Raw genomic sequence first — 56,208 nt, 5'->3', positions numbered from 1 at the left:
TGCGCGCGGAGGAGCCGGGCGCGGTCAAGCTGCCGGCGGTGTCGGTGCTGGGTGAGCGGGTGGCGGAGGCGCAGGAGCGCCCGGGCTACAGCGAGATCACCTATGACCGGGGCGACGGGGTCGGGGTGGTGAGCTTCGACTTCTACAACGGGGCGATGTCGACCGACCAGTGCCGGCGGCTGGCGGCGGCGTTGCGGTACGCGGCGGCGCAGGACACGCGGGTGCTGGTGCTGCGTGGTGGTGAGGTGTTCTCCAACGGCATCCATCTGAACGTGATCGAGGCGGCGCCGCATCCGGAGCTGGAGGCGTGGACGAACATCAACGCGATCAACCAGGTGTGCCGTGAGCTGGTGTGGTGCACGGGCCAGCTGGTGGTGACGTCGGTGGGCGGCAACGCGGGCGCGGGCGGGGTGATGATGGGGCTGGGCGCCGACCGGGTGATCGTGCGTGAGGGTGTGGTGCTCAATCCGCATTACCGGACGATGGGGCTGTTCGGCAGCGAGTTGTGGACGTACACGCTGGTGCGGCGGGTGGGTGCGCGGGAGGCGGCGCGGCTGACGGGTGAGGCGCTGCCGATCGGGGCGCGGGAGGCGGTGGAGCTGGGGCTGGCCGACCGGGCGGTGGCGGGGTCGCGGCAGGCGTTCGAGCGGGCGGTGCTGGAGTACGCGGAGAGACTCGCGGCCGATCCCGGGTATGGACGGTTGCTGGCGGCCAAACAGGCGGCCAGGGATGCCGACGAGCGGCGCAGGCCGCTGGAGGCCTACCGGGTGGAGGAGCTGGCGGAGATGAGCCGGGACATGTTCGACGACAGGTCGGGGTTCCGGCAGGCGCGGGAGGCTTTCGTGCACAAGCGGAAGGCTGACCGCACACCACCGCATCTGGCGGTTCATCGTGAACTGTCCGGCACGTCGCTCCCGGGGGCATCTCATATGTGAGATAGGTTGTGGGGTTGTGGCAGACGATTACCTTGTGCGGATCGGCCGGCTGATCCGGGATGCTCGCCAGCATCGTGGTTGGACACAGCTGCAGCTGGCCGATGCGCTGGCGACGAGCCAGAGCGCGGTCAACCGGATCGAGCGCGGCAACCAGAACATCAGTCTTGAGATGATCGCGCGGATCGGCGAGGCGCTCGACAGCGAGATCGTGTCGCTCGGCTACGCGGGGCCGATGCATCTGCGGGTCGTGGGCGGGCGCCGCCTGTCGGGCAGCATCGAGGTGAAGACGTCCAAGAACGCGTGCGTGGCGCTGCTGTGCGCGTCGCTGCTCAACTCGGGCCGCACCATCCTGCGCAAGGTGGCGCGGATCGAGGAGGTCTACCGGATCCTGGAGGTGCTCGCCTCGATCGGGGTGCGGGCGCGGTGGATCAACGAGGGCAGCGACCTGGAGATCGTCCCTCCGGCCCGGCTGGAGCTGGAGTCGATGGACACCGAGGCGGCGCGGCGCACGCGCAGCGTCATCATGTTCCTCGGGCCGCTCATGCACCGCACCGACCAGTTCCGCATCCCGTACGCGGGCGGCTGCGACCTGGGCACGCGCACGGTGCAGCCGCACATGTCGGCGCTGCGGCACTTCGGCCTCGACATCACCGCGACCGGCGGCTTCTACCACGCGCGGGTGGACCGGGGGGTGTCGCCGTCGCGGGCGATCGTGCTGACCGAGCGCGGCGACACGGTCACGGAGAACGCGCTGCTGGCGGCGGCGCGGCACGACGGGGTGACGGTGATCCGCAACGCCTCGTCCAACTACATGGTGCAGGATCTGTGCTTCTTCCTGGAGCAGCTCGGCGTGCGGGTCGAGGGCATCGGCACGACGACGCTGACGGTGCACGGGGTCGCCTCGATCGAGCGTGACGTCGACTACTCGCCGTCGGAGGACCCGGTCGAGGCGATGAGCCTGCTGGCGGCGGCGGTGGTGACGTCGTCGGAGCTGACGATCTGCCGGGTGCCGGTGGAGTTCCTGGAGATCGAGCTGGCGGTCCTGGAGGAGATGGGGCTCGACCACGACCGGGGGGCGGAGTACCCGGCGGCCAACGGCCGCACCCGGCTGGTGGATCTGACGGTGCGGCCGTCCAAGCTCGTCTCCCCCATCGACAAGATCCACCCGATGCCTTTCCCGGGGCTGAACATCGACAACGTGCCGTTCTTCGCGGCGATCGCCGCCTCGGCGCAGGGTTCGACGCTCATCCACGACTGGGTCTACGACAACCGGGCGATCTACCTGACGGAGCTGACGCGGCTGGGCGCGTCGGTCAAGCTGCTGGACCCGCACCGGGTGCTGGTGGAGGGGCCGACGCGGTGGCGGTCGGCGGAGATGATGTGCCCGCCGGCGCTGCGGCCGGCGGTGGTGGTGCTGCTGGCGATGATGGCGGCCGAGGGCACGTCGGTGCTGCGCAACGTGTACGTGATCAACCGTGGTTACGAGGATCTGGCCGAGCGGCTGAACGCGCTGGGGGCGCGGATCGAGACGTTCCGCGACATCTGATTTCGTCGGTGGCGGCCGCTACCGTCTCTCCTTGGATGGATCTTTCCCGAAGGGGTGAGGGGGGACGGTGCGGCCTGCGGAGCTCGACCGGGTCACGGTGGCGGAGGCGGCTGATCGCTATGTGGAGCTGGTGCGGGCGCGGACGCTGACGGGGGCGCTTTCGGCCTCGACGGCGGAGGTGTACGCGCGCGATGTGGCGACGCTGGTGGAGCTGGCCGGCGCGCGGACGGTGCTCGACGATCTGACGGGTGAGGACGTCGACGCGATCCTGCTGGCGTTCGCGCGCAAGCCTGACGGGCGGCGCAGCGCGCCGGAGCCGGGAGCCCGCCAGTCGGCCTCGTCGCAGGCGCGCTTTCGCCGGTCGGTGTCGGCGTTGTTCAAGCACGCGGCGCGGGCCGGGTGGGTGCAGCTGGATCCGATGGCGTCGGCGACGGTGACGGCGCGCGAGCGGGGCGGGCTGCGGCCCGAGCGGCGGGCATTGACGCGTGAGCAGGCGCAGGGGCTGATCGGGGCGGCGCGGGAGCTGGGCGAGGCGGCGCCCCGGCCGGGCCGGCGGCGTGATCAGCGCACGGAGGTGCGTGACGCGCTGATCGTGCTGCTGCTGACGACGCTGGGGCCACGCGTGTCGGAGCTGGTGGGCGCCAACGTGGAGGATTTCTTCACCAACGACGGGGTGCGTTACTGGCGGATCTTCGGCAAGGGCGGCCGCACCCGGGACGTGCCGCTCCCCCGTGACGTGGCGCACGTGCTGGAGGTCTATCTGGAGCGGGGGCGGCCGGAGTCGGCCGACAAGGCGCTGCTGCTGTCGTGGCGGGGGCGGCGGCTGGCGCGTGGCGACGTGCAGGCGGTGATCGACCGGGTGCGGCGGCAGGTCGACCCGGACCGGGCGCGGTCGGTGACGCCGCACGGGCTGCGGCACACCACGGCGACGCATCTGCTGGCCGACGCGGTCGACATGGACGCGGTGCGGCGGGTGCTGGGGCACAGTGACCTGTCCACGCTGGGCCGCTACCGTGACGAGCTGCCGGGCGAGCTGGAGGTGGCGATGCGCGCCCACCCGCTGCTGCGCGAGCCCCGCGAGCGGTGAGGCCCGCGGGGCGCTTCCGTCACAGGGGGCTGTCCTTGCGGACCGGCTGGCGCAGCAGGGTGCGGGGCCGGGGGTCGTCCAGCGGCGTCAGGTAGATCTCGTGGTGGGGGCCGTTGGGCACCAGGTGGTGGGCGGTCATGTAGGCGTCCATGACGGCCAGCGTGCGGTGCTCCTCGCTGAAGGGGCCCTCGTGCGTCAGCTGCACGCACTCCCCCTCGGTGTGCACGCTCACGCGCACCCGGTCGACGGCGGCGCCGGAGGGGCGGGCCTGTTCGCGGGCGCTCTCCAGCAGTCCCGGCTCCGGCATGCCGGGCAGGGGCAGCAGCAGGTGCCAGCGCCACAGTTCGCGCGGCACCTGCAGCGGTGGCCGTTCGTCCTCGGCCCACCACAGTCCTTCCAGCGGGCCGGCGGGGCCGCCCAGGCCGGCGGCGACCGCGTACAGGGCGCCGATCGCGGTGGTGTGCTCGCTGCCGCCGGGCTCGCCGAGCCCGGTGACGCTCAGGCAGACGAGCGGGCCGAGGGTGACGCGTTCGGGGGTGTCGTTCATCGTTCCTCCTGCAGGGCGATCATCAGATGGGTGACGAGCCGCTCCGGCGGCGTCACCGCCGGGTCGGAGACGTACACTTCGCGGATCGGGCCGCGGGCCCGCAGCCGTCGTTCGGCGCACCAGGCGAGCACGGCGTGCGCGGTGAGGGCGATCTGCCCGTACGGGCCGACGTGGGTGGCCATGGCGAACGTGCCGCCGGGCAGCACCTCGGTGCGCACCCCGGCGGGGGGTTCCTCCCAGGGGTCGCCGGGGTCCAGGACGAGCGCGACGGCCACGTCGACGACGTCGCCGAGGTCGGCGGGGAACAGGCCGATCAGCCGCACCTGCCCACCACCTGGCCCACCACCTGGCCCACCGGACGGGCCGCTCGCGTGGCGGGCGGCCATGAGGCGGGCGACGGCGGCCGAGGTGGCGGCGCCGATGCCCTCAGGGCCGTCGGCGGGCTCGCGCACCACGGCGGCCCGGTGCGCGGGCTCCTCGACGACCCGCACCGGCGGCTCGGGCAGCCCTTCGGCCATGACGCGTTCCAGCGCCGCCAGGGCCTGGCGTCTGCGGGCCAGCTCGCTCTCCAGGGCGTCCCGTACCGACTCCAGGGCGCCGGGCCGGCCGGCCAGCACCTCGCCCACGGCGGGCAGCGGCACGTCGAGCGAGCGCAGCAGCCCGATCGACAGCGCGGTGCGCGCCTGCGACGGCCGGTAGTAGCGGTAGCCGGTGTCGCCGTCCACGTATGCCGGCTCCAGCAGGCCCAGCTCGTCGTAGTGCCGCAGTTGCTTGACGCTCAGGCGGCTGAGCCGGGCGAACTGCCCGATCGGCAGCAGGTCCTCGTCCACGTCCCCCAGCATGGACTCTCCGGCGGGGGGAGAGTCCACTTGCCTCTCACGCCACGTGAGGGTTCATGCTGGAGGGCATGAGTCTGTCTGTCGGCCAGGTGTCCCGGCTCGCGGGGGTGACCGTGCGCACCCTGCACCACTACGACGAGATCGGGTTGTTGTGCCCGGGTGAGCGCACGGCGGCGGGCTACCGGCGCTACACCGACGACGACCTGGTGCGGCTGCAGCAGGTGCTGCTCTACCGGGAGCTGGGCTTTCCGCTGGAGGAGATCGCCGTCATCCTCGACGATCCGCAGGTGGACGAGGTGACGCAGTTGCGCCGCCAGCACGAGCTGCTGTCGCGCAAGTCGGAGCGGCTGCGGGAGGTGATCGCGGCGGTGGAGCGGGCGATCGAGGCGCGTTCCCTCGGGATCGCGCTGACGCCGCGGGAGCGGCTGGAGGTGTTCGGCCGGTTCCGGCCGGAGGACCATGAGGCGGAGGTGGAGCGGCGCTGGGGCGGCACCGACGCCTACGCCGAGAGCCGCCGCCGCGTGGCCTCCTACACCAAGGGCGACTGGGTGGAGCTGAAGGCGGAGGCGGAGGCGATCGGCGTGGAGCTGGCGGCGGCGTTCACCGGCGGGCTGCCGGCGGGCGGGGTGCGGGCGATGGATCTGGCCGAGCGGCATCGGCTGCACATCTGCCGGTGGTTCTACACGTGCACGTACGACATCCACCGGTGCCTGGGTGAGCTGTACGTGTCGGATCCGCGGTTCACGGCGGCCTACGACGAGGTGACGCCGGGGCTGGCGGGGTACGTGCGGGAGGCGATCGCGGCGAACGCGGACCGGCACTCCCCCTGATACATTCCCATCCCGGTATATAACCGGTAGAGTATGAAGCATGCGTTTCGACGTTCTGGCGGAACCGGCCCGGCGGCAGATCCTCGACCTGCTGCTGGAGCGCCCGCGCCTGGTCGGCGAGCTCACCCAGCGCCTCGGCCTCACCCAGCCCGGCACCTCCAAGCACCTGCGCGCCCTGCGCCAGGCCGGCCTCGTCACCGTCCGCAAGGACGCCCAGCGCCGCTGGTACGAGCTGCGCCCCCAGCCGCTGGCCGAGATCGACGCCTGGCTCACCCCCTACCGGCGACTGTGGGCCGGCAGCCTCGACCGGCTCGAACACCACCTGGACACCATGCCCGACGACCCTCCGGAGGAGCCGTGAACGAGCACCTGACCACCCGCCCCGACGGCCGCACCGAACTGCGCATGCAACGCCGCCTGCCCCACCCGCCCGCCAAGGTGTGGCGCGCCATCACCGAGCCCGCCCACCTGCGGCACTGGTTCCCGGCCGAGATGAGCATCGACGGCGACCGCGTCAGCTACGGCTTCGGCCCCGACGGGCGCGTCGTCGAGCTGCGCCCGCCCCACGTGTTCGCCCACACCTGGGGGGAGGACGAGCTGCGCTGGGAGATCCACCCTGACGGCGACGGCTGCGTCCTGGAGCTCACCCACACTTTCGGCGACCGCTTCGGCGCCGCGAGCTTCGCCTCCGGCTGGCACACCTGCGCCGCCGCGCTCGCCGCCCACCTCGACGGCCGCCCCTTCACCCCGCCCGCCCCCGGCCGCCTGCACGAGGACTACGTCGCCATCCTCGGCCTCGTCCCCGGCACCGTGGAAGAGACCGGCGACGGCGGCGCCGTCCTGCGGATCGAACGCCAGCTCACCCGCCCGGCCGCCGACGTGTGGGCCGCCCTCGACGGCGGCCGGGCCACCCCCGGCGCGCCGCCGCCCGCCCCGTTCACCGCCGGCGGCGTCCCCGCCGGCCCCGTCACCCGCGTCGAGCCCGGCAAACTCCTCGAATACGAGCTCGAGCACGACAGCGAGAGCGAGTACGAGAGCGCCGGCGGCGTCATCCGCTGGGAACTGGCCGAAGGCACCGGCCACGGCGCCCGCCTCGTCCTCACCGGCACCGGCCAGGCCGCCGCCCTGCGCGCCACGCTGCCCGCCTGGCGCGCCCGCACCGAGGAGCTCGCCGCCACCCTCGCCCCCTGACCGGCGCACCGGACAGGGCTACGGGAGCCTCAGGCGCCCAGGCCGAGCGCGGCCGCCGTCACCGCCCGCGCCCGCCCCGGCGCCATCAGCAGATCCGTCGAATCCGACAACTGGTCGACGCACCCCGTCAAGGGCAGCGCCCTGACCACCGGATCGGCCACCTGACCCAGCAGCGCCTCGGCGAACCGGTCACCCCCGATCACCTCGAACGGCCGATCATGGAAGGCCCGCACCCGCTCGTCCAGCCGCACCGCCAGCCCCGCCCGGTTCTGCAGCGCCGCCAGCCGCGAATACGCCGACGACAGGCCCTCCTGCCGCTCCCGCCACGACCGCGCCGCCAGCGCCGCCCCCAGCGACTCGCCCAGCTCCACCGACCCGGGCAGCCGCGCCAGGGCGCTGCCGAGCCATTTGGCGTACGGGGGATAGCGGCGGCGCAGCAGCAGCGCCAGCCGCATCACCTCCCGCGCCAGCCGCGCCCCCACGACCGCCGATCCCAGCTCGTCGCCGACCTCGCCGCACCGGCCGGGGAACGCCTCCTCCTGCGCGATGCGCCGCCACTGGCAGGCCAGCACGTAGCGCCACACGTCACGCGGATACCAGCGCAGCGTCCGCCGCACCGCCTCCAGCCCGCCTTCATCCGGCCGCCCGCCATCCGGCCGCCCGCCATCCGGCCCGCCGGAGGGCAGGCCGTCGTGGAACACCTCACCGCACGTCACCTCCGCCAGCCGCTGCCACGGCACAGACAGCCAGTCCAGCACCGACACCCCGCCACGCGGATCGAACCCGAGCTGCCCCCGCAGCCACTCCCCCAGATCCGCCACCACCACCCCCGGCCGCACCTCACCGTGATAGTCGAACACCGTGGGAAACCCGCCGAAACACTCCGGCAGCCGGCGCGTCACCGCCGCCTCCACCTCACCCACCAGCCCCTCGGGCACGAACACCAGCACCCGAGGCCCCCAATCATGATCAGCCGAACGGCCCGTGTCGAAGGCCAGCACCTCCGACCCGGGCCCCACCAGCGCCGCACTGTGCCGCACACCCGCCAGCAGCGGCGCCACCGCCTCCCGATAGAAGGCACGGGACAATTCGATACCAGGCACAAAATCGGTCATCACGCGTCCACTGTGCCTGACGCCACCCGCAACCTCACCCGAATTAATTTTCGACCCGGACCGCACCCCGGAGGGTTCAGGCAGCCACGTGGGCGGCCAGCACCGGGCGGCGCACGTACCCGATCCGCCCGTACACCGACAGAGCCGCCGCGTTGTCGTCGTCCACCATCAGCGCCGCCCGCCCGTGCTCGGCCACCAGCTCCCGCGACATCCACCGGCACACCCGCTCGGCCAGCCCCCGCCCGCGCCGGCTCGCCACCGTCGCCACCCCCGCCAGCAGCCCCACCGACGGCGCCGACCACGCATCGGCCGCCACCGCCGCCAGCTCCCCGCCGATCCGCACCCCCGCCCACCGCCGCACCCCGGCCACACCCGGCACCGCGTACGAGTCGGGCGCGTGCCCGGCCAGCAGCGCCGCCACCTCACCCTCCGCCGCGCCCCCCAGCCAGCCCACCTCCGGGCCACCCGCGTCGTCGTACGGGACCGGGCCGCCGGGCAGGCTCATCCACGAGAACGCCCCCGACACCTCCACCCCGTCCAGCTCCGCCACCACCCGCGACACCAGTTCCCGCTCACCCAGCGGACGATAGGACGGCCCCAGCTCGGCCAGCGCGAACCGCACCAGCCGCACCGCCGCCACCGAAGACGCCGGCCCCGGACCCGCCCACACCACCAGCCGGTCCCGCCGCGAGATCGCCGGAGCCGACGCCACCACCGCATCACCCAGAGCCCACGCCCGAGCCCCGCCCTCCAGCCGCTGAGCCGCCCACACCAGCAGATCGTCATCCCCGCACGCCGCACGCACCTCAGCCGGCGACCCCAGCTCCCGCACACCCCCGCGCACGAAAGCCGGCGACACCGACGTCACAGGATCGCGCCCGGCCGATAAGCCGCCGCCTCCGGACGAGCCGCCACCACCTCACCCACCTGCCGCACCACCGACGCCACCTGACCCGCCGCCGCCCCCGTGAACGACACCCGATCCGCCAGCAACCCCTCCAGCGCCGCCCGATCCAACGGGAACCGCTCATCAGCCCCCAGCCGATCCAGCAGCTCATTGGCCGCCCCCCGCGACCGCATCGCCAGCGCCGACGCCACCGCATGCTCCTTGATCAGCTCATGCGCCTGCTCACGCCCCACCCCCGCACGCACCGCCGCCATCAGCATCTTCGTCGTCGCCAGGAACGGCAGATACCGATCCAGCTCCGCCGACACCACCGCCGGGAACGCGCCAAACTCCTCCAGCACCGTCAACATCGTCTCCACCAGCCCGTCGAAGGCGAAGAACGCATCCGGCAACGCCACCCGGCGCACCACCGAACACGACACGTCCCCCTCGTTCCACTGGTCACCCGCCAGCTCACCCACCATCGAGGCGTAACCCCGCAACACCACCGTCAGCCCGTTCACCCGCTCGCACGAGCGCGTGTTCATCTTGTGCGGCATCGCCGAGGAGCCCACCTGCCCCTCCTTGAACCCCTCCGTCACCAGCTCGTGCCCGGCCATCAACCGGATCGTCTTGGCCAGCGACGACGGCGCCGCCGCCAGCTGCACCAGCGCCGTCACCACCTCGAAGTCCAGCGACCGCGGATAGACCTGCCCCACACTCGTGAACCGGTGCGCGAACCCCAGATGAGCCGCCACCCGGCCCTCCAGCTCCGCCAGCGCCCCCTCGTCACCGCCCAGCAGATCCAGCATGTCCTGAGCCGTCCCCACCGGCCCCTTGATCCCCCGCAGCGGATAACGCGCCAGCAGCTCCTCCAGCCGCCGATACGCCACCAGCAGCTCATCGGCCGCCGACGCGAACCGCTTGCCCAGCGTCGTCGCCTGCGCCGCCACATTGTGCGAACGCCCCGCCATCACCGTCGCCTCATGCCCGGCCGCCAGCTCCGCCAGCCGCGCCAGCAACGCCACCACCCGATCACGCACCAGCAGCAGGCTGTCGCGCACCTGCAACTGCTCCACGTTCTCCGTCAGATCACGCGACGTCATGCCCTTGTGCACCTGCTCGTGCCCGGCCAGCGCGTTGAACTCCTCGATCCGCGCCTTCACATCGTGGCGCGTCACCCGCTCCCGCGCCGCGATCGACTCCAGATCCACCCGCTCGACGACCTTCTCATAATCATCGAGCGCCCCCTCCGGAACCGCCACCCCCAGCTCCGCCTGAGCCCGCAGCACCGCCAGCCACAGCCGCCGCTCCGCCACCACCTTGTACTCGGGAGACCACAGGCGCGCCAGCTCCGGCGAAGCGTAACGAGCGGCGAGAACATCAGGGATACGAGGCTTCGAAGTCACGTTGGACAAGTGTATTCACCACCCCCCGCCCCGCACCCCACCCCCCGCCCAACGCCGGCGGGCGCCTCCCCACCCCAGGGAAGACGCCCGCCACACACCACCGGCCCAGGCCAGCAGGTCAGGCCGGCTCCAGCACCTTGCCCGCCTTAGGCTCCTGCGGCGAACGCCGCAACCGCTCCTTGGCCCGCTCCACCATCGTGTACAGCGTCGGCACCAGCACCAGCGTCAGCAACGTCGACGTCACCAGCCCGCCGATCACCACGATCGCCAGCGGCTGCGAGATGAACCCGCCCGACCCCGTCACACCCAACGCCATCGGCGTCAACGCGCAGATCGTCGCCACCGCCGTCATCAAGATCGGCCGCAACCGCTGCCGGCCACCCTCGACGACCGCCTCCACCACACCCATCCCCTGATCCCGATACTGATTGATCAGGTCGATGAGCACGATCGCGTTCGTCACCACGATGCCGATCAGCATCAACATGCCGATCAACGCCGGCACACCCATCGCCGTGTCCGTCGCCACCAGCAACCCCACCGCGCCCGTCGCCGCGAACGGCACCGACACCAGCAGGATCAACGGCTGCACGAAACTCCGGAACGTCGCCACCATGATCATGAACACGATCGCGATCGCCGCCAGCATCGCCAGCCCCAGATCCGCGAACGCCTCCTGCTGATCCGCCGACGCGCCCCCGATCTCGTACGACGCACCCGCCGACAACCCCAGACCGTCCAGCTTCTCCGTCAACGCCTGCGTCACACTGCCCAGATCAGCAGCCGTCGCCTTCGCCGACACCGTCGCCGACCGCTCACCGTCGATCCGCGTCACCTGCGTCGGACCCGCGACCCGCTCCACCTCGGCCACCGACGACAGCTTCACCAGACCCGCCGCCGTCGGCAACCGCAGATCCTCCACCGCCTTCACGTCCTCCGGCGCGTCACCGCCCCGCAGCACCAGATCACTCGCCCGCCCGTCCAGCGTCAGCTGACCCAGCGGCGCGCCCCGGAACGCCTGCGCCACCGCCTGGCCCACCGCCGCCTCCGACAGACCACGCTCGGCCGCCTCCTCACGGTCCACCCGCACCTCGATCCGAGGCGCCGACGACTCCAGGTTCGACGACACATCACGCAGACCCGCGACCTCACCCATCGCCGACGCCACCGCGTCCGCCGCCGACCGCAACGCCTGCTCGTCCGGCGCCCGCACGATCACCTCGACCCCGTCGGAGGAGAAACCCCCCGCACCCGCGGCGCCGACCGTCACCTCACCGATCCCCGACACCGACGCCAGCCGCTCACGCAACGCCTGCTCCACCGCCGGCGTGTCCACGCCCTCGGCCAGCGTCACCGAGTACGACGCCCGATCCGCGCCACCTCCGGCCCCGCCCATCATCGCGTTGCCGCCACCCACGGTCACTTGGTACGACTCCACACCCTCCACACCGGAGAGCACGTCCTCCACCTTCGCCGCGGCCTCGTCCGTCGTCCTGAGATCCGTGCCCACCGGCATCCGCTGGCTCAAGGACACCGAATTCTGCCCCGACGAATCCAGGAAGTTCGTCTGCAGACCACCCGCCAGCCCCATCGTGCCGACGAACACCGCCACACCGATCAGCACCGTCACCAGCTTGAACCGCGTCGCGAACCGCAACACCGGCAGATACGCCCGCTGCAACAGGCTGCGCCGCTCCTTGGCCTCGGCCACCTCACGCTGCTTACGCGCCTCCTCAGGAGACAGCGACGGCGCCTTCAGGAACCAGAACGCCAGCACCGGCACCACCGTCAGCGACACCACCAGCGACGCCAGCAACGCCACCGACACCGTGATCGCGAACGGGCTGAACAACTCACCCACCATGCCGCCCACGACCGCGATCGGCACGAACACCGCCACCGTCGTCAACGTCGAGGCCGTCACCGCCCCCGCCACCTCGCGCACACCCGCGAGGATCGCCGACAGCTTCGCCTCCCCATAACCCAGATGACGCTTGATGTTCTCCAGCACCACGATCGAGTCGTCGACCACCCGGCCCACCGCGATCGTCAACGCGCCCAGCGTCAGCATGTTCAGCGAGTAATCACCCGCCCACAGCACCAGCAGCGCGATCACCACCGACAGCGGGATCGACACCGCCGTCACCAGCGTCGAACGCACCGACAACAGGAACACCAGGATGACCAGCACCGCGAACACCAGGCCCAGCACGCCCTCGGTCGTCAGGTTCTCGATCGACTCCTCCACGTACGGAGCCTGATCGAACACCACCTCCACCGCGGTGTCCGAACTGTCACCCAGCGCCCGTGTCAGCTCCGGCAGCTTCTCCCGCACCTCGTGCGAGATCGCCACCGCGTTGCCGTCCGGCGTCATCGTCACCGACACGCCCAGGCTCGTCTTGCCGTCCGTACGCGTGATCGTCGTCGCGTCGGCCAGGCCGCGCTCCACCGTCGCCACATCACCCAGCCGCACCGGCTTCAACGGCCGGGGCTGCGCCACCGCCTGCGGCTGACCCTGCCGTGCCTGCTGCTGGGCCTGCTGCGGGACCTGCTGCCGGGCGGCAGGCTGCTGCGCCTGCGGCTGAGCCGGCGTCAGATACAACCCCTTCAGCTCCGCCAGCGAATCTACCCGCGACCCCACCTGCACCGTCAGCGACTTGCCGTCATCGACCAGCGTGCCCGCCGGGATCGGCGTCCCGTTCGCCCGCAGCACCTCGGGGATCTGCGCCGCCGACACCCCGGCCAGCGCCATCTTCTTCACATCCGGCGTGATCGTCACGACCTCGTCACGCGTACCCGTGACCTCGGCCTCCCGCACACCCTCGACCGCCTGCAGCTCCGGCACCATCACCTGACGCAGCTTGTCCGCCATCGCCCGCGGATCCCCGCCGTCACCCACCGCCAGCACCAGCACCGGCAGGTCATCGGTGTTACCCGCCACCACCTGCGGCTCCACATCAGCCGGCAGCCGGCTCTGCACCCGGCTCACCGCCTGCTGCATCTTGCTCACCGACTGCTCGATGTCCGTCCCGAACGCGAAAGCCACCTGGATCTGCGCCAGGCCCTCCTTCGACGTCGACGTCATCGACTCCATCCCGGCCAGCCCCTGGAACGCATCCTCCAGCGGCTCGGTGACCTGCTCCTCCACGATCTCCGGAGAAGCACCCGGATACGGCGCCACCACGAACGCGCCGGGAAAGGACAAGGACGGCAGCAACTGCTGCTTCAGCTGCGGGATCGTGAACGCGCCGAAGGCGCTGAGCACGACCGCGATCAATATCACAAGGCTGCGGTTGGCAAGGCTCAACCGGGCGAGTGCGGTCATGGAGGTGTCCCCTTCAAGAGTTCGCCCCGAGACTAACACTTCGCCTGATACGAATATTTAGCCCTACATGACTTTCCTGATAACCTTCTCAGGAACCGAGAGGTGTATGTGAACGACGAACGCGAAGACCTGATCCAGCGGATCTCCGACACCCAGCGCGGCCTCGGCCGAGTCTTCGCCCAGCACAAATCCCCCCTGTTCACCTCCAACCTCACCATGCGCCAGCTCAAGGTGATCATGCTGGTCGCCGTCAACGGCTCCGCCACCGGCCAGGACCTCGCCCACCACCTCGGCGTCGCCCTCGCCACCGTCACCGGCCTCGTCGACCGCCTCGTCGCCCACGGGCTCGTCAGCCGCCACGAGGACCCCCACGACCGCCGCGTACGCCGCGTCGAACTCACCGAGGCCGGCGCCAAGCTCGTCGAGGAGATCAACAACGTCGGGCTGCGGCAGTACCGGCGCATCATGGAGCACCTCGACACCGAGACGCTGCGCTGCCTCGACCACGTCACCACCCGCCTGCGCGAGGTCGCCGAGAAGCTCTACAAAGAGTGAGACTCCCCGTCGTTGATCGGTTGTTCTGCTCGGGCGATTCCTTGGAAACGTCCGAGCCCACGTCCTTTACAATGTAGATTTCTCGGTCAGGCCGGACAGCACCTCCGGCAGATCACCCTCGTAGGCCACCGTGAGCCGCCGCGTCGCCCGCGTCAGCGCCACATACAGGTCCCGCAACCCCATCGGCGACTGCCCCGCGATGCCCGCCGGATCCACCACCACGACCGCGTCGAACTCCAGCCCCTTGGCCTGCGTCACCGTCAGCGCCACCACCGGCGCGTCCAGGTCGCCGCCCGGGAACAGCTCCCCGGCCCGCTCCCGCAGCGCGTCGGGCACGAGCACGCCCACCCGGCCCTCGCCGATCGCCGCCAGCTCCTCGGCCGCCAGCGCCGGCACCCCCGCCAGGCCGCACCGCACCGCCCGCGGCGGCGCGTCACCCTCGCGCACCGACTCCGGCGGCCGCAGCCCCGGATCGATCGCCCGCAGCACCCGCGCCGCCACCCGCATGATCTGCGCCGGCGTCCGGTAGTTCACCTCCAGCCGCTCCACCCGCCACCGGCCCGCCAGATGAGGATCCAGCACGTCACCCCACGAACGCGCGCCCGCCGCCGACCCCGTCTGCGCGATGTCGCCCACCACCGTCAGCGACCTGGCCGGAACCCGCCGCATCACCATCCGCCACGCCATCGCCGACAGCTCCTGCGCCTCGTCGACGATCACGTGCCCGTACGCCCACGTCCGGTCGGCCGCCGCCCGGTCCGCCGTCGTCAGATCGTCACCGCCGCCGTCATGCCGGTCGGCCAGCATCGCCGCCTCGTTGAACACGCCCTCGTCCAGCAGGCCCGTCGTCGCCAGCACCTCGTAGGCGTACAGCTCCTGCTCACGCCGCTCCTCCAGCGCCGCCCGGCCCGCCACCCGCTCGGCCGAGTCGTCACGCCCCAGCAGCTCGGCCGCCTCGTCCAGCAGCGGCACGTCACCCACCGTCCACCCCGCCTCACGCGGGCGCACCAGCGCCCGCCAGTCCAGCCCCGCCGGCGCCAGCGCCCGCAACGTCCCCGGCGAGGACAGCAGCTCCGCGACCAGCCGCTGCGGCGCCAGCTCCGGCCACAGCGCGTCGACCGCCCGCCGCACCGCCGGTTCGGCCCACAGCCGCCGCGAGGCCAGCGCCACGTCCACCTCGTCCAGGTCACGCTCCAGGTCCAGCGGCTCGTGCAGCTCCGGATCCTCCAGCTCCATCTCCGCCAGCCGCAGCCCCGCCTCCAGCGCCCGCGCCTCGGCCAGGGCCAGCTCCTTCAGCAGCTCGGTCACGTACAGCTTGCGCGCCATGTTGTGCGGCAGCCGCACCGCCCGCGCCCGCACGCGCAGCCGCCGGCACACCTCGCCCGGCACCCGCAGCGTCAGCCCGTCGGCCACCACCTCCAGGTCGCCGTCCGGCACCCGCTGCCGGTCGCGGACCGCCGCCGCGACCAGCTCCGCCATCCGCGCGTCACCCTTGACCGCCGCCGCGCCCGGCGCGTCGGCGGCCGTCGCCCGCACGCCCGGGAACAGCTCGCCGAGCGTCGCCATCACCACCTGCGTCTCGCCCAGCGCCGGCAGCACCTGGCTGATGTAGCGCAGGAACATCGCGTTCGGCCCCACCACCAGCACGCCGCGCCGCTCCAGCGTGTCGCGGTGGGTGTAGAGCAGGTAGGCGGCCCGGTGCAGCGCCGCCACCGTCTTGCCCGTGCCCGGCCCGCCCTGCACCACCAGCGCGCCCTGCAGCGACGAGCGGATCACCCGGTCCTGCTCGGTCTGGATCGTCGCCACCACGTCGCCCATCCGGCCCGTCCGGCCCCGGCGCAGCGCCGCCAGCAGCGCCGCCTCGCCCACCAGCGAACGCCGGTCGCCGTCGCTCATCCCCTCCAGGTCGAACACCTCGTCGTCCAGCCCCACGACGGTGCGGTCCCGCGTGTGCAGATGGCGGCGCCGCACCAGCCCGCCCGGATCGGTCGCCGTCGCCAGGTAGAACGCGCGGGCCGCGGGCGCCCGCCAGTCGATCAGCACCGACTCGTGCTCCTCGTCGCGCAGCCCGATCCGCCCCACGTACGTCGTGCGCCCCGCCCGGTCGTCGACCCGGCCGAAACACAGGCCGCGCTCGACCGCGTTGAGCTGCGCCAGCCGGCGCGCCTGCTCGGCCGCCAGCGCCTCGCGCTCCACCCTGGCCTGCCGCGACCCGCCCGCGTCACGCCCGTACACGTCGCGCAGCAGCTCCGCCGTCCGCCGGCGGGCCTCGTCCAGCCTGGCGTAGAGCGCCGAGACGACACCCTGCTCGGTGTCAAGGGCTTCCGCAAGAGCATCTTGACGATTCGCCATTCTGTGATATACTCCTAACAGGAGGCTTTGTGGGCTGTCGCCGTTCTGAGCAGTCGAGCCTACCCGTTCCCGTGCGTCCGCGGCAAGCCCGACGGTGTATCCAGGTGCACCCCGGGCCGGGATTCACCGCCATTACCCCGCCGAGCCGCCATCCCTAGGCTCGCGGCATGACCGTGAAACGTACTCTCGGCGCAGCCGTGCTGAGCTTGGCCTTCGTCATGGCGGGCGCCGCGCCGGCGGAGGCGGCCCCACGGGACGTCGTCCGGACCGACACGGGCCTGGTGCGAGGCGAGACCGCCCGCGACCACCGGACCTTCCGGGGCATCCCCTACGCCGCTCCCCCGGTCGGCGACCTGCGCTGGCGGTCGCCCCAGCCGGCGCCCGCCTGGCGTGGGGTCCGCGACGCGACACGCCCCGGTGACAGATGCGCCCAGTCCACGGACCTGTGGGGACTGCCGGCCAGCGACAGCGAGGACTGCCTGTACCTCGACGTGACCGCCCCGCGCCCGGCCACCGCGCGCAGCCCCAGGCCCGTCATGGTCTGGCTGCACGGCGGCAGCCTGACCAAGGGAGCCGGCAGCGACTACGACGCCACCCGCCTGGCCACGCGCGGCGACGTCGTGGTGGTCACCGTCAACTACCGGCTGGGCGTGTTCGGCTTCTTCGGTCATCCCGGGCTGGCGGGCGGCGGGGCCTACGGGCTGGAGGACCAGCAGGCCGCCCTGCGCTGGGTCCAGCGCAACGCCGCGGCCTTCGGCGGCGACCCGCGCAACGTCACGCTGTTCGGGGAGTCCGCCGGAGCGCACTCGGTCTGCGCCCACCTGGCGTCGCCCACCGCCGCCGGCCTCTTCCACCGGGCGATCACCCAGAGCACGTTCTGCTCCCAGACCGCCTTCACCGGCAGCCGCCTGAGGCCGGTCATGGACCTCCCCATGTGGGTGCCCAAGACCGCCCACGAGGCGCACGGCGCCACCACCGCCACCGCGCTCGGCTGCACCGACCCGAAGACAGCCGTCGCCTGCCTGCGCCGCAAGCCCGTCTCACAGCTCCTCGCGCAGCAGCCGCTCCCCCTCCCCGGCTACGGCAACGCCGTGCTGCCCGCCGATCCCGCCACCGTGTTCGCACAGGGCCGCTTCCACCGCGTGCCGATCCTCACCGGCATCACCCGTGACGAGGGGACGCTGTTCACCTCGCTGATCTTCCCCGGTCTCACCGAGCAGGAATACCAGCAGGGCCTGCGGGACCTCTTCGGCGACGACGCCGCGGCGATCGCGGCCGAGTACCCGTCCCGCGGGCGGCCCGCGCAGGCCGTGGCGGCGATCATGAGCGATCTCGACTGGGCCTGGGCCGGCCGAGCCAGCGACCGCCTGCTCAGCGAGCGCACCCCCGTCTACTCCTACGCCTTCGCCGACCGCACCGCGCCGCCGATCTTCCCCCTTCCCGGCGGCGTCGAGCCGCTCGCCTCGCACGGATCGGAACTGTCGTTCCTGTTCCCCGGGGCCCCGCTCACCCGCGAGCAGCGCGAGCTCGGCGACCTGATGATCGCGTACTGGTCACGCTTCGCCGCGACCGGCGACCCCAACGCTCCCGGCCTGCCACGCTGGAAGCCCGTACGCGCCGGGCACGTCCATCGCCTGGCCCCGGGCCCCGGCGGCGTCGGCGGCTACGACCAGGACGCCCTGCACAACCTGGCCTTCTGGGACCGCCTGGCACATCGCCCGTAGGTGGCCGATCAGTGGGCATGCGTGGTGAATCCGTGGCCACCACGCATGTCCCGCACCACCACCCCGGCACATACTGATCTCCACGAACCCGGACGAGGACGAAGGAGATCACCGTGGCCGGCGACGTACTGAACGAGGCCTACGCACGATTCCACCGCACCGGCCCCGAATGGGGCGAGAACCAGCTCACCAACCACGGCCCGATGGCCGTCGAAGTGCTCGTGCGCCGAGGCCACGCCGACCGCGTGGACCGCTGGATGACCGGCTACCTCGACCGGCTCGACGACCTGCCCGGCCGCACCGCCGACATCGACGACGCCACCTGGGCCGAAGCGCTCGGCGACGGGCGGCGCGTCGGCGACTGGACCGCGTACTTCACCCGCCTGCTGGCCGAACAGCCCTGGCGCGACGTGCTCGCCACCTGGTGGGCCCGCCTGCTGCCCGGCGTCCTGGCCGGCACCACCCACGGCGTCATCAGGGTCGGCCACGCCACCCGCGCCCTCCTGGCCGGCGCCGAAGGCCCCTCCCCGCTCGGCGAACTCGCCCACGGCCTCGCCTTCTGGGCCGCCCGCTCCCAGCCCGTGCCCGCCGCCGGCCGCCCCTCCGGGACGCTCGACCCGCACGCCGCCCTGGACGCCCTGCCCCGCATCCCCGACCAGAGCGGCTACGTCGCCGACCGGCTCGGGCAGCTTCCCCGCCTGCCCGGCTGGGACGCCACGGTCACCGCGCTGCGCCCCGCCGCCACCCCCGACGACGTACGCGCCCGCCTGGCCGACCTCGTCACCGCGGCCACCCTGCGCTACCTCACCCACGGCCACGGCGCGCCCGTCCTGCTCGTCCACACCGCCACCGCCCCCAACGCCGTCCTGCACGCGCTGCCCGCGCTCCCGCACCAGCTGTGGGAGCCCAGCCTGACCGCGATCTGGACCACCACCGCCGCGATCTTCTCCGCCTACGCCCCCGCGCGCCCAGCCCCGGCCGAGACGCTGCCCGGCGCACCCACCGACTCCGACGGGGCCGCCGACGTGGTGGAGCGGGCCGTCGCGCACGCCGACGAGCACGTCATCAAGTTCACCGACACCGCGGCCGAGGTCTACACCCGCACCGGAGACCCCCGCGCCCTCGCCGCCTGCCTCCGCGCCGGCGCCCTCATCGAACCACCCCGCTGAACCGCCCCGCCCGCGCCGAACCGCCCCGCCGAGAGGACAGACCCCCCGTGAACGACACCGTCACCTCCGCCGACGGCACCCCCATCGCCTGCACGATGATCGGCTCCGGCCCCGCCCTGCTCGTCGTCAACGGCGCCCTCGCGCACCGCGACTCCCACCCCACCGAGGGCATCCTCGCCCGCTCCCTGACCGACCGGCACACCGTCATCACCTACGACCGGCGCGGGCGCGGCGCCAGCGGCCCCGCCCGCCCCGCCCTGCCCGCCGCCGACGCCGTCGCGGCCGAGATCGCCGACGTCGCCGCCCTCATCGACCTGGCCGGGGGCAAGGCCGCCGTGCTCGGCCTGTCCTCCGGCGCCGTCCTGGCCCTGGAAGCCGTACGCGCCGGGCTGCCGATCACCGCGCTCGCCCTGTGGGAGCCGCCGTTCGTCGTCAACGGCGCGCGCCCGCCGCTCGGCCCCGGCTACCGCGAACGCCTCCAGCGGGCCCTGGCCGAAGGCCGGCCCGGCGACGCGCTCGCCCAGTTCTTCGCCGAGGCCGCCGGGTTCCCCGCCGAGGCCGTCGCCCCGATGCGCGCCGAACCGTTCTGGGCCGGCATGGAACGGCTCGCGCCCTCACTCGCCCACGACGCCGCCGTCATGGGCGACACCCAGAGCGGCGACCCGGCCGCCCTGGACCGCTTCGCCGGCGTCGGCGTCCCCGCCCTCGTCATGTACGGCGGCGCGAGCGAGCCCTGGCTCGCCGGGGCCGCCACGGCGCTGGCCGCCGTGCTGCCCGACGCCACGCTGCGCGAGCTGCCCGGCCAGGACCACGACGTGGCCCCCGACCTGCTGATGACGGCGCTCACCACCTGGCTGCCCGCCTGCTGACCGGCAGGGCGCCTCAGCGGTAGGAGTCGATCAGCCGGGCCAGGTGCCTGCCCGCCACGAGCAGCGGCGTCCGGCTCTGCGACACCTGCGCGGACATCTCGGCGCCTTCCAGCGTGTTGACCACCGTGTGCGCGAGGTCGGCCGCCACGTCACCGGCGAACCCCGACCGGCGCAGCCTGGCCGCCACCACGGCACGCCAGTGGGCGAACGCCTCGTCGGCGGCGCGCTGGATGTCGGGCACCCGCCCGGAGCTCTCCAGCGCGGTCGTGGTGATCGGGCACCCGTCCAGCCAGCCGGAGTCGCTGAGCCCCTGCGCCAGGCGTTCGGCGCACACGATCATCGCCTGCGCCGGGTCGTCCGCCTCGTCCAGGACCTCACGCAGGAAGGCGGCGAACTCCTCGTCGCCGTGGCGCACCGCCGCGACCGCCAGCTCCGCCTTGCCGCCGGGGAAGAAGTGGTAGACGGAGCCGAGCGTGGCCCGCGCCTCCTGGGAGATCTGCTTCAGCCCGGTCGCCTCGTAGCCCCGCCGCTGCATCAGCCGGGAGGTGGCCCGGACGATCCGCTCCCGGGTGCCGAGCTCGTGCGTCGTCATGCCGCCATCCTACTGAGTAGAACGTTCGTTTTAGTCGTGCTAGGGTCCTCCACGTTGAATAGAACGTTCGTTTTAGCCGGAGGAGTCCTTCATGACCGCCACGTCCGTGACCGTGATCGGCCTGGGCCCCATGGGCCACGCCATGGCCACCACCTACCTCGACCGGGGCTACGACCTCACCGTCTGGAACCGCACCCCCGCCAAGGCCGCCGCCCTCGTCGCCCGCGGCGCCCGCCTCGCCCCCACCGTCGAGGACGCACTGCGGGCCAGCGACCTCGCCGTGCTCAGCCTGACCGACTACACCGCCGTGTACGCCATCCTCGAACAGGCCCCCGCCGCCCTGGCCGGACGTACCGTCGCCAACCTCACCTCCGACACCCCCGCCCGCGCCCGCGAGGCGGCCGCCTGGCTCGCCCGCCACGGCGCCGTCCAGCTCACCGGCGGCGTCCAGGTGCCCCCGCCCGGCATCGGCACCCCCGGCGCCATGACCTACTACAGCGGCCCCGCGGAGGCGATCGAGACCCACCGGGCCGCCCTCGAGACGCTCACCGGCATCGACCACCTCGGCGAGGACCCCGGACTGGCCGCCCTGTACTACCAGATCGGCATCGACATGTTCTGGATCGGCCTGACCGGCTACCTGCACGGACAGGCGCTGGCGCAGGCCAACGGCATCTCGGCGCAGGACTTCCTGCCGCACGCCCTCAAGACCGTCGACTTCCGCTACTTCCTGGAGTTCTACGCGCCCCGCATCGACGCCGGCAACCACGCGGGCGACGTGGAGACGCTCTCCATGGCCGTGGCCAGCCTCGAACACGTGGTGCGCACCGCCGAGGAGTCCGGCGTCGACGCCTCGCTCCCCGCGGCCACCCTGGACCTCTTCCGTCGCGGCGTCGCCGCCGGCCGCGACCAGGACAGCCTCACCAGCCTCGTCGAGGTCGTCCAGAAGGGTTGATCGCGGCTCGCCGCACCGACCGGGTGCCTTTACAAAGTAGATTCAGAGCGCTCGCCCGCCCCGCCCGGCGGTCCGGCGCGGGCGCCGTGCTAGCTTCTTCGGCCATGTCCGACTACTTGCGTGCGCTGTTCTCCCTCGACGGCCGCCGGGCCCTGGTCACCGGCGGCAGCTCCGGCATCGGCTACGAGATCGCCGAGGCCCTCGGCCGGGCCGGCGCCGAGCTCGTCATCGTCGCCCGCAGGCAGCCCGAACTGGACAAGGCCCTCGACCGGCTCGCCGGCCACGGCGTCCGCGCCACCGCCATCAGCGCCGACCTGGGCGAGCGCGCCGCCGTCCGCCGCGTGTGCGAGCAGGCCGGGCAGATCGACATCCTGGTCAACGACGCCGCCAACAACATCCGCAAGCCCATGGCCGAGCTCACCGAGGACGACTACGACCAGACGATCGCCGTCAACCTGACCGCCCCGTACCTGCTCGGCCAGCACTACGGGCCCCGCATGGCCGAACGCGGCTGGGGCCGCATCATCAACATCGGCTCCCAGCAGACCGTCAGCGCGTTCGGCGACAGCGGCGTCTACGGCGCCGCCAAGGCCGCCATCGGCGGCCTGACCCGCTCCCAGGCCGAGGCGTGGTCGCCGCGCGGCGTGTGCGTCAACACGATCATCCCCGGCTTCGTGCTCACCCCGCTCACCGAGCCGGCCCAGGCCGTCCCCGGCCGTGTCGAACAGCTCGCCGCCCGCCACATGACCCGCCGCAACGGCGTGCCCGCCGACTTCGCCGGCGCCGCCGTGTTCCTCGCCGGTGACGCCTCGGCGTTCGTCACCGGGCAGATGCTGTACGTGGACGGCGGGTTCTCCGTTCACTGACCGCCTTCACAAAGTAGATCACTTACGCCGGACCTGGCGGACGCCCCTGCCCGGGTGCCACATGTCGATGACCAGCTCGTCGCCCTCCACCCGGGTCAGGGCCATCTCCGTCACCTCGATCCTGAACAGGTGCGAGCCGGTGCCCGGCAGCTCGAACGCCGCCAGCGTCGCCTCGTCGGTGATCTCCTGGGCCCGCCCGGCGAGCTTCGCGTCGCCCTCCCAGACGCCGCCGCCCGGTGGCTCGGGCGGCGTGGCGACGTGCAGCGCCATGCGCGGGTCGCGGCGCAGGTCGAGCGCCTTGACCGCGCCGGGCATCGACCCCATCCACAGCTCGCCGTCGCGGAACTGCGTCTCGGTGCCGCTCACCCGGGGCGACCCGTCCGCGCGCAGTGTGGCCAGCACCTTGTGCTGCTGGGCCTCCAGCAGCCGCCGCACCTTCGCGGCCAGCTCGGGAGCCGCGGCTTCGACATCGGTCCATGAAGTCATGCGCACCACATTAGTAAATGTATGCTCATTTACAAACCTGCACGAAGGAGCGGCATGGCCAGACCCCGCACGACCAGCGACGAGGCGATCCTCGAGGCGGCCGCCCGGGCCATCGGCCGGCACGGGGCGCAGGGCTTCACGCTGGCCGCGGCCGCCCGCGAGGCCGGGCTGGCGGCGGCCACGCTCGTGCAGCGGTTCGGCTCCAAACGCGGGCTGCTGCTCGCCGTCGCCGCCCACTCCGCACGCACCGTCGCCGCCCCCTTCGAGCGGGCCAGGGACGAGCACCCGGCGCCGCTGGCCGCCCTGCACGCCGCCCTGGAGGCGCTCGCCTCCGGCGTCGCCACGCCCCACGAGCTCGCCCGCAGCCTCGGCTTCCTGCAGCTCGACCTGACCGACCCCGGCTTCCGCGAGCACGCCGCCGAGCACGCCCGGCGGATGCGGCAGGAGATCGCCACCCTGCTCGCCGACGCCGTCACCGCGGGCGAGCTCGCCGCCGGCACCGACGTGGCGGCGCTGTCGCGCGCCGTGCAGGTCACCTACAACGGGACGCTCATCGTGTGGGCGCTGTCCGGCGACGGCACCCTGGCCGCCGCCCTGCGCGACGACCTGGCCGCGACCCTGCGCCCGTACGTGGCGGATGACGGGAAAGCCTGATCGACATTTCCCACTATTAACCGATAAAAGGGGATTTATCGAATGGGTTGTTGAGCCGGGGAGTAGGTTATTGTTACCTCCCGAATACTGTCGACGCAGTATTTGCGGGCTGGAAGCTTATCGCGCTGACCGTAAAAGGGGGTGCATATGTCCTACAATGACGCTGTTCAGCCATGCCTGGTCGTCACCAGCCGGCCGATGGCGGGCGCGAGTTTCGAAATCTTCACCGGTCACACCGAGATCGGCAGCGCCCACGGCGCCGGCATCCAGCTGGACTGCGACGGGGTCAGCCGTCGCCACGCCTCCATCGACAACGACGGCCGCCGCACCGTGATCAGCGATCTCGGCTCGCTCAACGGCACCTGGGTCAACGGCCGCAAGCTCACCTCCGGCCACGTGCTGCGCGACGGCGACCAGGTCCGCATCGGCTTCGCCACGCTGCGGTTCATGCAGGCCGAAGAGCCCGAGCCGGAGTACGGCTACCGCTTCGGCGACGTGGCCGGGCCGGTCAACGCCGGCAGCGGCCACCTCAACGCGGGCGGCAGGCAGCAGATCGCCGGGCGCGACATCTACGGCGACACCGTCCACGTCACCGACGACTACGACCCGTGGGACGAGGTGTTCCAGGGACGCGGCCCCGGGCGCGGCATCGCCGTCCTCGGCGCGTGCGTGTCACTTCTGGGATTCGCGCTTTTCGCCGGCGTCATCTTCAGCGGATTCTCCGGAAATCTCCTCGACGACCCTTTCGCACAGGAATTGGTGGCCGGAATACCGTCGGCGCCCGCCGGATTCGCGCTGTTCCTCGGCGGCGGACTGCTCGCCGCCCTCGGCCTGTCCATGGCGAAAGCCGCTCGCAAAAGAACCGAGCCCCGTAAAGGGCGGCGGCGGCAGAGAGGCGGCGCCCGATGAGCGGGGAAACCTTCCGGTTCGGCGACGTACGCGGCCCGGTCAACGCCGGCAGCGGCAACCTGAACATCCACGGCCACCAGCAGATCGCCGGCCGCGACCTGCGCACCGGCCCCGCCACCGACCCCGCCACCGCGCTCCGCGCCGACCTCGACACCCTGCGCCGCGCCCTGGACGACCTGCGGCTCACCCCCGCCGAACACCGCACCGCCGAGACCGAGCTGACCGCGCTGGAGCACGAAGCCGCCCAGCCCTCCCCCGACCCCGGCCGCATGGGCCGCCACCTCCAGGCGTTCACCACCACCCTCGAACATGCCGGAGCGCTCGCCGGAGCGGGCCTCGCGGTCATCCAGGCCATCACCGCCATCGCCACCTGGCTCGGCCCCGCCGGCCACCAGGCCCTCTCCCTCCTCGGCCTCTAGGACACCGGCCCGTCAAGGCGATCCAACCCCCCTTTACGCCGCCGGGCGTGCCGCCACAGGAGGTAGCCGGCCGGCAGCACGAGCACCAGCAGCCGGGCGGGGTCGTCGCGGAGGTCGTCGAACCGGAGCAGGCTCAGCAGGCCGGCGCGCAGGGAGTCGTCCCCGGTGAGGAGCGGGGCCAGGGCGACCAGCCCCCACACCACCAGGGCGTCCAGAACCGCCGCCGCCGCGCGCCGCCCCGGGACCGGCGGCGCCGGGGAGCCGGAGGCGAGCAACACCAGCAGGGCCGCCACCAGCAGGCACAACTCCCAGAGCCCCCAGCCGCCCGGCAACGCCCCGAACCACTCCGCGCCGAACACCGGCAGCGAGCCGGAGCAGATGCCGTCCCCCCGGTAGTCGGCCGAGAGCGGCCGGGCGAGCGCGACCAGCGCCAGCACCCCGGCGGCACGCGGTCCCGCCGTCGCCGAACGCCGCCGCACGAGGGCGACCAGCACGGCCACCACCGGCACGGCCCAGACGATCGCGAGCTCGGTGAGCGTGGCGAGGTCGTCGCGCAACGGCAGGAACGGCGAGCGATCGATCGCGTCGTACGGGCGTACGCAGCGGATGACGCCCTCGGTGAAGCCCCCGTCGTCGCGCTCCTCGTACAGGCCGGCCGCCGCGTACAGGGAGGACCGGTCGAACCAGCTCTTCCAGGTGTCCCAGGTGGGGTAGCTCGCGGCGGCGATGGCCGCCGGCCAGGCCAACGGGGCTGAGGGTGACACGTCACGGGCTCCTTCGCTTCCCGGCGAACCCTACCGGTGATCTTGGGCCTCACGACCGTTCCCCATCGCAGAGATGACGGCCGCCCGCCCGAGGTCTACCCGGTGGAGCCCCGGACGACCAGGGAGGTCGGCAGGATCCGCGGGGCAGGGGTGGCGCCTTCGTTGATCATCGTGATGACCGCCGCGGCCGCCGCTGTCCCGAAGCCCGCCTTGTCCTGGGCCACGGTGGTCAGCCCCGGCGGCACCAGAGCGGCCAGCTCGATGTCGTCGAACCCGACCAGCGCGATGTCCTCGGGCACCTTCAGCCCCGCCTCGGTCACGGCCCGCAGCGCGCCGATCGCCATCTCGTCGCCCGCGGCGAACACCGCGTCGGGCCGCTCCTCCAGCTCCAGCAGGGCGCGCATCGCGGTGTAGCCGCCGGACAGGTAGAAGTCGCCCTCGACGACCAGTTCCGGCCGGTGCGCCAGGCCGAGCGCGGCCAGTTCGTCCAGGTAGCCGCGCAGCCGCTCGGCGCCCGGCCTGGTGCCGGCCGGGCCGGTGATGGTGGCGATGGCCCGGCGCCCGATCGCGTGCAGGTGGCGGACCGCCTCACGGGCCCCGCCCACGTTGTCGGAGGTCACGTAGGTGGTCCACGGTCCCCGTACGGGCCGGTCGAGGGAGACGCAGGGCACCTCCGACTCCGCCAGCGGCTGGAGCGAGGGGTCGGCTCTGCCGTTGTCTATGAAGACCACGCCGTCGAGGTTGTGCCTGCGCACGGCGCGGAGAAAGCTGTCGGGCGTGCCGTCCTCGCTGGTGGCGAGCATGAGCAGGTGGTAGCCGCGCTCGCTCAGCGCGGTCTTCAGCCCGATGAGGATCTCTTGGAAGAACGGGTGCCGCCAGCCGGGGCGGCGGTGGTCGGTGTCCCAGATGAGGCCCACCATGTGGGATCTCTTGGTGGCCAGGGTGCGGGCCGACTCGTTGGGCAGGTATCCGATGCGTGCCGCGGTGCTGAGGATCAGCTCGCGGGTCTGGGCGTTCACCACCTCGGGGTTGTTGAACACGCGGGAGACAGTCGCCGGTGACACCCCGCAAAGGCGCGCCAGCTCTCGAATCGTTGCCACGGACGTACGCTATCGCATCTCGCTGAAACCGGTTTCATGTAACCGGTTGCATGAAACCTATGTGAGGGTCCATCCCCTGTCAATCAATCACCGTCGATTTCCGACACGTGACGTTTCTGTGACTTGACAGAGGGTGGCAGCAGTATGTGAGATGACGCTCTAACAGGCCGATGCCGCACCGTTGCCGCGGGGCTCGGCCTTCATCGCATCTCGCAGTCACCCTTTCTCTCCCCTCGAAGGAGTCCCAGGTGTCTGCAGGACGAACCCGTCTCGCCGCCGGAGCGCTGGTCATCGGCATGCTCGCCGCCGGTTGCGGCGGCTCCCCCTCCGCCGGCTCCACGCCGACCGACGGCAAGATCACACTGACGCTCAACCTGTTCGGGAACATGGGCTTCAAGGAGCTCTACGCCAAGTACGAGGCCGCCCACCCCAACATCAAGATCGTCGAAAGGACGTCGGCGTACAACGACCACCACCGCAACCTCGCGGCGCACCTGGCCACCCGCAGCGGCGCCGCCGACGTCGAGGCGATCGACACCGGCTTCATCGCCCAGTTCAGGAACCAGCCCCAGCACTTCGCCGACCTGCGCCAGCACGGCGCCGACCAGCTCAAGGACCGCTGGCTGCCGTGGAAGTGGGAGGCGTCGCTGGCCAAGTCGGGAGCCCAGATCGGCTACGGCACCGACGTCGGCGGCCTGGCCATGTGCTACCGCCGCGACCTGTTCGAAAAGGCCGGGCTGCCCACCGACCGTGACAAGGTCGCCGAGCTCTGGCCCGACTGGACGTCCTACTTCGAGACCGGCAAGCGCTACACCGCCAAGAAGCCCGAAGGCGCCGCGTTCTTCGACGGCGGCCCCCAGGTGTTCAACGCGATGGTCGGCCAGATGGAGACCGGCTACTACGACACCCAGGACAACGTCGTGGTCGCCACCAACCCGGCCATCCGCTCCGCCTACGACCAGGTGCTCGAGGCCGTGGCCGAAGGCCAGTCGGCCAAGCTCGTCGGCAGCTCGCCCGCCTGGAACACCGGCTTCGCCAAGAGCCAGTTCGCCACCATCGCCTGCCCCGCCTGGATGCTCGCCAAGATCCAGGACCAGGGCAAGGCCTTCGCCGGGCAGTGGGACGTGGCCGCCATCCCGGGCGGCGGCGGCAACTGGGGCGGCTCGTACCTGACCGTCCCCGCCCAGGGCAAGCACACGAAGGAGGCCGTGGCGCTGATCGCCTGGCTGACGGCGCCCGAACAGCAGATCGAGGTGTTCACCAAGCACGGCATTCTGCCCTCGACCGTGGCCACGTACGACAAGCCCGAGGTGACGGGGCTCAAGCACGAGTTCTTCAACGACGCGCCGATCGGCCAGATCTTCACCACCGCCGCCCGCAACCTCAAGCCGCAGTACCAGGGCCCGAGGGCCGGCGACATCCAGACGGCCATCCGCGACGCGATCAACCGCGTGGAGGAAGGCAAGCAGGACGGCGCCGAGGCGTGGACGCAGATGCTCGGGGACGTCGAGCGCATCAGCAAGTGACGCGCGCCGACCTGTGAAAGCCGGTGACGGCGGGCGGTCAGGGCCCGCCGTCACCACCCGCCCCCCGAGGAGCCACCATGACCTCCGCCAGATCAGGGCCCCGGCGCCGCTGGGCCTACCAGCTCGACGTCAAGGGCTCGCCGTACCTGTACATCGCGCCGTTCTTCCTGCTGTTCGGCCTGGTGGGCATGTTCCCGCTGCTGTACACCGCCTACGTCTCCCTCACCGACTGGAACCTGCTGGACCCGGCCCACGAGTGGGTGGGCCTGGCCAACTACGCCGACCTGCTGGCCGACGACTACTTCTGGAACGCGCTGTTCAACACCGTCAGCATCTGGCTGTTGTCCACCGTGCCCCAGCTGCTGGCCGCGCTGTTCATCGCGCACATGCTCAACCGCAGGCTGCGCGCCCGCACGCTGTTCAGGATGGGCGTGCTGCTGCCCAACGTGACCTCGATCGTCGCGGTCACGATCATCTTCGCCCAGCTCTTCGGCCGCGACTTCGGCATGGTGAACTGGGCTCTCGAACTGGTGGGCCTGGATCCGATCGACTGGCAGGCCGGCACGCTCTCGTCGCACGTCGCGATCTCGCTGATCGTCATCTGGCGGTGGACCGGCTACAACGCCCTCATCTACCTGGCCGCCATGCAGACCATCCCCGAGGACCTGTACGAGGCGGCCCGGCTGGACGGCGCGAGCCAGTTCACCCAGTTCCGGAGGATCACCGTGCCGATGCTCCGCCCCACGATCATCTTCACCGCCGTCGTGTCCACCATCGGCGGCTTCCAGATCATCGCCGAACCGCTGCTGTTCCAGGCCGGCACCGGCAACCCGACCGGCGGCTCGGACCGCCAGTTCCAGACCGTCGGCCTCTACCTCTACGAGCAGGGCTTCAGCCTGTACGAGTTCGGCTACGCCTCGGCGATCGCCTGGACCCTCTGCATGATCATCGTGGTCATGGCGCTCGTCAACTTCGCCATCACGCGCAGGATCAGGAGCAGCTGACATGGCCGCCGTCACCGCCGTCCGACGCCGCTTCCATCCCCAAGGGGCGGGGTTCTGGACGTACGCCGCGCTCATCGCCGTCCTGCTCGGCTCGCTGTTCCCCGTCTACTGGTCGCTGGTCGTGGCCTCCCACGACAATGACGCCATCGCCAGCGTCCCGCCGGTCCTCACCCCCGGCGGCCACCTGTTCGAGAACATCGCCCGGGTCTTCGACACCACCGCGTTCGGGCAGGCGATGCTCAACTCCGTCCTCGTCTCCAGCTCGGTCACCGTCTCGGTCGTGCTGTTCTCCACGCTGGCCGGCTTCGCCTTCGCCAAGCTGCGCTTTAGGGGGCGCAACGTGCTGCTCGTCATGGCCATCGCCACCACCACCGTGCCGCAGCAGCTCGGCATCATCCCGCTGTACATCCTCATGGCGGAGCTCGGCTGGACCGGCAGGCTCGAGGCGGTGATCGTGCCCGGCCTGGTCACCGCGTTCGGCGTGTTCCTCATGACCCAGTACCTCTCCAGCGCCATCCCCGACGAACTGCTGGAGGCCGGGCGCATCGACGGGTGCAGCACGCTGCGGCTGTTCTGGCACGTCGTGCTGCCCGCCGCCCGCCCGGCCGCCGCCGTGCTCGGGCTGTTCACCTTCATGCAGGCCTGGAACGACTTCTTCTGGCCGCTGGTCGTCCTCACCCCGGAGAACCCGACCGTCCAGGTCGCGCTCTCCAGTCTGGCCAGCGGCTACACCACCGACTACGCGCTCGTGCTCACCGGCACCGTGCTCGCCATCGTGCCGATCGTGGCCGTCTTCGCCGCGCTGGGCCGTCAGATCATTGGGGGAATCATGTCAGGAGCGATCAAGGGATGAACCGGGAACGTACCGCCTTTCCCCCTGGATTCGTGTGGGGCACGGCCACCGCCGCCTACCAGATCGAGGGCGCCGTGGCCGCCGACGGGCGCGGGCCCTCCATCTGGGACACGTTCTGCCGCGTCCCCGGCGCCGTGGCCGGAGGCGACAGCGGCGAGCACGCCTGCGACTTCTACCACCGCTGGCCGCAGGACGTGGAGCTGATGGACCGGCTCGGCGCCGGGGCCTACCGCTTCTCGCTGGCCTGGCCCAGGATCATGCCCGACGGCGACGGCCGGGTGAACCAGCGCGGCCTCGACTTCTACCGGAAGCTCGCCGACACCCTGCGCGAGCGCGGCATCGAGCCGTACGTCACCCTCTACCACTGGGACCTGCCCCAGGCGCTGGAGGACCGCGGCGGCTGGCGCGCCCGCGACACCGCCGCACGCTTCGCCGACTACGCCGAGGTCGCGCACGAGGCGCTGGGCGACACGGTGACACAGTGGATCACGCTGAACGAGCCGTACTGCTCGTCCATCGTCGGCTACGCCGAAGGCCGCCACGCGCCCGGCGCCCGCGAGGGACACGGCGCGCTCGCCGCCGCCCACCACCTGCTGCTGGGCCACGGCCTCGCGGTGGCCAGGCTACGGGCGCGGGCACGGCCGGGACAGCAGGTCGGCATCACGCTCAACATGTCGCCCACCGTGCCCGCGACCGGCTCGGCCGCCGACGCGGAGGCAGCGCGCAAGATGGACCTGCTGGTCAACCGGCAGTTCACCGACCCGCTGCTGCTCGGCGCCTACGCCTCCGACATGGCGGAGGTCTTCGGCGCGATCAGCGACTTCTCCTTCCGCCGCGAGGGCGACCTGGACGTCATCGGCGCCCCGCTGGACTTCCTGGGGGTCAACTACTACTACCGCATCCACGCCGCCGCGGCCCCGTACCAGCAGGCGGACCCCGCACTGCGCTCCGCCTTCGACCTGGGCGTGCGCAGCGTCACCCCGGACGGGGCTGCGACCAGCGGGCTGGGCTGGCCGATGGAGCCGCACGGGCTCCACGAGACCCTGCTCGGCCTGGCCCGGCGCTATCCGGCGCTGCCGCCGATCTTCATCACCGAGAACGGCTACGGCGACGACGGAACCCTCGACGACACCGGCCGGGTCGGCTTCCTGCGCGACCACCTGGCCGCCATCCGCACCGCGATGGCCGACGGCGTGGACGTGCGCGGCTACTTCTGCTGGTCGCTGCTGGACAACTTCGAGTGGGCCCGCGGGTACGCCGCCCGGTTCGGGCTCGTCCACGTCGACTACGAGACCCAGGCCCGCACGGAGAAGGCGAGCTTCCACTGGCTGCGCGAGTTCATCAGGAACCAGGAGTGAACACCCCGGCGACCGGCCCGGCACCTCCTCAGCATGAGCGCCGCCCCACGGGAGTGCGCCTCGCAGGGCATCTGCCCGTACGGCGCGACGCGGCCCCCGCCGCACCAGGTCCGGTGGCTTGTTCCGTCAGGTCTCAGGACCCGTGCGGCAGATCCGGCTCGGGAGGTGATCTTCGGTAGGTCCGGTGGATGACAGTATCGCGCCCTGGTACGCCAAAGGATTGCATGGGACTGGGCCTCCGTGAAGCCACACGGTCAGGGCAGGTCGTAGACCGTGACCGCGATACCGCGCTCGGTAGCCGGCTTCCGGCTGCCGACGTCGTTGCACACGTGGCTGATGACCTTTGGTCCCTGGCCGTGGGGATGGGTCGCGTCGCCGGTCACATAAGAGATCACGGTGTGGAAGGTACGCCAGCGCCCTGACATTCGTGTCCCGCGCGATTTTCAGGAGAAGGCCTTCTGCGGATGCCGCCTTCGAACGGCGAACCGGGCGATCGTCTTCGTGGTGGCCGGAGGGTCCTGTCGGTGTCCTCGATGGTCAAGGTCGTTTCAGCATGACCGATACGGGGCCCTTTACAAAGTAGATTCATTTCGAGTGGACTCCCTCGTAGGTGCGCGGCCCGAGGCTGCCCTGCCCAAATCGACGATCTCCACGATCTGCCAGGCCATCGTGGCCGCGGACGACTCCTGGTGCCGCCGCGACCTGGCGAACGTCGTGCTGCACCACCTGTTCCTGGACGCCTCCCATGTCAAGACGCATGAGAGGCAGCAGGCCGAGCCGATCCTGACCGCCCGGCCTTGACAGCTCCGGCCACACCCGATGCCCGCTCACTGGAGGACGTAACGCCCGCCGCGTACTCCGAACGTCACCACCGGGTTCTGCGGAACGGCAACTGGCGACACTTCAATGCGCGACTCCATCGGTAGTGGTGCGCGGCGTTCCCGGAAAGCAGACGTGGCGGGCGGACTGCTGCCGGCCGGGCCGACGCTGGCTCTACAACCGCGTGCTGGCCCACACGTAGTAGCACCACCCACATACCCGGAGGCTTACAAAGACTGTTTGCAAAGGGTCTTTGCACACCGTATGGTGTCCCCATGTCAGACTCGCCCGCCCGGCAGGAGATCACCGACGTCGAGGCGCTGAAGCTGCTGGCCCACCCCATGCGGCAGCGCATCGAACGGCAGCTCAGACATGGCCCGGCCACCTCCACGACACTCGCCCGCGCCTTGGGCGAGAGCAGTGGGCTGACCAGCTACCACCTCCGTCAGATGGCCAGGCACGGCTTCATCGAAGAGGTCCCCGAGCTGTCGCGGGGGCGAGAAAGATGGTGGCGGCACGTCCCGGCCGATCGCAGGCTCCCGCCATACAGCAGGCAGTCGCCCGAGATGCGCGCGGTGGCGGAGGAGATCAGCCGCCTCGACCTCGCCGAGGAGTTGGAGCAGCTGACCCGCTTCCAGCTCCAGCGCGGGGAGATGGGAGAGTGGGCCGATGCCCTCGCCTGGTCCCGCTCGGCGATCACGCTCACGGCCGAGGAGCTGGGCGAGTTCCTCGAGGCGTACGTGAAGCTGATCTACCGCTACAAGCGCCCGCCGGAGGAGACGCCGGAGGGCGCGCGGGTCGTGCTCGCGCGGCTGCTGGCCTTCCCTGAACCGCCCGGCGACGAGGACCGTGACGAGGGCTAGCCGGGACGTGTGAGTCCGGGCCGCCGGGTGCCAGCCCGGCGGCCCAGGAACGGAAACCGCATCACCACGCCCGCGAAGGGCGTGTCTCTACGTGTGCGAACTCCCAGAGAAAGGAGAGCAGCTCATGCTGCTCCTACGCAACTCAAGATGCCGCGGGACCGCGTTCACGGTCGCCCTTCTCGCCGCCGTACTGCTCCCCGGGTTACCTCCCGGGCCGGGGAGCGCTGCCGCCGACGCCGGGACGCGGGACGTGCGCAGCAGTGAGGTCACCTTCACCGGCGCCGGCGGCGTGACCCTGCACGGGACGGTCGTCGCCCCGCCGCAGGCCAAGGGCCGGCGCCCCGCCATCGTCATGGTGCACGGCGCGGGACCGGTCACCAGGGACGAATTCCGGGACGAGGCCGAGGCGTACGCCAGGCGCGGCGTCGTGGCCCTGATCTACGACAAGCGCACCGAGGGCTACTCCCCCGTGCGGCGCGACTACGGGATGCTGGCGGCCGACGCGCTCGCCGCCGTGCGCACCCTGCGTGCCCGGCCCGAGGTCGATCCGCACAGGGTGGGAATCTGGGGCCTGTCGGAGGGGGCCTGGGTGGCGCCCGTCGCGGCGGTGCGCTCGCCGCAGGTCGCCTTCCTGATCGTCGCGGGGGCGGTCGGCACGACTCCCGCCAGGCAGCAGGCGTGGGCGTACGGCGAGCGGCTCGCGCACGCGGGTGTGCGGGGGTCGCTCGTCACGGCGCTGCCATGGCGGTTCACCCGTTACGCTGTGGCCGCCGGGCTGTTCGCGGAGGCGGAGCACGATCCCGTACGGGAGTGGGAGCGGATACGCCAGCCGGTCCTCGCGGTGTGGGGCACCCTGGACAGGGAGGCGGTGCCCGCCGAGAGCGCGAAGATCATCGCGGCGGCGCTGGCCAGGGGCGGCAACGAGCACCACACGATCCGGTTCATCGACGGCGTGCGCCACAACCTCAACGGTACCCGTGACGACGGTTTCGACCGGCCCGGCCTGTTGCCGGCGAGCTACGCCGAACTGGAGACGGCCTGGATCGAGTCTCAGGCCGGTGGCGCGCCGCCGTCCAGCGTCAGCATCCCGGCGGCCCAGGCGCGGGCGCGGGTGAGCGAGCCGGTGGACGGGCCGCTCGCCTGGTACGAAGCGCCCTGGTGGCAGCCGGTGGCGCTCACGCTCTTCGCGCTCGCCTGCCTCGGCCATCCCGTCGCGGCCCTCGTGCGCCGGGTGCGCGGGCGCCGGGGCGTCCCCGTGGCCGCCCGGCCCGCCCGCGTGTTCGTCGCCGCGCTGGCGGCGACGACGCTGGGCTTCCTCGGCTACGTCGGTGTCCTCGCCCTGACCGGCGCGACCGTGATCGGGCCGGTCGTGCTCGGCCGGCCGGTGCCCTGGCTGCTGCTCCAGCTTCTCGCCGTGACCGTGGTCGCGGCCGGGATCACGACCGCCGTCACCGCGTGGCGCACCCGCCGCCGCCCGGCCCACGGAGCCAAGGGCGCGAGCCGCGCCGCCGTGCAGGACATCGCGCCGGCCCCTGAGGGGCGGGTCCGGCTCTGGCTGCTGCTGGTGGCCGGGCTGGCGTTCGTGCCCTGGGCCCTGTTCTGGGGACTCATCATCCCTTAGGCCCCTTTCCGCCCCGGCTCGGAGGACGAGGCCGCCAGAACCGGCGGCGCCCGCGCGAAAGTCCTCGACCTGCTGATCGACGTCGTCGCCGCGGGCCTCACGCCCGGGAAGGAGTCCCCGGCCTGCGGCCCTGCCAGGACATCGCGAGGACTGCAGGAATTTGGATGATTTCGTGAAGAAGTCAGGGGCCCCGGGCAATAACAGCGGTCCCTTACTCCCTTCCGGAAGGCGTCCTGGTGCATGAACGATCCTCTTGCGGTTGAGGCCGCGACAACAAGCGCCCACGAGGTGTCGGATTCCGAGGTGATTGATCGATCTCTGCTCGATCCTGAGAGGTTCGCGGAGATCTTCCGCAGGCACTTCCACGTCATCCACCGCTATGCCTCCGCCCGTCTCGGGCCGACAGCGGCCGACGACGTCGCGGCGGAGACCTTCTTGGTGGCCTTTCGGAATCGCCAGAAATACGGGCTGTCCCCATACGGAAACGGCCGTTCGCTTCGCGCTGATTGCCCATTCCGCGATCTACGCCATTGGCGGGATGGGCCGGTGGCGCATGCCGTGCCCCGGCGGCGTGCTGATGGGCCTCTACCTGGCCTTCCTACTTCATGGAAAGCTCACCTTCGGCGAGACGCGCCGCCGCGTCAAGGTCATCGGCCGCCTCACCGAGTTGCCCCGACCGACAATACGGCGTTGGCACTCACCACCGAGGCCGCCTAAGATCCACCCACGGTACCTACCTCGTGGGGCCAGTTGCACCGCTCCGAGGACGCGACACACAAGGTGATCGTCGGGCTGCGCGTTCCCCAGCGCACCGTCCCCAGCGCACCGGCAATGCGGCGAACTCAAGAGGTGACTCAATGATCGACGTAACCGACCACCAAGGCATCGCCGTACTCACGCTGGCCCGCGGGCCGGTGAACGCGTTGGATCTGGAGTTGCTCACCGCTCTTCCTGAGGCCCTCGCCGCCGTCGAAGGCGCCCACGCCATCGTCCTGACTGGCAGCGGGCGGTCCTTCTGCGCGGGTGTGAACCTGAAACGCATTGTGGAAGGCGGCGTCCAGTACATCGAGAAGTTCCTGCCGGCACTGAGCCGTGCGATGCTCGCCCTGTTCGAGCATCCCAAACCCGTCGTGGCCGCCGTGAACGGTCATGCCCTGGCTGGCGGCTGCGTGCTGGCGGCCGCCTGCGACCTGCGGCTGATGTCAGCCGGCACGATCGGGCTCACCGAACTCGCCGCCGGAGTGCCGTTCCCAACGGTCCCGCTGGAGATCATGCGCCATGCTCTGGGCCCGGCACTGGACACGCTGATGCTGCGAAACGATCGGCTGAATGCCGGTGAGGCCGCCGCGATCGGTCTGGTACACGAGATCATCGAGCCCGGGCATCTACTCACCGCGGCACTGCGACGGGCCGAAGAACTGTCCGCCGTCCCGCCCGAGGTGTACGCCCTGTCCAAGCTCCAACTCCACCGGCCGGCCCGCGACCGCATCGCCGCCGCCCAACCCCAGGACGAACCCCACGTACTGAAAATCTGGAGCTCGGAGCGCACCGCTCAGAGTCTGCGCGACTATCTCGACTCCCTGCGCCAGTCCCGCTGATGTGGCTCCCTCCCTAGTCAGCGACACAGCGACTGCCTTGGCCGTGCCTCTATCGGCCCCTGCCTGGAGCCCGATCACTACTCTTCGGTGTCGAGCACGACGAAGCCCAGCACCTCGCGCCAGCACGCTCCCAGCCGTTACGGATCACGACAATCGACCCCAAGTTCGGAAATGCGACAAGCCCTACGTCTCCCTTGACCGCCACCCCTGGCGGACGATCACAGGCGAGCGGTCCACTCGTGGGCGGTGAGGGCGTCAGCGCCCTTGGCTGGGAAGACGCATCGCCCCGGTCGCGACGCCGGTCAGCACGATCGAGTCGACGCGCTAGGCGCGGAGCAGGCGATCGAGGTCGGTCGCCGCGAACGCGCTGGCCCTGCGCTTGAGGACGACGGCCTCGCCCGGCAACGGCTCGATGCGCGCATGCACGAGCGTCTCGGGAGACCCTTCATGGAACAGCGTCCCCGCCCCATGCAGGCCCCTGATCAACTGGTTCCCCGCTGCCACGTCAACCCTTGAGCCCCGGAGCCCGAAACGAATGAAGATCACCGGGATTCCGGCGGCCCTGGCCGCGGGCAGAACCTCTCCCACAACGGGGATCACCTTGGCAGCGAAGGGATAATTGTCCACGATGCCCGCCTGCCGATCCTCCGGCGCAAGGCCACGGAGCAGCGGGTCCCCTCCGGCCGGGTGCGCGTCAGGCCGGCGCCCGCAGCTCTCCCCAGCCGCGTTCGCGTCCGGCGGCAGGCACCCGCACCAGCCCGACGCGGATCGGGTCGCTGAGGGCGGCCATCACCTCCGTCAAGGCGATCTCAGCCTGTTCGGGATGATGCGCCTGCCTCATCGTGATCGGGTGGCCGCTGTAGTGATCGGCGCACTCGGCCCGTACGGTGCGCACACCCACCGCTCGGCATAGCAGTTGCCCGCGGTGTGCGGGCGGGCGTCGAAGGCAGCGGTGAATTCGGTATCGCGGTCGCGGGTGAGGAAGCGGGCGGATCTGATCCCGGTCACCGAGGTCCATGAGTGGGTCGCGGGCCTGCTGGGCCGTCCAGGCGCCGAGCGGATGGGCGGTCACGCCCAGGATGAGCCGCGGCCGGTCCCCGCATCAGCGGGCGTCGGCGCGCCCTGGATGTTCGAGCAGGGCCGCCGCGAGCATGGCGGCGAGCCACTCCTCGTACTCGGATTCGCTCCACCCGCACACCTCAGTCAGCTTCTCGAAGTTCTCCGTCGAGGTGAGGACGTAGATCTGCTCGGCCGCCCGGCCCGGCGGGAGTCCGCGGCGCAACGCTCCGAGGGCGTGGAGGTGCTCGGCCGGCCCACGGCTTCCGGTCAGCCTTTCCCGTTCGATGCCGACCAGCACGTCCTGGAGTCCCGCGTCGGCCGGGGACGCGGCGGCGGCCGCTCGCAGGACGCGGTGCACGGGCTTGATACGCCGGAGGATCGCGGTCGCCATGGCGGCGTACAGGGCCAGCTTGCGCACCGGGTCCGGCTCGTCGAGGATCGCCTCGATCGCGGGACGGTCGCTCTGCGCCAGCGACCGGGCGTCCCCGGCCAGGGTGATGTCGTAGACGAGCTTGGCCAGTGAGGGCTTGCCACCCGGGCAGGAAGAATACAGCGTCTGAACAGCCACGCCGGCCTCGCGCGCCACTTCGGCCATGGTGGTGTCGGCGTAGCCCTTGGCGACCATCAACTCCCCCGCCGCCGTCGCGATCTTCTGTCGCGTGGCCTGGGCGTGTTCCTGGCGCAGGGCGCTGGAGTAGCGGCGCCGCTTCCTCTGCTCAGTCATCGGTGACCATGGTCTCAGAATATATTGACTGGATGAACATCTAATGAAAAGGTTTGATTCTCTTCAATACTTCGTTTCCCGGGAGGCGTACGGTGTCCCTGGCTCTCACCGCGTCCAGAACGGTCGCACTGTCACTGGTCGGCCTGTACGCGGGCGGGGTCCTGTTCGTGGTGCTCGCGCCGTCCGTGGGCAGCTTGCCCGGGCCCGCGTACGTCCGCTACTGGCAGGCGCTCAACGTCGACTACGGGCGCGCGATGCCGCCGCTCCTCCTGACTGGCATCGCGGCGACGCTCGTCACGTCAGCCCTGTCGTGGCCCCGCGGATGGCTCACCCTCGGCCTCAGTTCGGCGGCCCTGCTCCTGGTGATCCTCACGGTCGCCCTCACCCTGACGGGCCTGGAGCCCCTCAACCGCGTCGTGGACACCTGGAACCCGGACAAACTGCCCGCCGACTGGCACGAGATCCGTCAGCGGTGGCTCAACCTGCACCTCGTCCGGACAGTACTCGCCGTCGCGGCGTTCGCCTGCCTGCTCACCGCCCAGGCCATCGATCGCGGCTAAGACCCTGAAACCGGCAAGCCGACCTTCCGAATTTGGGGGTGGTGCCCCCTTGGCGTGAGCGAGCGGTCCGGCGTCGACCGTTCGGTGCCGGTGGGTTCCAGATCTGTGACCGTCGGCGAGGCGTCGAAGGGGCCAAGTACTCCAGTGACACTTCGCGATCTGTCCTGGCAGTGGCAGTGACGGCTACCTCGCATATCGGCGGCATACCATGCATGTACCGCCGCTCCCCAGGCTTGCGGTCCATGGGTCAGCCCTGGCTGACATAAGCGTGGCGCCGGGTGACGCTGAAACCCATGCTGCCAGCAGAAGGACTTGCCGCGCAGGGCGGCGGTCCTGCGCGGCTCCGGAGAGTACCAGCAGGTCCATCAGACATTGGACCGGCTCCAGACGCTCATTCACCGGGTGCCCATGCAAGAGGAGGTCGTCCGGGGGCTGATCGCGGGTGAGCGAGTGTCCCTCCTGCTCGCCGAGGGCGAGACCGCGCGGGCGCGCGAGCTGCTTCCTCGGCGGTGTGGGGCGCGTTCGCCTACGGCAACCCCGGTCACCTCGCCAGCGTCTGCGAGTGGCTGGGCAGGCTGCTCGCGCTGGAGGGTGATCCGAAGGGCGCGGCGCACGCGCTGAGGATGAGCGAAAGGATCAAAGGGGCGCTCGATCATGGAGACCCCGAGATCCGTGCCCTGATCAGGCATCTTGGCGAGGACGGCTATAGCGCGGCCTATCGTGAGGGCGCCGACCTGCCGAGGCAGCAGGCGATCGACCGGCTGGCCGCGATGGCCGACCGTCCGGTCTCGCCCTGAGTGGGGAGGCCGCCGCGCTCGCCGCGGCCGTCGAATGGGTTCAGCCTGCAGTCGAAGTAGTACGACGTTGTCCAAGTGGCCGGGCCGACGGGCTGGTGATGGTCAGGGGTGTGGCGCTTCACCGGGGGATCGGTTGGCCGGCGAGCAGGGGCCGGACCTTGGTGAGCATCAGGTCGAGGAATTGGTCGGGGTGGCGGAAGGAGGCGAAGTGGCTCGCGTCCTGGATGAGGGCGAAGTCCTTGACCGGGGCGGTGACGTCGTTGAAGAACCGCCGGACCGGCTCGGGCGGGGTGATCACGTCGCGCTCGCCCTGGAAGATGAAGAACGGGATGGCGAACGTGGTGCCTTCGGCCCATTCGTCGATGGTCGCGGACTCGGGCGTGACGCGCTGGGAGAAGCTCATGGCCTTGGTGTAGGCGGGCAGTTCGCGCAGGGAGTGCAGGGGCGAGGACAGCAGGGAGCCGACCACGACGGTCTTGATGGTGTCGAAGGTGAGCGGGTCGGAGCCGACGGTGTGCTTGTTGTACTGTGACCAGTCCTCGACGCGCCAGGCCGACTTGTCCGGGCCCATCGCGGTGACGGCGGCCAGTTCCTTGCGCTTGCCGGCCGTGCCAAGCCGGTCCAGCAGCGCGCGGTAGGCGGTGTGGTCGCGGCCGCCGGCGTTGATGTTCTGGTCGGTGCCCACATAGGCGGAGTACAGCTCCGGGTGGTTGCGGGCCAGGCGCAGCCCGACGAAGGAGCCGAAGGAGCAGCCGAGCAGCACGACTTTGCCGACGCCGAGCCGGGCACGGACGTGGTGGGTGACCTCCAGGGCGTCGCACTCGAGTCGCCGCAGGCTCAGGTCGCCCTGTCCGTCGGGGCCGCCGCGAGCGAAGGTCTTGCCTGCGCCGCGCATGTCCCACCGCACGATGGTGAAGTGCCGCTCCCAGACGCGGGTGCGCGAGGCGAAGATCAGGTTGGTGGCGCCGGGGCCGCCGTGGAGTTCCAGGATCACCGGGTTGCGGTGGTCTTCGCCGCGGATGGTGATCCACTGGTCGATGCCGCCGATGCGGACGAACCCGGATTCCTCGATGCCGTACGGGCTGGTGATGCGTAGCCGTTCGGCGTGGGCGGTGCGCCTGAGCCGGCGGTAGCCGAGCAGGCCGGCGGCGGGTACGGCGATGGCAGCGGTTGCGGCGATAGCGATGCCCAGCATCTGTTACTTCCTTAAACTGTTTATGGTGATAACAAGTGCGTTTACGCTATATACAGTTGCGGGAGGGTGTCAACCGACGTCCGCGAACGACCTCACCAAGGGGAGCGACCATGGCCAGGGCAGCCAAGCCGCGCGAGAACAAGGACAAGAAGGCGCGCGACCTGCCGACAGGCATCGCGCTGCTGTGGGGCGAACAGGACCAACCCGCCCGCGGCCCCAAGCCCAGCCTCACCCCCCAGCGCATCGCCCAGGCCGCCGTGACCCTCGCCGACGCCGAAGGGCTGGAGACCGTCTCGATGAACAAGGTCGCCACCGAATTTGGCGTCTCGGCCATGGCCCTGTACCGCTACGTGCCCGGCAAGACCGAACTCGTCGAGTTGATGGTCGAAGCCGTCCTCGCCGAGCCTCCCGACCTGTCGGCCGTCGGCTCCGGCTGGCGAGCTCGGCTTTCCGCGTGGGCCCACCTCCAGTGGGAGGTCTACCAGGCCCATCCCTGGCTGCTGGCCGCCACCGCCATGCGCCGGCAGATCATGGGCCCCCACCAGCTCGCCTGGATGGACGCCGCACTGGCCGCCCTGGAACCGACCGGCCTGACCGCCGGCCAACGCCACCAGGTCTTCCTCCTGGTCGCCGGGCAGGTACGCAGCCTCGCCCAGCAACGGGCCGACTTCGACGAGGACCACAACCGTGAATGGGGCCGCCTGACCAGCGAGCTGCTCAACCGCCACAGCGATCGCTTCCCCGCCCTGACCAAGGCGATCGCCGACGGCGCATTCACCTCCGCCGAGCTCGATCCCCTCGACTTCGGCCTTGATCGCATCCTCGACGGCGTCCAGGTGCTCATCGACCGTGCCTAGCGAACCCCTACGATCGCTGACCTGCTGACACTGCTGCGACGTAGGTGAACGACGGCATCCGTCGGCGGCCCGAGTCGACCGGCAAGGACTCGCGCAGACCAACGCGATTTGGGCTCATCGACGTGACTCTTGGTCCCTACAGCGCCAAGATCCGGTCCGATCCTCCCCGGGGGCCGATCCGCCCGCAGAAAGTGCTGTGTGACCTGCTCGGGATCAACGCGGTCACGATCGGCCAGGCGATCAAAGCCGCCCGAGGCCCTCCCATCGGTCAGGACAACGCTACGCAGAAAGGGCGGAAGGAGTCGCAACGCTGGTGATGGGACCGGCCAGGAGATTCTTCGCGGATCGCACGAACTCCGTGACGAGTGGGTTCGTGTCTGCGGTCCGGGTGGCTACGACGATCTGGCAAGGCTCGATCCCGTCGAGCGCAACGGTGACCAGGCCGGGGCGCAGGGTGTGGCGCCGGTCGCCGGCCGGGACGATGGCGATGGCGGTGCCGTCGGCGATGGCCTCGAGTTTGTCCTCGTAGGTCTCGGCCAAGGTAGGACCCACCGGGGCGGGTTCGCTGTCCGATCGGGGTTCGAGCCGCCAGAAGGTGGTCCATGCGACGCCCATCCCGGTGCAGCCCACGAGTGGTTCCGCGGCGATGTCGTCGGCCGTGACCGCCTCTTTCCCGGCGAGGCGGTGCGAGGCGGGCACGAGCAGGACCCGGGCCTCGGAGTACAGGACCGTCACCTCCAGTTCCTCGGCCGGGATGGGCAGCGGCGTGCGGGTGACCAGGACGTCGACCTGCCGCTCCAGCAGCATGGAGGCGTCCTGTGAGCCGAGGTGACGAGTGCGGACGTGGGCGTCGGGACAGCGATGGCGCAGGTCGCGCACGGCGGATGTGATGACGAGATCGTCGGCGTACCCGATGGTGATCGTGCGCGCCGGCGCCGCGGCCCGGGCGGTCCGGACCGCCTGCTGGGCGCCGTGCAGCAGTTGCTGTGCCTGGGGCAGGAAGGCCGCGCCCGCGGCGGTGAGGCGGCTGCCCTGGGTGGTGCGTTCCAGTAGACGCACGCCGAGAGTGTTCTCCAGGCGCTGGATCTGGCGGCTCAGGGAGGGCTGGGCGACACGCAGTTCCTCGGCCGCTCGGGCGAAGTTCAGCTGCTCGGCGACGACCGTGAAGTACCGGACCAGTCGTAGGTCCAGATCGGGAAGCATGTCCTCAGGCTAGTCCCCCGTTATGCAGTTCTTGCATCACGAGGTGCAATACAGGACTTGGACGCCTACGCCGGCACGGTGGTGTCATACCTGGCATGACCATTGTCTTTGTCCACGGCGTCCCGGTGACCTCTGCGGTCTGGACCCCTCTGATCAGCAAGCTGCCGAAGCCCCGGCGGCAGGACGTCGTCCGGCTCTCACCTCCGGGCTTCGGCGCCGCACTTCCTGCGGACTTCGGTGCCACCTTCCTGGACTACCGGGACTGGCTCATTGACGAGCTGTCGCGGCTCGGCACCCCGGTGGACCTGGTCGGTCACGACTTCGGCGGCGGTTACGTGCTGGAAGTCGCGATGGCCCGTCCCGACCTGGTGCGCAGCTGGACCAGCGACACCATCGGCGGGTACGAACCGGGCTTCACGTGGCATGAGATCGCAAAGACCTGGCAGACGCCGGGGGACGGGGAACGCCACATCGAGGACACCTTCTCGGGAGACGCCGCGGAACGGACGGCGCGCATGATCTCGTGGGGCATCCCGGAGCCGGCGGCCGGCCAGGTGGCGCTCGGGCAGGGCCCCGAGATGGGCAGAGCCATTCTGTCGCTGTACCGCTCGGTGCCCGAGAACATGCTGGCCGAACGCGGGCGCGATCTGGCAGCCGCAGCGGCCCGGCCCGGACTGGTTCCCGTGGCCACCGACGACCTCACTGCCGGCAGCGTTGCCCTCCGCCACCGGGCCGCCCAGCGCGCCGGCGCCCGTGCCGTCGACCTCGACGGGCTCGGTCACTGGTGGATGCTGCAGGACCCGGCCCGGTCCGCCCGCATGCTGTCGGACTTCTGGGACAGCCTGTGAAGCGGCACCTCCGGAAACCATTGATCTTGACCACCGCGCAACCCGATCACGGAAAGATCGCCCTCACCTCATGACCATGCACATCCCCGATCAGACCGGCCGGACCGTCATCATCACCGGCGGCAGCAGCGGCATCGGCAAGGCCACCGCTGGCGCGCTGGCGGCGAAGGGCGCCCGGGTCATTCTCGCCGTACGCGACCAGACCCGCGGGCGCGCGGCCGCCGCCGAGATTGGCGGCCTCACCGAGTCACGCCCGCTCGACCTCGGGTCGCTGGCCTCCGTGCGTGAGTTCGCCCGCACGGTGGACGGCCCCGTCGACTATCTGATCAACAACGCCGGTTCCATGACCCATACCCTGCAGCACACCGCCGACGGCTTCGAGAGCCAGCTCGGCGTCAACCATCTCGGACACTTCGCACTGACGAATCTGCTCCTGAGCCAGATCGCCAGGCGGGTGATCACCGTGTCCTCCACCAACTACCGCAACGCGCACATCGACTTCGAGGACCTGCAGTGGCAACGACGGCCCTACCGGCCGTTCGGCGCCTACGGACAGACCAAGCTGGCCAACCTGCTGTTCACCCGAGAGCTGCAGCGCCGCCTGGACAGGGCCGGCTCACCGATCCTGGCCACGGCAGCGCATCCCGGCTGGGCAGCCACCGGATTCACCATGACCACCGGCCGGCGGATCCTTGACCACACCCTCGCACTGGGAACGCGGCTCCTGGCCCAAAGCGCCGAAGGCGGGGCCCGGCCGACCCTGCTGGCCACCGTCGGCAACGTCCCCGGCGCCAGCTTCTCCGGCCCCAGCCGGTTCGGGGTACGCGGCCCCGCCGCCCTCGAAGAACTGTCCGGTGAAGCCCTCGACGATGACACCGCGCGAAAGCTCTGGGAGGTTTCCGAACTCCTCACCCATGTCAAGTTTCCCCTGCCCACCGCCTGAGCGGCCGGTCTGACCAACTGGCGCCGTGGCTTCACGACTTCCGGGGCTGTAGCGCCGCAACTGCTGTCCACGACGTCCATGACGACCTCCAGGCGCCGTCCGGGCAAGATCGCCGCCACCGAGCAGCCAAGCCGGTCCCAAGAAACACCAGCTCAGAACAGGTCTACGAGCCTGAAGCGGTACAGGCGCGAGCGGCTTTCGCGTGTCTGCCTTGGGAGGGGCCCTGCTCGGCCATCGTCAGCGCGAGGGGCTCCGCAGGTGGCGGCGGCCGGGTAGCACGAGGGAGGTGACGGTTCGAGCGGCGGCGGTCAGTAGGCTCCCTTGCCTGGCGGGTCATCCATCTCACGCGTCGAGCCCCTCCGCGTCGGCGTCCGGGCCCAGGGCCGGCCCCTGGTCGAATGCGGCCTCGAAGCCTGCTTCTCCCAGCGCTGCCTTGAGCGCGGCGGTGATCCGGTCCACGTCGCCACGCTCGGCCGCCGGCAGCGGGGCGCCCGCCGAGGCGCGGGCCGCGGCCGCGGCGCCCAGCAGGCGCGCGGCCCGCACATGGTCTCCGGCGAGGGCCCACGCCCCGGCGAGCCCTTCCCGGGCCAGGGCGACGGCCCGGGGATCGCCGGTGTCCCGGGCCGCGGCCAGCCCTTGCAGGTGCAGCGCTCGTGCCGTCTCCGTGTCCCCGCGCAGTTCCGCGATGAAGCCGAGCTCGGCCAGGATCAGCGCCGCACCGTACTCCGCGTCGAACTGCCGGTTCCACTCCAGCCAGCGGCGCAGGTACGACTCCGCCCGATCGAACTGACCCTGCCGACGCGCCCCCAAGGCAAGCCCGATCTCGGCGTACTCCTCGGCCGGCTGGTCCCCCTGCTCGACGGCAAGACGCCGGCCTCGCTCGTGGAACTCCTCCGCCCTGGCGTGGTCGCCGGTCAACAGGGAGATCCTGCCGAGTTCGGACCAGCGCATCGAGGCGTCGGTCCACAGTCCCAGGTCCTCAGTGATCTGCAGTCCCTCCCGGTGCAGGCGGCCGGCCTGCGGATAGTCCCCCTCGATCTCCGCCACCCGCCCGAGCACGGCCATGGCCTGCGACTGCCCCCACCGGTCGCCGATCTCGCGGAAGAGCGCGAGGCTCTCCTCGGCCTCGCGCCGGGAAGCCTTGAGATCGCCGCACACGTACGTCTGCATCCCCCGGGCGCTGAGCCCGGCCGCGAGCGCCCAGCGGTCGCCGAGCGCGCGAGACCCGGTCAGCACCCGGTTCAGCAGTTCCTCGCCCACCGCGAATTCTCCGAACCGGGTGAGCGCGAAGCCGAGCAGCCAGCCCGCCCTGGTCCGTTCGTGCGGGTCGCGGATGCCCTCGTACACCTCCAGGACGGCGCGGCTGTGGCGTGCCGGCCCGTCGGGGGCGCCGGAAAGCAGGCTCATCCCGGTCTGCCAGGCCACGGTGCCCGACCGGTCCGGCACCCGATCGGCGGTGGCGCCCTCCGCCGGGTCCGGCGTGCCCGCGTCGGGTCCGGGAGGATCCTGCGGCTGGGCGAGGGCCAGGGCGAGGTAGCGGTTGGCCTCGCTGAGACGGCCGCGCAGGAACCAGTACCAGGTCATCGCGTGGACGAGCCGACGCATCAGATGAGCGTCGCCGTCGGCGGCGGCGCTGTCGAGGGCGCTGCGGAGGTTGGCGGTCTCGGCGTCCAGGCGGCGCAGCCCGTGCTGCTGGTTGGCGCCGCGCAGTAGGGGGTCGGCCCGCTCGGCGAACGCCGCGTAGTAGTGCGCGTGGGCGCGGCGCACCCGCTCGTGCTCGGATTCCCGCAGCCGCTCCAGGAGGTACGCCGAGACCGATTCGAGCAGCCGGTACCGAGGGCCGTCCGCCTCGTGGGCGACCAGCACGAGGGAGCGGTCGACCAGGCGGGTCAGCAGGTCCAGGACCTCCGCGGGCTTCACGCCGGCGCCGGCGCATACGGCCTCGGCGGCCTCCAGGGTGCAGCCGTCGGAGTGGACGGCGAGCCGGCGCAGTACCGCCTGCTCGGCCGCGGTGAGCAGTTCCCAGCTCCAGTCGATCATCGCGCGCAAGGTCTGCTGCCGCGCGGGGGCGCCCCGGTGGCCGCCGGTGAGCAGCCGGAACCGGTCGTCCAGGCGCCTGGCCAGCTCATGCACGCCGAGCACTCGTACCCGGGTGGACGCCAGCTCCAGGGCCAGCGGAATCCCGTCGAGCCGGCGGCAGATGGAGACGATCGCCTGGGCGTTGTCCTCGGTGAGCTCGAAGCCGGGGGAGGCTGCGGCGGCACGCTCGAGGAACAACCGCACCGCGCTCGACGCGCGCAGCACCGCCAGGCCGGCCGAGCTCCCGGGCAGGTCGGGCGGGGGCAGATCGAGCGGGGGCACTGTCCAGACCCACTCTCCCGGAACGCTCAGCGGCTCCTGGCTGGTGGCCAGGATCCGTACGTACGGGGCGTTGCGCAGCAGCGCCTGGACCAGGTCGGCGGCGGCCTCGATGACGTGCTCGCAGTTGTCCAGGACCAGCAGCAGGCGCTGGGAGCGGAGCGCGTCGGACAGCCGGTCGAGCAGCGTGTGCGGCCGCCTGCCCGGCAGGGGGCCAGGATGGGCGTCGTCCCGGATTCCCAGCGTCGTGGCCACTACCTCGGCCAGTTCGTCTTCCGTGGCCGAGGTGCCGGGTCCGGTGGAGAAGGCCTGCGAGGCGAGCTCCACGAGCCAGACGCCGTCGGCGTACGAATCGGTCAGGCCGGAGGCCACCTCTACCGCCAGGCGGGTCTTGCCGACCCCGCCGGGGCCGGTCAACGTCACCACGCGGCCTGCCGCGATCAGGGCGCGGATCCGCTCCACGGGCTTCGACCGTCCGATCAGACCGGTGGCCGGGGTGGGCAGGTTGTTGTGGCGGCGCGGTGCGGGCGCGGGTGGCGGGACGGCCCGCAGAGCCGGGTCCTGTCGCAGGACCTCCTGCTGCAGGGCGGCCAGTTCGGGGCCCGGCTCAAGGCCCAGCTCCTCCTCCAGCCGGCGGCGTAGATCCTGGTAGCTGTCCAGGGCCTCGCTGGCCCGGCCCGCGCCGTACAGGGCGCGCATGTGTGCCGCGCGCAGCCGCTCCCGCAGTGGGTGGCGGGCGGTCAGGTCGCCGAGTTCCCCGGCGAGAAGGCTGTGCTCGCCCAGTTCGAGGCGGGCCTCGGCCTGCTCCTCCAGGGCCAGCAGGCGCTGCTCCTCCAGGCGTGTGACGGCTGCGCGCGTGAAGTCTTCGTCGATGAAGTCCGCGAAGGCGGGACCGCGCCACAGTGCCAGCGCCTCGGTGAGAAGCCCGGCACGCTCGCGGGGGTCGGCGATGGCACGGGCGCGCGTGGTGAGCGCGCTGAACCGGCCCGCGTCCACCGCGTCGTCCGCCACGTCGAGGACGTAGCCGGGTCCCCGGCGTAGCACCAGCTCCTGTTTCCCGGACCGGCCGAGTGCCCGCCGCAACCGCGACACCAGGGTCTGCAGGGCGCCTGTGGGATTCGCCGGCGCCGCGTCCCCCCACAGTTCGTCCACGAGCCGGTCGGCGGAGACCACCTGCCCCCAGGACGTCAGCAACGCCGCGAGCAGTGCGCGCACCTTCGACTCGGGCACCACCACGAGTTCGCCGTCCGCCGACCAGACGGCGAGCGGGCCCAGCACCCCGAAACGCATGGACTCACCGTACGGCCACGTCGCCCCTGCCTGGCCTGTCAGCCCACCGCAAGCGGACCGAGAGAAAACCGCGAGCCCGGTCCCGCACGCTCTGGTGTGCCGGTCGGACCGGCACCCACCCGAACGTTTGACCAGGGAGTCACCATGAGCAGGTTCGCAGGCAAGAAGGCCGTCGTCACGGGCGGCACTCACGGAATGGGCCTGGCCATCGTCCAGGCGCTCCTGGAGGGCGGCGCCGAGGTCGTCCTCACGGGCCGCAACGAGACGAAGATCGAGCAGGCGCGCACCGAGCTCAAGCCGGACTCCGCGCACGTCGTGCGCTCCGACGCGGCCAGCATGGCCGACATCCGCGCGCTCGGCGACACCGTGCGGGACAAGCTCGGCCGCATCGACTACCTCTTCGTCAACCACGGCATCGCCGAGGTGCAGACGCTGGAGGAGGTCACCGAGGACTCCTGGGACCGGCACTTCGCCGTCAACGCCAAGGGCGCCTTCTTCACCGTGCAGAGCCTGTCACCGCTGATCAACGACGGCGGGGCGATCGTCTTCACCACCGTCGCCAACGACCTGATCTTCCCCGGGCTGAGCGCCTACTCCGGCTCCAAGGAAGCGGTACGCGCGGTCTCCCACGTCCTGGCGGCCGAGCTCCTGCCCCGCAAGATCCGCGTCAACTCCGTCGCCCCCGGCTACATCAAGACCCCCACCATGGGCGTCGCCGGGCTGAGCGAGGAGGAACGCCGTGAGTTCGAGCTGCAGGGCAGCCAGACCACTCCGCTCAAGCGCAACGGCACCGTCGAGGAGGTCGCCGCCGCCGCACTCTTCCTGGCCGCCGACGCGACCTTCACCACCAATGTCGAACTCCCGGTCGACGGCGGCTTCGCTCAGGGCCTCAGCGGCGCCCACTGAGCCGACCCCCGCCACCAGCCGCCGCCCCGCCCACGGGCGGGACGGCGGCCCGCGAACAGAAAGGTCACGACCATGAGCATCGATATCGACACCTTCACAATCCCCTTCTATCCGGCCGGGCGTGAGCCCGCGGTCGGCGCCGGGCCCGTCCAGGGCAGCACCGAGGGAGGCCGCTGATGTGGGACGACGCCGCGGACAGCCCTGACCCGTCAGTCGCCGAGCACGTGCGCCGCTATCTGGCCACGGACGGCCGCGACGGCTACCTGGAAGGAGGGGTGACCAACCTCGTCCTCACCGTCAAGGGACGCAAGTCGGGCCGGTGGCTGCGCACGGGACTGTTCTTCGGCGAGGACGACGGCCGCTACGTGCTGGTGGCGTCCGGCTCGGCCATCACCCACACGCATCCCGGTTGGTACCTCAACGTGGTGGCCAACCCGGAGGTCGGCGTGCAGATCCTCGGCGAGCGGTTCACCGCCAGGGCGCGTACCGCCGAAGGGCCGGAGCGGGAGCGGCTCTGGCGCATGATGGCCGAGCTCGCGCCGGTCTACCGGACCTACGAGGCCAGGAGCCGTAGGAAGATCCCCGTGGTCGTCCTGGAACCCATCAGACCAAGGCAGACAGATCCACACCCACTGTAGGAACCCACGGACGTGACTCAGTGCGGACGGATCTCCCGACCCCATGGCCAGGACGGTCGTCATGGCCTTCCGCCTGCGCACCCCCGTCGCGTCCCGAACCGGCCCAAGGATCCGCCCCCGCAATCGTTCGAGCAGCAAGGAGACGACGATGACCAACCACGTGGCGTCGTTCGACGAGATCAAGGATGAGTTCGACACCTACATCGGCGACATCGTGTATGCGACCATGACGACGGTCGACCAGAAGGGACGACCCCGTGCACGGGTGCTGATCCCCGTCTGGGAGAGCGTCGACGGCCTGCCACTGGGCTGGCTCGCCACCTACAAGACACCTGTCAAGGCCGCCCACCTGGCGGGCAACCCGCACAGCACGTTCTCCTACTGGACGCCGCGGCAGAACGCGGTGAGCATCGACACCGTCGCCACCTGGGTCGACGACCTGGAGACCAAGCGCCACGTCTGGGACCTTTACCGGCGTACGAGCCCCCAGGGGGCGGGCTACAACCTGGGCAACTTCTGGCGCGACCCGGAAGACCCGAAGCTGCACGTCCTGCGGCTGGAGCCGTGGCGCGTGCAAGTGATCAGACGCGGCAACCTGCCCGGCAGACTCTGGTACGCGCCAGGGAAACGCTGAACGACCTGAAGACACCACCGAGCCGCCCCGGTCGGGCTCGTCGTCAGTCCTCCCCCATGACATGATCAAGCTCCTCGTCATGGGGCGCCCGACCGCAGGTCCAGGACGCCGTCACGGGCTTCGCTGAGCGGTGGCCGATCAGCTCCGGTCAGATCGCGGGACGCGGAGGATGGGCACTGGATCGGCGGCGAAGCGCGCGGTGCGCGGATCGCGCTCGTCGCCGAACCGGCGGGTGAGGATGTCGTACAGTTCGGGACGCCGGCCCTGCAGCCAGCGTCGTCCGGTGGACAAGGGCAGCAGGCTCAGGTCGAGGTCGGCAGCGACCATGGCATCAGCGGCGGCCCAGGTCTCGGCGAGGACGCGGCCATAGGGGTCGAGGATCATCGCGTTGCCGGTGCGGATCTCGTCATCGTCCTCCCCGACACCATTGCTGAACACGACGAACAGGCCGTTGTCGTGGGCCCGGGCGGGCAGCCAGCGCATCAGCCACTCGCGTCCGTTCGGTCCGCGCAGCTCCGCTTCGATCGCTTCGGGGTCGTGGTGCCTGCGGTGCCAGAGCTTCGCAGGGATGGGGCGCATGCCATGTGGGCTGCGGGAGGCGGTGCCGCCGGTCTGGTGCGGCGCGATGAGCACGGAGGCGCCCATCAGTGCGGTCGCCCGTACGTTCTCGACCAGGTTGTTGTCCCAGCAGATCAGGATGCCCGCGCGTACGCCCCACGGAGTGTCGAAGACGGTGTAGGCATCGCCGCTGCTGATCGCCTCGTGTTCGAAGGCGTGCAGCTTGCGGTGCCGGTGGACCTGCCCGTCCGGCAGGCATACGGCATAGCTGTTGAACAGCCGCCCCTGCTCGCCGGCCTCCAGGAACCCCACACCCACAGCCACACCGCGCTCCACCGCCAGATCGCGTACGCGGCCGACGGATGGCCCCGTCAACGGCTCGGCCAGCTCGCGCAGCCGCTCGGCCGAATGCCGGCGCAGGTGCCAGTAGCCCAGCAAGCACATCTCCGGAAAGGCGACGAGGTGCGCCCCACCGCCGACGGCCTCCCGCACGTAGTGTTCGACCCGGCCCAGGTTGTAGGCCTTGTCATCCGGCCGGTGCTCGAACTGCACGCTCGCGCATCTCAACCCGTCGCCGTTCGCCTGGCGTGGCTGCTTCATCATGGCCTCCCGTCACCCGTTCAGGACACCAGGACATCGCACGAGACTCCGATGCGTCCAATGAATGTTTTATGGCGTTCCATAGGATGAACGAATGGACATCGGTCTGCTCCGCGCCTTTCTCACCGTGGCCGAGCAGCGCAACTACGGGCGCGCCGCCCGGCTGCTCCTGGTGACGCAGCCCACGCTGACGAAGCAGATCCAGTCCCTGGAGGCACAGGTCGGGGGCCGGTTGTTCCACCGCGGGCGCCACGGCGCCACACCGACCGAGCTGGGAGCGGCCCTGCTGCCGGAGGCGCAGGATCTGGTGCGACGGGCCGACGCCTTGGCCGTGCGGATGGCCAGGATGGCCGGCGGCGAGATCGGCAGACTGTCGGTCGGCTTCGGGCTCTCCAGCATCGACCTGACTCCGCGCCTGGTGGCGGCCTTCCGGCGCAGCCGTCCCGACGCGTACGTCACGCTGGAGGACATGTCCTCCCAGGAGCAGCTCGACAGGCTTCGCGCTGACGAACTGGACGTCGGCTTCGTCCGCCTTCCCGACGAGGACGGCTGGGGGCGGCTGATCCTGGGGACCGACCGCCTTGCGCTCGCCTCGGCCGATCATGGAGATCCCCCTCCGCCTGACCCGGCAGACATCTCACGCTGGGTGGATCGCCGGGATTTCGTCCAGTTGGTGACAGCCAGAGGCCCAGGACTGGCACGTCAGATCAACCGCTTCTGCACCGCCGTCGGGGCCCGGCCCAGCATCGTCCAGGAGGCGCATGACCTGCAGACCGTGCTGGCGCTCGTGGCTGCCGGGAGCGACGCCGCGTTCGTCCCGGCGAGCGCCGCCCGCATCGCTCCCTCGCCGATCATGATCACGCCGCTCCGGCATCCGGCAGCGGAGTGGCGCATCGCCGCGGTCTGGAATCCCGGTCATCTTCCGCCGTTGGTCGCGAGCTTTCTCGACCTCGTCCGCGATGGCTCGGCTCGATGAGACGCAGGTGTGGCCACGCGTCAGATGGATGACGAAAGATGGCCGCCGCGACGCTGCACGCTGTAGCGCGCCTGCCTGCCCGGCCCCGGCTCGTGGCTCCTTCTCGCGCGGCGCTCTCCGTGTGCGGAGGGACGGCCTCTGAACAGCCGTGACACCGGCCGTTCCGGCCAGGACCGTGGCCATCAGACCTCTGCCTCAGCTCATACTTGCCTCTCAGCCCGAAGAGCAGGATCTGCCTCCGGACGCCTTTGGGCGGCGAGGCGACCCGGGTTACCAACCCTGCCTGAGCCGGGGGCGTCACGTCCGGCGGGACGTGGGAGGATCGCGTGCGTCCGCTGATCGAGTCGGGTCACGGTAAACGAATCGGAGGTCTCGTTCCATGGTCAGCGTCAGCAGGGAGACTCCGGAACAGACTCATGAGCGCCTCCGCCGCGTGATCACGATGGCGGATCTCACCGTGCACGATGGTGTGTGGTGCTTCGAGGAGTTCCCCGCCGACCGCCCGCCGGCACTCACCGCTGACACCTTGGCCGTGGTGCGTGACAGCGAGAGCTGGAGCCGGCTGGTCCCGCTGCGCCCCGGAGTCGCAGACGTCGAGCACTTCGGGATCTTCTCCTTCCATTTCCCGGCCGAACTCGACAACAGCGGCTTCGTCGGCTGGCTGGCCGGCCACCTCAAAGCCGAGTTGGGGACCGGTGTGTTCGTCATCTGCGGCAGCAACCGAGCTCGGGGCGGCATCTATGACTACTGGGGCTGCCCGGTCGACCTCCTGGCGGAGGCCGTAGTGATCGTTCGGGCGATGCGCCTTGCCCAGGGTTGATCAACCAGCGGCACCGGCCCCCGGATGTCCCGTCCGCCCGCGTTCAGGACCGTGATGGATGTGCCGCCCCACTCCGATGTGTCGATGCTGACGTCCCTGCGGGCGAGCCGGTGGTTCACCACGGCACCCGTCAGCGACGAGGAACTGCGCCAGGTGCTGGAAGCCGGCCGCTGGGCCGGCTCGGCCCGTAACCGGCAGCCGTGGAGGTTCGTGGTCGTACGCAGCGGTGCAGTCCGCCGCCGGCTTTCGGGCCTGGGCGCCTACGCCGCGCACCTCGCCACGGCGCCGGTCGTGATCGCCCTGGCCGTCGACGAGGACGCCGGCGGTGAGGACGCCCAGTTCGACGCGGGCCGCGCCGCGCAGAACATGATGCTCGCCGCCCACCTGCAGGGCCTGGGGAGCTGCCCCGTATCGTTCTTCCCCGCCACCAACGCCGACCTGGCCGGCCGGATCTGCCGGCTCACACCGCCCTGGCGAGTGCGTACCGCTGTATGCCTGGGCCACCCAGCCCCTGCCCCGACCGGCAAGTCCGCCATCCCCACCGGCCGCCTGCCCCTGGCCGCACTCGTGACTGAGATCACTGATCCGACCGGCTGAGCCGGCCTCATGTGCCTGACAAGATCCCATCTTTCTGCGCTGCAAGAAGGGATCAACAACCCAGGACAACGATCGCTGTACGGCGGCCGGGCAACGGTGCTGCGGTTGATCATTCCAGTGGCCCGACAGCCGCTTGGACGGCCTTGGAGATGGTGCCGGATCGTAGGAGGTCGAGGGCGGTCGCCATCTCCGTCTCGAACCATCGGTCACCGTGGAGGGCCGGCGGGATGGCGGCGCGGATCACCTTCAGCGCGGCCTGGGTTCCCGTGCCGAGGGGGAATGCGGCGGCCTGCGGTTCGACCAGTGACAGTGCCTGGGCGGCCATCAGCATCTCGACGGCGACGATCTGTTCGACGTTGGCCACGATGGTGCGGGTTTTTCTGGCGCACCAGGTGGAGTTGGAGACGTGGTCTTCCGCGTTGCCCTTACCAGGAATGGAATCGATCGAGCCGGGCGTGGCCAGCGTGCGGTTCTCCATCACCAGGGCGGACATGGAGCATTGCATGGCCGCATAGCCGGTGTTGACGCCTGGGAGTCCGGCGTTGAGGTTGCGTGGCAGGCCATAGCTCATGGTGGGTTCGATGAGGCGGGCAAGGCGACGCTCACTGATGGACCCGAGATCCGTCAGGGCAATGGCCATGAGGTCCATGACCTGGGCCAGCGACTGCCCGTGAAAGTTGCCCCCCGAGATGACCTGGTAGTCATCACCGCTAGCGAACATCAGCGGGTTGTCGGTCGCCGAGTTGATCTCGACGCCCAGAACCCGATCGGCATAGTCGAGCGCATCACGTACGGGCCCGTGCACCTGCGGAGCACACCGGAACGAATAGACGTCCTGAATTCGCGGCGGCGCCGCTTGACCCTCCGCCCGATTCTCATCCGGAAAGACCACCTGCCGCGCCGACGGTGAGCAGCGTCGCGAATCGCCTGCCATCCTGAGCACGTTGCGGGCGGTGCGCTGCTGACCCGGATGCGGCCTGGCCTGGTGCACCGGTGGCTGAAAGGCCGCCAGCTCACCACGCATCGCCTCCAGACTCATGGCCAGGGCGATGTCGGCAGCCTGCACAACAGATCGTGCATCGTGTGCGGCCAACACCCCCAGAGCCAGCGAGACGGTGCAGCCGTTGAGCAGGGCCGCGGCGTCCTTGGCGCCCAGCCTCATGTCCACAGCGAGCCCGGCGGCGGCGATCGCCTCCCGCGCGGACAGCGACTCGCCCTGGTATTCGATCCGCGCCTCGTGAAAGCCGCTGAGGGCAGCAGCCATGTACGCCAACGGCGCAAGATCTCCGGACGCACCCACCGAACCCTTGCACGGGATCACCGGGTGCAGGTTCCGGTTGACAAAGTCCAGCAGCCGGTCGACGACAGCGACGGTGGGCCCGGAGAAACCGGCCGCGAAGGCGTTCGCCCGTAACAGCATGGTGGCCCGGACCACATCCTCCTCATAGGGTTCCCCGACACCGACCGCATGCGCCTTGATCAGCTGGTGCTGGTAGAGCTCCATTTCGGCAACCGGCACCCGTCGATCCTTGAACAGCCCGACTCCCGTGTTGAAGCCGTACATCAACGGTGCCTCATCATGCATCCAGTGCGCTTCGATGTAGGCCCGAGCCCGGCTCAGCCGCTCCCGCGCTGCCGATGCCAGCGCAACCTCCTCGCCAGGGGCATGCTCGTCGCGGCGGGCCACCCGTACGACCTCGGGCGCGGTCAGGCTCTCTCCATCGATCATGATCGTCATGCTTGACCAATGTGCCAGCTCTTCTTACACGAGTCCAGATCAACAGTGAACGCTTTTCATCCTGCTTCACGGAGTTGAAGAACGAGGATGGCTTTGACGAGCTGACCTGCGAGAAGAGGGCAACACCGTAGCTTGCGAAGG

Annotated in this window: 54 protein-coding genes (1 of these 54 only partly in view); 34 read left to right on the top strand and 20 right to left on the bottom strand. The window is 71.0% G+C overall.

The window, feature by feature from the left end; all coding sequences use genetic code 11:
- From AB0G11_RS09540 to AB0G11_RS09530, 3 genes are all read left to right on the top strand, one after another.
- A protein-coding gene (locus AB0G11_RS09540) for an enoyl-CoA hydratase-related protein (RefSeq protein ID WP_357585043.1) crosses the window boundary here: on the top strand, positions 1-935 show its 3' portion. Its footprint begins 760 nt before the window's first position; 935 of the gene's 1,695 nt are visible here — the last part of the coding sequence; its start codon lies off the left edge, out of view; the stop codon is at positions 933-935.
- A gap of 16 nt (positions 936-951) precedes the next feature.
- Positions 952-2,481, top strand: coding sequence for a UDP-N-acetylglucosamine 1-carboxyvinyltransferase (locus AB0G11_RS09535; RefSeq protein ID WP_308126251.1), 1,530 nt, complete (start codon positions 952-954; stop codon positions 2,479-2,481).
- A gap of 67 nt (positions 2,482-2,548) precedes the next feature.
- Positions 2,549-3,568: a tyrosine-type recombinase/integrase gene (locus AB0G11_RS09530; RefSeq protein ID WP_219519098.1), complete on the top strand. Its 1,020-nt coding sequence runs from the start codon at positions 2,549-2,551 to the stop codon at positions 3,566-3,568.
- A gap of 19 nt (positions 3,569-3,587) precedes the next feature.
- On the opposite strand, the gene AB0G11_RS09525 is transcribed toward AB0G11_RS09530, so the two are convergent.
- The gene (locus AB0G11_RS09525; RefSeq protein ID WP_219519095.1) at positions 3,588-4,115 is read right to left on the bottom strand and encodes a GyrI-like domain-containing protein; all 528 of its coding nucleotides are present in this window, start codon (positions 4,113-4,115) and stop codon (positions 3,588-3,590) included.
- Complete coding sequence (locus tag AB0G11_RS09520; protein WP_357585041.1) at positions 4,112-4,957, bottom strand: MerR family transcriptional regulator; 846 nt, start codon at positions 4,955-4,957, stop codon at positions 4,112-4,114. Before AB0G11_RS09520 ends, AB0G11_RS09525 begins: the two co-directional genes overlap by 4 nt.
- Before the next feature lie 65 nt (positions 4,958-5,022).
- On the opposite strand from AB0G11_RS09520, the gene AB0G11_RS09515 reads away from it, so the two are divergent.
- The 3 genes from AB0G11_RS09515 to AB0G11_RS09505 are packed head-to-tail and all read left to right on the top strand — an operon-like array spanning position 5,023 to position 6,975.
- Positions 5,023-5,784 carry a MerR family transcriptional regulator gene (locus AB0G11_RS09515; RefSeq protein ID WP_357585039.1) on the top strand — a complete coding sequence of 254 codons (762 nt, stop codon included), beginning with the start codon at positions 5,023-5,025 and terminating at the stop codon, positions 5,782-5,784.
- A gap of 40 nt (positions 5,785-5,824) precedes the next feature.
- Positions 5,825-6,145, top strand: coding sequence for a metalloregulator ArsR/SmtB family transcription factor (locus AB0G11_RS09510; RefSeq protein WP_219519086.1), 321 nt, complete (start codon positions 5,825-5,827; stop codon positions 6,143-6,145).
- Positions 6,142-6,975, top strand: a complete 834-nt coding sequence (locus AB0G11_RS09505) for an SRPBCC family protein (protein WP_308126250.1) — start codon at positions 6,142-6,144, stop codon at positions 6,973-6,975. The genes AB0G11_RS09510 and AB0G11_RS09505 overlap by 4 nt, the downstream gene beginning before the upstream one ends.
- A 29-nt stretch (positions 6,976-7,004) precedes the next feature.
- On the opposite strand, the gene AB0G11_RS09500 is transcribed toward AB0G11_RS09505, so the two are convergent.
- The 4 genes from AB0G11_RS09500 to AB0G11_RS09485 form a co-directional block, all read right to left on the bottom strand.
- Entirely contained in the window at positions 7,005-8,090 is a 1,086-nt protein-coding gene (locus AB0G11_RS09500) for a DUF4037 domain-containing protein (protein ID WP_357585037.1), read from the bottom strand.
- Between the two features lie 76 nt (positions 8,091-8,166).
- The gene (locus AB0G11_RS09495) at positions 8,167-8,862 is read right to left on the bottom strand and encodes a GNAT family N-acetyltransferase (protein WP_357585035.1); all 696 of its coding nucleotides are present in this window, start codon (positions 8,860-8,862) and stop codon (positions 8,167-8,169) included.
- Between the two features lie 92 nt (positions 8,863-8,954).
- Complete coding sequence (gene purB / locus AB0G11_RS09490) at positions 8,955-10,385, bottom strand: adenylosuccinate lyase (protein ID WP_219519078.1); 1,431 nt, start codon at positions 10,383-10,385, stop codon at positions 8,955-8,957.
- 118 nt (positions 10,386-10,503) lie between these two features.
- The gene (locus AB0G11_RS09485; protein WP_357585033.1) at positions 10,504-13,710 is read right to left on the bottom strand and encodes an efflux RND transporter permease subunit; all 3,207 of its coding nucleotides are present in this window, start codon (positions 13,708-13,710) and stop codon (positions 10,504-10,506) included.
- Between the two features lie 108 nt (positions 13,711-13,818).
- On the opposite strand from AB0G11_RS09485, the gene AB0G11_RS09480 reads away from it, so the two are divergent.
- On the top strand, positions 13,819-14,265 hold the full coding sequence (locus AB0G11_RS09480; RefSeq protein WP_219517217.1) for a MarR family transcriptional regulator: 447 nt from the start codon (positions 13,819-13,821) through the stop codon (positions 14,263-14,265).
- A gap of 66 nt (positions 14,266-14,331) precedes the next feature.
- Here AB0G11_RS09480 and AB0G11_RS09475 read toward each other — a convergent pair whose 3' ends face one another.
- Positions 14,332-16,617, bottom strand: coding sequence for an ATP-binding domain-containing protein (locus tag AB0G11_RS09475; RefSeq protein ID WP_357585031.1), 2,286 nt, complete (start codon positions 16,615-16,617; stop codon positions 14,332-14,334).
- A gap of 167 nt (positions 16,618-16,784) precedes the next feature.
- Here AB0G11_RS09475 and AB0G11_RS09470 point away from each other — a divergent pair, with 167 nt between their 5' ends.
- From AB0G11_RS09470 to AB0G11_RS09460, 3 genes are all read left to right on the top strand, one after another.
- The gene (locus AB0G11_RS09470) at positions 16,785-18,341 is read left to right on the top strand and encodes a carboxylesterase family protein (RefSeq protein ID WP_357585029.1); all 1,557 of its coding nucleotides are present in this window, start codon (positions 16,785-16,787) and stop codon (positions 18,339-18,341) included.
- Positions 18,342-18,454: 113 nt separating this feature from the next.
- Entirely contained in the window at positions 18,455-19,510 is a 1,056-nt protein-coding gene (locus AB0G11_RS09465) for a hypothetical protein (RefSeq protein WP_357585027.1), read from the top strand.
- 47 nt (positions 19,511-19,557) lie between these two features.
- On the top strand, positions 19,558-20,379 hold the full coding sequence (locus AB0G11_RS09460) for an alpha/beta hydrolase (protein WP_357585025.1): 822 nt from the start codon (positions 19,558-19,560) through the stop codon (positions 20,377-20,379).
- 13 nt (positions 20,380-20,392) lie between these two features.
- On the opposite strand, the gene AB0G11_RS09455 is transcribed toward AB0G11_RS09460, so the two are convergent.
- Complete coding sequence (locus AB0G11_RS09455) at positions 20,393-20,971, bottom strand: TetR/AcrR family transcriptional regulator (protein WP_357585023.1); 579 nt, start codon at positions 20,969-20,971, stop codon at positions 20,393-20,395.
- Positions 20,972-21,062: 91 nt separating this feature from the next.
- Here AB0G11_RS09455 and AB0G11_RS09450 point away from each other — a divergent pair, with 91 nt between their 5' ends.
- A complete protein-coding gene (locus AB0G11_RS09450; protein WP_357585021.1) occupies positions 21,063-21,926 on the top strand; it encodes an NAD(P)-binding domain-containing protein in 864 nt (287 codons plus the stop codon).
- 104 nt (positions 21,927-22,030) lie between these two features.
- Positions 22,031-22,792, top strand: coding sequence for an SDR family oxidoreductase (locus tag AB0G11_RS09445; protein WP_357585019.1), 762 nt, complete (start codon positions 22,031-22,033; stop codon positions 22,790-22,792).
- 18 nt (positions 22,793-22,810) lie between these two features.
- On the opposite strand, the gene AB0G11_RS09440 is transcribed toward AB0G11_RS09445, so the two are convergent.
- Positions 22,811-23,278: a pyridoxamine 5'-phosphate oxidase family protein gene (locus AB0G11_RS09440; RefSeq protein WP_357585017.1), complete on the bottom strand. Its 468-nt coding sequence runs from the start codon at positions 23,276-23,278 to the stop codon at positions 22,811-22,813.
- 54 nt (positions 23,279-23,332) lie between these two features.
- On the opposite strand from AB0G11_RS09440, the gene AB0G11_RS09435 reads away from it, so the two are divergent.
- From AB0G11_RS09435 to AB0G11_RS09425, 3 genes are all read left to right on the top strand, one after another.
- Positions 23,333-23,932: a TetR family transcriptional regulator gene (locus tag AB0G11_RS09435; RefSeq protein ID WP_357585015.1), complete on the top strand. Its 600-nt coding sequence runs from the start codon at positions 23,333-23,335 to the stop codon at positions 23,930-23,932.
- A 147-nt stretch (positions 23,933-24,079) separates the two neighbouring features.
- Positions 24,080-24,841 (top strand): FHA domain-containing protein, encoded by a 762-nt coding sequence (locus AB0G11_RS09430; protein ID WP_357585013.1) that lies wholly within the window; start codon positions 24,080-24,082, stop codon positions 24,839-24,841.
- Positions 24,838-25,260, top strand: coding sequence for a DUF5955 family protein (locus AB0G11_RS09425; protein ID WP_357585011.1), 423 nt, complete (start codon positions 24,838-24,840; stop codon positions 25,258-25,260). Before AB0G11_RS09430 ends, AB0G11_RS09425 begins: the two co-directional genes overlap by 4 nt.
- Here the strand turns inward: AB0G11_RS09425 and AB0G11_RS09420 are convergent.
- Both AB0G11_RS09420 and AB0G11_RS09415 read right to left on the bottom strand, forming a co-directional pair.
- Positions 25,257-26,024: a hypothetical protein gene (locus AB0G11_RS09420; protein WP_357585009.1), complete on the bottom strand. Its 768-nt coding sequence runs from the start codon at positions 26,022-26,024 to the stop codon at positions 25,257-25,259. The two genes, AB0G11_RS09425 and AB0G11_RS09420, sit on opposite strands and share 4 nt — an antisense overlap.
- Before the next feature lie 95 nt (positions 26,025-26,119).
- Entirely contained in the window at positions 26,120-27,124 is a 1,005-nt protein-coding gene (locus AB0G11_RS09415) for a LacI family DNA-binding transcriptional regulator (protein WP_357585007.1), read from the bottom strand.
- A 248-nt stretch (positions 27,125-27,372) separates the two neighbouring features.
- Between AB0G11_RS09415 and AB0G11_RS09410 the strand changes: the two genes are divergently transcribed.
- The 4 genes from AB0G11_RS09410 to AB0G11_RS09395 all read left to right on the top strand — a co-directional run bounded on the left by AB0G11_RS09410 (position 27,373) and on the right by AB0G11_RS09395 (position 31,865).
- Complete coding sequence (locus AB0G11_RS09410; protein WP_357585005.1) at positions 27,373-28,650, top strand: ABC transporter substrate-binding protein; 1,278 nt, start codon at positions 27,373-27,375, stop codon at positions 28,648-28,650.
- Positions 28,651-28,727: 77 nt separating this feature from the next.
- On the top strand, positions 28,728-29,654 hold the full coding sequence (locus tag AB0G11_RS09405) for a sugar ABC transporter permease (protein WP_357585003.1): 927 nt from the start codon (positions 28,728-28,730) through the stop codon (positions 29,652-29,654).
- Position 29,655: 1 nt separating this feature from the next.
- A complete protein-coding gene (locus AB0G11_RS09400) occupies positions 29,656-30,507 on the top strand; it encodes a carbohydrate ABC transporter permease (protein WP_219517198.1) in 852 nt (283 codons plus the stop codon).
- On the top strand, positions 30,504-31,865 hold the full coding sequence (locus AB0G11_RS09395) for a GH1 family beta-glucosidase (RefSeq protein WP_357585001.1): 1,362 nt from the start codon (positions 30,504-30,506) through the stop codon (positions 31,863-31,865). The genes AB0G11_RS09400 and AB0G11_RS09395 overlap by 4 nt, the downstream gene beginning before the upstream one ends.
- A gap of 254 nt (positions 31,866-32,119) precedes the next feature.
- Here the strand turns inward: AB0G11_RS09395 and AB0G11_RS09390 are convergent, their stop codons facing one another.
- A complete protein-coding gene (locus AB0G11_RS09390) occupies positions 32,120-32,260 on the bottom strand; it encodes a hypothetical protein (protein ID WP_219517196.1) in 141 nt (46 codons plus the stop codon).
- A 199-nt stretch (positions 32,261-32,459) separates the two neighbouring features.
- Here AB0G11_RS09390 and AB0G11_RS09385 point away from each other — a divergent pair, with 199 nt between their 5' ends.
- The 4 genes from AB0G11_RS09385 (at position 32,460) to AB0G11_RS09370 (ending at position 36,766) form a co-directional block, all read left to right on the top strand.
- Positions 32,460-32,666, top strand: coding sequence for a hypothetical protein (locus AB0G11_RS09385; protein WP_357584999.1), 207 nt, complete (start codon positions 32,460-32,462; stop codon positions 32,664-32,666).
- A 293-nt stretch (positions 32,667-32,959) separates the two neighbouring features.
- Positions 32,960-33,547 carry a helix-turn-helix domain-containing protein gene (locus tag AB0G11_RS09380; protein WP_219517194.1) on the top strand — a complete coding sequence of 196 codons (588 nt, stop codon included), beginning with the start codon at positions 32,960-32,962 and terminating at the stop codon, positions 33,545-33,547.
- A 124-nt stretch (positions 33,548-33,671) separates the two neighbouring features.
- Complete coding sequence (locus AB0G11_RS09375) at positions 33,672-35,168, top strand: dienelactone hydrolase family protein (protein WP_357584997.1); 1,497 nt, start codon at positions 33,672-33,674, stop codon at positions 35,166-35,168.
- 857 nt (positions 35,169-36,025) lie between these two features.
- Positions 36,026-36,766: an enoyl-CoA hydratase/isomerase family protein gene (locus tag AB0G11_RS09370; protein ID WP_357584995.1), complete on the top strand. Its 741-nt coding sequence runs from the start codon at positions 36,026-36,028 to the stop codon at positions 36,764-36,766.
- A 324-nt stretch (positions 36,767-37,090) separates the two neighbouring features.
- Here the strand turns inward: AB0G11_RS09370 and AB0G11_RS09365 are convergent, their stop codons facing one another.
- The 3 genes from AB0G11_RS09365 to AB0G11_RS09355 all read right to left on the bottom strand — a co-directional run bounded on the left by AB0G11_RS09365 (position 37,091) and on the right by AB0G11_RS09355 (position 38,549).
- Positions 37,091-37,393, bottom strand: a complete 303-nt coding sequence (locus tag AB0G11_RS09365; RefSeq protein WP_357584993.1) for an isochorismatase family protein — start codon at positions 37,391-37,393, stop codon at positions 37,091-37,093.
- A 67-nt stretch (positions 37,394-37,460) separates the two neighbouring features.
- The gene (locus AB0G11_RS09360; protein WP_357584991.1) at positions 37,461-37,667 is read right to left on the bottom strand and encodes a hypothetical protein; all 207 of its coding nucleotides are present in this window, start codon (positions 37,665-37,667) and stop codon (positions 37,461-37,463) included.
- A 201-nt stretch (positions 37,668-37,868) separates the two neighbouring features.
- Entirely contained in the window at positions 37,869-38,549 is a 681-nt protein-coding gene (locus AB0G11_RS09355) for a helix-turn-helix domain-containing protein (protein WP_219510531.1), read from the bottom strand.
- A 92-nt stretch (positions 38,550-38,641) separates the two neighbouring features.
- Between AB0G11_RS09355 and AB0G11_RS09350 the strand changes: the two genes are divergently transcribed.
- Both AB0G11_RS09350 and AB0G11_RS09345 read left to right on the top strand, forming a co-directional pair.
- Positions 38,642-39,109, top strand: a complete 468-nt coding sequence (locus AB0G11_RS09350) for a DUF1772 domain-containing protein (RefSeq protein ID WP_219510530.1) — start codon at positions 38,642-38,644, stop codon at positions 39,107-39,109.
- Between the two features lie 509 nt (positions 39,110-39,618).
- Positions 39,619-39,906, top strand: coding sequence for a hypothetical protein (locus tag AB0G11_RS09345; RefSeq protein WP_357584989.1), 288 nt, complete (start codon positions 39,619-39,621; stop codon positions 39,904-39,906).
- A gap of 118 nt (positions 39,907-40,024) precedes the next feature.
- Here the strand turns inward: AB0G11_RS09345 and AB0G11_RS09340 are convergent, their stop codons facing one another.
- The gene (locus AB0G11_RS09340; RefSeq protein WP_357584987.1) at positions 40,025-41,101 is read right to left on the bottom strand and encodes an alpha/beta hydrolase; all 1,077 of its coding nucleotides are present in this window, start codon (positions 41,099-41,101) and stop codon (positions 40,025-40,027) included.
- Positions 41,102-41,211: 110 nt separating this feature from the next.
- On the opposite strand from AB0G11_RS09340, the gene AB0G11_RS09335 reads away from it, so the two are divergent.
- The gene (locus AB0G11_RS09335; protein ID WP_357584985.1) at positions 41,212-41,958 is read left to right on the top strand and encodes a TetR/AcrR family transcriptional regulator; all 747 of its coding nucleotides are present in this window, start codon (positions 41,212-41,214) and stop codon (positions 41,956-41,958) included.
- Positions 41,959-42,237: 279 nt separating this feature from the next.
- Here AB0G11_RS09335 and AB0G11_RS09330 read toward each other — a convergent pair whose 3' ends face one another.
- Positions 42,238-43,161: a LysR family transcriptional regulator gene (locus tag AB0G11_RS09330; protein WP_219510526.1), complete on the bottom strand. Its 924-nt coding sequence runs from the start codon at positions 43,159-43,161 to the stop codon at positions 42,238-42,240.
- Positions 43,162-43,256: 95 nt separating this feature from the next.
- On the opposite strand from AB0G11_RS09330, the gene AB0G11_RS09325 reads away from it, so the two are divergent.
- Together AB0G11_RS09325 and AB0G11_RS09320 are read left to right on the top strand one after the other, a co-directional pair.
- Positions 43,257-44,009: an alpha/beta hydrolase gene (locus AB0G11_RS09325; protein ID WP_357584983.1), complete on the top strand. Its 753-nt coding sequence runs from the start codon at positions 43,257-43,259 to the stop codon at positions 44,007-44,009.
- Between the two features lie 70 nt (positions 44,010-44,079).
- On the top strand, positions 44,080-44,952 hold the full coding sequence (locus AB0G11_RS09320; RefSeq protein WP_357584981.1) for an oxidoreductase: 873 nt from the start codon (positions 44,080-44,082) through the stop codon (positions 44,950-44,952).
- A 342-nt stretch (positions 44,953-45,294) separates the two neighbouring features.
- Here the strand turns inward: AB0G11_RS09320 and AB0G11_RS09315 are convergent, their stop codons facing one another.
- Positions 45,295-48,600 carry a BTAD domain-containing putative transcriptional regulator gene (locus tag AB0G11_RS09315; protein WP_357584979.1) on the bottom strand — a complete coding sequence of 1,102 codons (3,306 nt, stop codon included), beginning with the start codon at positions 48,598-48,600 and terminating at the stop codon, positions 45,295-45,297.
- A gap of 144 nt (positions 48,601-48,744) precedes the next feature.
- On the opposite strand from AB0G11_RS09315, the gene AB0G11_RS09310 reads away from it, so the two are divergent.
- From AB0G11_RS09310 to AB0G11_RS09300, 3 genes are all read left to right on the top strand, one after another.
- Positions 48,745-49,506 (top strand): SDR family oxidoreductase, encoded by a 762-nt coding sequence (locus tag AB0G11_RS09310; protein WP_219510521.1) that lies wholly within the window; start codon positions 48,745-48,747, stop codon positions 49,504-49,506.
- A gap of 176 nt (positions 49,507-49,682) precedes the next feature.
- A complete protein-coding gene (locus AB0G11_RS09305; protein WP_357584978.1) occupies positions 49,683-50,144 on the top strand; it encodes a nitroreductase/quinone reductase family protein in 462 nt (153 codons plus the stop codon).
- Between the two features lie 148 nt (positions 50,145-50,292).
- Entirely contained in the window at positions 50,293-50,778 is a 486-nt protein-coding gene (locus AB0G11_RS09300) for a pyridoxamine 5'-phosphate oxidase family protein (RefSeq protein ID WP_219510519.1), read from the top strand.
- 138 nt (positions 50,779-50,916) lie between these two features.
- Here the strand turns inward: AB0G11_RS09300 and AB0G11_RS09295 are convergent, their stop codons facing one another.
- On the bottom strand, positions 50,917-51,939 hold the full coding sequence (locus tag AB0G11_RS09295) for a nitrilase family protein (protein ID WP_357584976.1): 1,023 nt from the start codon (positions 51,937-51,939) through the stop codon (positions 50,917-50,919).
- A 91-nt stretch (positions 51,940-52,030) separates the two neighbouring features.
- On the opposite strand from AB0G11_RS09295, the gene AB0G11_RS09290 reads away from it, so the two are divergent.
- The 3 genes from AB0G11_RS09290 to AB0G11_RS09280 all read left to right on the top strand — a co-directional run bounded on the left by AB0G11_RS09290 (position 52,031) and on the right by AB0G11_RS09280 (position 54,329).
- Positions 52,031-52,912 (top strand): LysR family transcriptional regulator, encoded by an 882-nt coding sequence (locus AB0G11_RS09290; RefSeq protein WP_357584974.1) that lies wholly within the window; start codon positions 52,031-52,033, stop codon positions 52,910-52,912.
- Positions 52,913-53,291: 379 nt separating this feature from the next.
- Positions 53,292-53,732, top strand: a complete 441-nt coding sequence (locus tag AB0G11_RS09285; protein WP_357584972.1) for a DUF6196 family protein — start codon at positions 53,292-53,294, stop codon at positions 53,730-53,732.
- A gap of 84 nt (positions 53,733-53,816) precedes the next feature.
- Positions 53,817-54,329, top strand: a complete 513-nt coding sequence (locus AB0G11_RS09280) for a nitroreductase family protein (RefSeq protein ID WP_357584970.1) — start codon at positions 53,817-53,819, stop codon at positions 54,327-54,329.
- A 109-nt stretch (positions 54,330-54,438) separates the two neighbouring features.
- On the opposite strand, the gene AB0G11_RS09275 is transcribed toward AB0G11_RS09280, so the two are convergent.
- Positions 54,439-56,067 carry an aromatic amino acid ammonia-lyase gene (locus AB0G11_RS09275; protein WP_357584968.1) on the bottom strand — a complete coding sequence of 543 codons (1,629 nt, stop codon included), beginning with the start codon at positions 56,065-56,067 and terminating at the stop codon, positions 54,439-54,441.
- Positions 56,068-56,208: the final 141 nt, after the last annotated feature.

It is taken from the genome of Nonomuraea sp. NPDC023979, from assembly GCF_040639085.1.
GTDB classification, from domain to species: Bacteria; Actinomycetota; Actinomycetes; order Streptosporangiales; family Streptosporangiaceae; genus Nonomuraea; species Nonomuraea ceibae.
Note: the sequence above shows the minus strand (reverse complement) of the source record. Positions and strands in the feature narration are given on the sequence as shown.

Bases quoted from the DNA above. Each gene is read 5' to 3' on its own strand.
- AB0G11_RS09525 (WP_219519095.1), bottom strand. From the start codon at position 4,115: ATGAACGACACCCCCGAACGCGTCACCCTCGGCCCGCTCGTCTGCCTG.
- AB0G11_RS09520 (WP_357585041.1), bottom strand. From the start codon at position 4,957: ATGCTGGGGGACGTGGACGAGGACCTGCTGCCGATCGGGCAGTTCGCC.
- AB0G11_RS09515 (WP_357585039.1), top strand. From the start codon at position 5,023: ATGAGTCTGTCTGTCGGCCAGGTGTCCCGGCTCGCGGGGGTGACCGTG.
- AB0G11_RS09510 (WP_219519086.1), top strand. From the start codon at position 5,825: ATGCGTTTCGACGTTCTGGCGGAACCGGCCCGGCGGCAGATCCTCGAC.
- AB0G11_RS09500 (WP_357585037.1), bottom strand. From the start codon at position 8,090: ATGACCGATTTTGTGCCTGGTATCGAATTGTCCCGTGCCTTCTATCGG.
- AB0G11_RS09485 (WP_357585033.1), bottom strand. From the start codon at position 13,710: ATGACCGCACTCGCCCGGTTGAGCCTTGCCAACCGCAGCCTTGTGATA.
- AB0G11_RS09475 (WP_357585031.1), bottom strand. From the start codon at position 16,617: ATGGCGAATCGTCAAGATGCTCTTGCGGAAGCCCTTGACACCGAGCAG.
- AB0G11_RS09470 (WP_357585029.1), top strand. From the start codon at position 16,785: ATGACCGTGAAACGTACTCTCGGCGCAGCCGTGCTGAGCTTGGCCTTC.
- AB0G11_RS09455 (WP_357585023.1), bottom strand. From the start codon at position 20,971: ATGACGACGCACGAGCTCGGCACCCGGGAGCGGATCGTCCGGGCCACC.
- AB0G11_RS09450 (WP_357585021.1), top strand. From the start codon at position 21,063: ATGACCGCCACGTCCGTGACCGTGATCGGCCTGGGCCCCATGGGCCAC.
- AB0G11_RS09445 (WP_357585019.1), top strand. From the start codon at position 22,031: ATGTCCGACTACTTGCGTGCGCTGTTCTCCCTCGACGGCCGCCGGGCC.
- AB0G11_RS09440 (WP_357585017.1), bottom strand. From the start codon at position 23,278: ATGACTTCATGGACCGATGTCGAAGCCGCGGCTCCCGAGCTGGCCGCG.
- AB0G11_RS09435 (WP_357585015.1), top strand. From the start codon at position 23,333: ATGGCCAGACCCCGCACGACCAGCGACGAGGCGATCCTCGAGGCGGCC.
- AB0G11_RS09430 (WP_357585013.1), top strand. From the start codon at position 24,080: ATGTCCTACAATGACGCTGTTCAGCCATGCCTGGTCGTCACCAGCCGG.
- AB0G11_RS09425 (WP_357585011.1), top strand. From the start codon at position 24,838: ATGAGCGGGGAAACCTTCCGGTTCGGCGACGTACGCGGCCCGGTCAAC.
- AB0G11_RS09405 (WP_357585003.1), top strand. From the start codon at position 28,728: ATGACCTCCGCCAGATCAGGGCCCCGGCGCCGCTGGGCCTACCAGCTC.
- AB0G11_RS09400 (WP_219517198.1), top strand. From the start codon at position 29,656: ATGGCCGCCGTCACCGCCGTCCGACGCCGCTTCCATCCCCAAGGGGCG.
- AB0G11_RS09395 (WP_357585001.1), top strand. From the start codon at position 30,504: ATGAACCGGGAACGTACCGCCTTTCCCCCTGGATTCGTGTGGGGCACG.
- AB0G11_RS09380 (WP_219517194.1), top strand. From the start codon at position 32,960: ATGTCAGACTCGCCCGCCCGGCAGGAGATCACCGACGTCGAGGCGCTG.
- AB0G11_RS09375 (WP_357584997.1), top strand. From the start codon at position 33,672: ATGCTGCTCCTACGCAACTCAAGATGCCGCGGGACCGCGTTCACGGTC.
- AB0G11_RS09370 (WP_357584995.1), top strand. From the start codon at position 36,026: ATGATCGACGTAACCGACCACCAAGGCATCGCCGTACTCACGCTGGCC.
- AB0G11_RS09355 (WP_219510531.1), bottom strand. From the start codon at position 38,549: ATGACTGAGCAGAGGAAGCGGCGCCGCTACTCCAGCGCCCTGCGCCAG.
- AB0G11_RS09340 (WP_357584987.1), bottom strand. From the start codon at position 41,101: ATGCTGGGCATCGCTATCGCCGCAACCGCTGCCATCGCCGTACCCGCC.
- AB0G11_RS09335 (WP_357584985.1), top strand. From the start codon at position 41,212: ATGGCCAGGGCAGCCAAGCCGCGCGAGAACAAGGACAAGAAGGCGCGC.
- AB0G11_RS09330 (WP_219510526.1), bottom strand. From the start codon at position 43,161: ATGCTTCCCGATCTGGACCTACGACTGGTCCGGTACTTCACGGTCGTC.
- AB0G11_RS09325 (WP_357584983.1), top strand. From the start codon at position 43,257: ATGACCATTGTCTTTGTCCACGGCGTCCCGGTGACCTCTGCGGTCTGG.
- AB0G11_RS09320 (WP_357584981.1), top strand. From the start codon at position 44,080: ATGACCATGCACATCCCCGATCAGACCGGCCGGACCGTCATCATCACC.
- AB0G11_RS09315 (WP_357584979.1), bottom strand. From the start codon at position 48,600: ATGCGTTTCGGGGTGCTGGGCCCGCTCGCCGTCTGGTCGGCGGACGGC.
- AB0G11_RS09310 (WP_219510521.1), top strand. From the start codon at position 48,745: ATGAGCAGGTTCGCAGGCAAGAAGGCCGTCGTCACGGGCGGCACTCAC.
- AB0G11_RS09305 (WP_357584978.1), top strand. From the start codon at position 49,683: ATGTGGGACGACGCCGCGGACAGCCCTGACCCGTCAGTCGCCGAGCAC.
- AB0G11_RS09300 (WP_219510519.1), top strand. From the start codon at position 50,293: ATGACCAACCACGTGGCGTCGTTCGACGAGATCAAGGATGAGTTCGAC.
- AB0G11_RS09295 (WP_357584976.1), bottom strand. From the start codon at position 51,939: ATGATGAAGCAGCCACGCCAGGCGAACGGCGACGGGTTGAGATGCGCG.
- AB0G11_RS09290 (WP_357584974.1), top strand. From the start codon at position 52,031: ATGGACATCGGTCTGCTCCGCGCCTTTCTCACCGTGGCCGAGCAGCGC.
- AB0G11_RS09285 (WP_357584972.1), top strand. From the start codon at position 53,292: ATGGTCAGCGTCAGCAGGGAGACTCCGGAACAGACTCATGAGCGCCTC.
- AB0G11_RS09280 (WP_357584970.1), top strand. From the start codon at position 53,817: ATGCTGACGTCCCTGCGGGCGAGCCGGTGGTTCACCACGGCACCCGTC.
- AB0G11_RS09275 (WP_357584968.1), bottom strand. From the start codon at position 56,067: ATGACGATCATGATCGATGGAGAGAGCCTGACCGCGCCCGAGGTCGTA.